36 protein-coding genes and 2 tRNA genes (2 of these 38 cut by a window edge) are annotated in these 57,671 nt (G+C 44.5%); 9 read left to right on the top strand and 29 right to left on the bottom strand.

What is annotated here, in order from left to right:
• On the bottom strand, nucleotides 1-605 hold the start of the coding sequence (locus tag M4S28_RS22080) for a TonB-dependent siderophore receptor (RefSeq protein WP_249632883.1). It extends 1,402 nt beyond the left edge of the window; 605 of the gene's 2,007 nt are visible here — the first part of the coding sequence; the start codon lies at nucleotides 603-605; the stop codon falls past the left edge of the window.
• A gap of 20 nt (nucleotides 606-625) precedes the next feature.
• Here M4S28_RS22080 and M4S28_RS22075 point away from each other — a divergent pair, with 20 nt between their 5' ends.
• Nucleotides 626-1,849: a helix-turn-helix domain-containing protein gene (locus M4S28_RS22075; RefSeq protein ID WP_249632882.1), complete on the top strand. Its 1,224-nt coding sequence runs from the start codon at nucleotides 626-628 to the stop codon at nucleotides 1,847-1,849.
• Nucleotides 1,850-2,185: 336 nt separating this feature from the next.
• Here M4S28_RS22075 and M4S28_RS22070 read toward each other — a convergent pair whose 3' ends face one another.
• From M4S28_RS22070 to M4S28_RS22045, 6 genes are all read right to left on the bottom strand, one after another.
• Entirely contained in the window at nucleotides 2,186-2,746 is a 561-nt protein-coding gene (locus M4S28_RS22070) for a hypothetical protein (RefSeq protein ID WP_249632881.1), read from the bottom strand.
• 214 nt (nucleotides 2,747-2,960) lie between these two features.
• Nucleotides 2,961-3,392: a GNAT family N-acetyltransferase gene (locus tag M4S28_RS22065; protein ID WP_249632880.1), complete on the bottom strand. Its 432-nt coding sequence runs from the start codon at nucleotides 3,390-3,392 to the stop codon at nucleotides 2,961-2,963.
• Nucleotides 3,393-3,498: 106 nt separating this feature from the next.
• The gene (locus M4S28_RS22060; protein WP_249632879.1) at nucleotides 3,499-3,993 is read right to left on the bottom strand and encodes a GNAT family N-acetyltransferase; all 495 of its coding nucleotides are present in this window, start codon (nucleotides 3,991-3,993) and stop codon (nucleotides 3,499-3,501) included.
• 51 nt (nucleotides 3,994-4,044) lie between these two features.
• Nucleotides 4,045-4,467 (bottom strand): N-acetyltransferase, encoded by a 423-nt coding sequence (locus M4S28_RS22055; protein ID WP_249632878.1) that lies wholly within the window; start codon nucleotides 4,465-4,467, stop codon nucleotides 4,045-4,047.
• Nucleotides 4,468-4,602: 135 nt separating this feature from the next.
• The gene (locus M4S28_RS22050) at nucleotides 4,603-4,941 is read right to left on the bottom strand and encodes a zinc ribbon domain-containing protein YjdM (RefSeq protein ID WP_249632877.1); all 339 of its coding nucleotides are present in this window, start codon (nucleotides 4,939-4,941) and stop codon (nucleotides 4,603-4,605) included.
• A gap of 179 nt (nucleotides 4,942-5,120) precedes the next feature.
• Nucleotides 5,121-6,284, bottom strand: a complete 1,164-nt coding sequence (locus M4S28_RS22045) for a threonine/serine exporter family protein (protein WP_017058966.1) — start codon at nucleotides 6,282-6,284, stop codon at nucleotides 5,121-5,123.
• 520 nt (nucleotides 6,285-6,804) lie between these two features.
• Here M4S28_RS22045 and M4S28_RS22040 point away from each other — a divergent pair.
• The 3 genes from M4S28_RS22040 to M4S28_RS22030 all read left to right on the top strand — a co-directional run bounded on the left by M4S28_RS22040 (nucleotide 6,805) and on the right by M4S28_RS22030 (nucleotide 7,575).
• Nucleotides 6,805-6,879, top strand: a tRNA-Gly gene (locus tag M4S28_RS22040).
• 38 nt (nucleotides 6,880-6,917) lie between these two features.
• A tRNA-Gly gene (locus tag M4S28_RS22035) sits at nucleotides 6,918-6,992 on the top strand.
• 325 nt (nucleotides 6,993-7,317) lie between these two features.
• Nucleotides 7,318-7,575, top strand: coding sequence for a hypothetical protein (locus tag M4S28_RS22030; RefSeq protein WP_249632876.1), 258 nt, complete (start codon nucleotides 7,318-7,320; stop codon nucleotides 7,573-7,575).
• A gap of 161 nt (nucleotides 7,576-7,736) precedes the next feature.
• On the opposite strand, the gene M4S28_RS22025 is transcribed toward M4S28_RS22030, so the two are convergent.
• From M4S28_RS22025 to M4S28_RS22000, 6 genes are all read right to left on the bottom strand, one after another.
• A complete protein-coding gene (locus M4S28_RS22025; RefSeq protein ID WP_249632875.1) occupies nucleotides 7,737-8,222 on the bottom strand; it encodes a hypothetical protein in 486 nt (161 codons plus the stop codon).
• 112 nt (nucleotides 8,223-8,334) lie between these two features.
• Complete coding sequence (gene copI / locus M4S28_RS22020; protein WP_249632874.1) at nucleotides 8,335-8,922, bottom strand: copper-resistant cuproprotein CopI; 588 nt, start codon at nucleotides 8,920-8,922, stop codon at nucleotides 8,335-8,337.
• 106 nt (nucleotides 8,923-9,028) lie between these two features.
• Nucleotides 9,029-12,172 carry an efflux RND transporter permease subunit gene (locus M4S28_RS22015; protein ID WP_249632873.1) on the bottom strand — a complete coding sequence of 1,048 codons (3,144 nt, stop codon included), beginning with the start codon at nucleotides 12,170-12,172 and terminating at the stop codon, nucleotides 9,029-9,031.
• Complete coding sequence (locus tag M4S28_RS22010; protein ID WP_249632872.1) at nucleotides 12,169-13,908, bottom strand: efflux RND transporter periplasmic adaptor subunit; 1,740 nt, start codon at nucleotides 13,906-13,908, stop codon at nucleotides 12,169-12,171. The genes M4S28_RS22015 and M4S28_RS22010 overlap by 4 nt, the downstream gene beginning before the upstream one ends.
• Before the next feature lie 3 nt (nucleotides 13,909-13,911).
• Entirely contained in the window at nucleotides 13,912-15,390 is a 1,479-nt protein-coding gene (locus M4S28_RS22005) for a TolC family protein (RefSeq protein ID WP_249633759.1), read from the bottom strand.
• A gap of 100 nt (nucleotides 15,391-15,490) precedes the next feature.
• Nucleotides 15,491-16,039 (bottom strand): hypothetical protein, encoded by a 549-nt coding sequence (locus M4S28_RS22000; RefSeq protein ID WP_249632871.1) that lies wholly within the window; start codon nucleotides 16,037-16,039, stop codon nucleotides 15,491-15,493.
• Nucleotides 16,040-16,274: 235 nt separating this feature from the next.
• Between M4S28_RS22000 and M4S28_RS21995 the strand changes: the two genes are divergently transcribed.
• Nucleotides 16,275-28,805, top strand: coding sequence for a VCBS domain-containing protein (locus M4S28_RS21995; RefSeq protein WP_249632870.1), 12,531 nt, complete (start codon nucleotides 16,275-16,277; stop codon nucleotides 28,803-28,805).
• A gap of 233 nt (nucleotides 28,806-29,038) precedes the next feature.
• Here the strand turns inward: M4S28_RS21995 and M4S28_RS21990 are convergent, their stop codons facing one another.
• From M4S28_RS21990 to M4S28_RS21965, 6 genes are all read right to left on the bottom strand, one after another.
• Nucleotides 29,039-30,352, bottom strand: a complete 1,314-nt coding sequence (locus M4S28_RS21990; RefSeq protein ID WP_249632869.1) for an HlyD family type I secretion periplasmic adaptor subunit — start codon at nucleotides 30,350-30,352, stop codon at nucleotides 29,039-29,041.
• Nucleotides 30,345-32,597 carry an ABC transporter transmembrane domain-containing protein gene (locus tag M4S28_RS21985; protein ID WP_249632868.1) on the bottom strand — a complete coding sequence of 751 codons (2,253 nt, stop codon included), beginning with the start codon at nucleotides 32,595-32,597 and terminating at the stop codon, nucleotides 30,345-30,347. Before M4S28_RS21985 ends, M4S28_RS21990 begins: the two co-directional genes overlap by 8 nt.
• Nucleotides 32,594-34,240 (bottom strand): ABC transporter transmembrane domain-containing protein, encoded by a 1,647-nt coding sequence (locus M4S28_RS21980; RefSeq protein WP_249632867.1) that lies wholly within the window; start codon nucleotides 34,238-34,240, stop codon nucleotides 32,594-32,596. The genes M4S28_RS21985 and M4S28_RS21980 overlap by 4 nt, the downstream gene beginning before the upstream one ends.
• Nucleotides 34,241-34,392: 152 nt before the next feature.
• Nucleotides 34,393-35,028, bottom strand: a complete 636-nt coding sequence (locus M4S28_RS21975; RefSeq protein WP_249632866.1) for a CatB-related O-acetyltransferase — start codon at nucleotides 35,026-35,028, stop codon at nucleotides 34,393-34,395.
• 446 nt (nucleotides 35,029-35,474) lie between these two features.
• Nucleotides 35,475-36,530 (bottom strand): NADH:flavin oxidoreductase, encoded by a 1,056-nt coding sequence (locus M4S28_RS21970; RefSeq protein WP_249633758.1) that lies wholly within the window; start codon nucleotides 36,528-36,530, stop codon nucleotides 35,475-35,477.
• A 353-nt stretch (nucleotides 36,531-36,883) separates the two neighbouring features.
• Complete coding sequence (locus M4S28_RS21965; protein WP_249632865.1) at nucleotides 36,884-37,519, bottom strand: SDR family oxidoreductase; 636 nt, start codon at nucleotides 37,517-37,519, stop codon at nucleotides 36,884-36,886.
• A 231-nt stretch (nucleotides 37,520-37,750) separates the two neighbouring features.
• Between M4S28_RS21965 and M4S28_RS21960 the strand changes: the two genes are divergently transcribed.
• The gene (locus M4S28_RS21960; protein ID WP_249632864.1) at nucleotides 37,751-39,697 is read left to right on the top strand and encodes a winged helix-turn-helix domain-containing protein; all 1,947 of its coding nucleotides are present in this window, start codon (nucleotides 37,751-37,753) and stop codon (nucleotides 39,695-39,697) included.
• Nucleotides 39,698-39,840: 143 nt separating this feature from the next.
• Here the strand turns inward: M4S28_RS21960 and M4S28_RS21955 are convergent, their stop codons facing one another.
• The 4 genes from M4S28_RS21955 to M4S28_RS21940 form a co-directional block, all read right to left on the bottom strand.
• Entirely contained in the window at nucleotides 39,841-40,962 is a 1,122-nt protein-coding gene (locus M4S28_RS21955) for a phospholipase A (RefSeq protein WP_249632863.1), read from the bottom strand.
• A gap of 4 nt (nucleotides 40,963-40,966) precedes the next feature.
• Nucleotides 40,967-41,647, bottom strand: coding sequence for a DUF3313 family protein (locus tag M4S28_RS21950; protein ID WP_249632862.1), 681 nt, complete (start codon nucleotides 41,645-41,647; stop codon nucleotides 40,967-40,969).
• A 126-nt stretch (nucleotides 41,648-41,773) separates the two neighbouring features.
• Nucleotides 41,774-44,821, bottom strand: a complete 3,048-nt coding sequence (locus M4S28_RS21945) for an efflux RND transporter permease subunit (protein ID WP_249632861.1) — start codon at nucleotides 44,819-44,821, stop codon at nucleotides 41,774-41,776.
• 9 nt (nucleotides 44,822-44,830) lie between these two features.
• A complete protein-coding gene (locus M4S28_RS21940; protein ID WP_445329539.1) occupies nucleotides 44,831-45,982 on the bottom strand; it encodes an efflux RND transporter periplasmic adaptor subunit in 1,152 nt (383 codons plus the stop codon).
• A gap of 244 nt (nucleotides 45,983-46,226) precedes the next feature.
• On the opposite strand from M4S28_RS21940, the gene M4S28_RS21935 reads away from it, so the two are divergent.
• The 3 genes from M4S28_RS21935 (at nucleotide 46,227) to M4S28_RS21925 (ending at nucleotide 50,100) form a co-directional block, all read left to right on the top strand.
• Nucleotides 46,227-46,487, top strand: a complete 261-nt coding sequence (locus M4S28_RS21935) for a hypothetical protein (RefSeq protein WP_249632859.1) — start codon at nucleotides 46,227-46,229, stop codon at nucleotides 46,485-46,487.
• Between the two features lie 147 nt (nucleotides 46,488-46,634).
• On the top strand, nucleotides 46,635-48,353 hold the full coding sequence (gene aspT / locus M4S28_RS21930) for an aspartate-alanine antiporter (RefSeq protein WP_249632858.1): 1,719 nt from the start codon (nucleotides 46,635-46,637) through the stop codon (nucleotides 48,351-48,353).
• 148 nt (nucleotides 48,354-48,501) lie between these two features.
• Nucleotides 48,502-50,100 carry a bifunctional aspartate transaminase/aspartate 4-decarboxylase gene (locus M4S28_RS21925; RefSeq protein WP_249632857.1) on the top strand — a complete coding sequence of 533 codons (1,599 nt, stop codon included), beginning with the start codon at nucleotides 48,502-48,504 and terminating at the stop codon, nucleotides 50,098-50,100.
• A gap of 113 nt (nucleotides 50,101-50,213) precedes the next feature.
• On the opposite strand, the gene M4S28_RS21920 is transcribed toward M4S28_RS21925, so the two are convergent.
• From M4S28_RS21920 to M4S28_RS21895, 6 genes are all read right to left on the bottom strand, one after another.
• Nucleotides 50,214-50,903 carry a hypothetical protein gene (locus tag M4S28_RS21920; RefSeq protein WP_249632856.1) on the bottom strand — a complete coding sequence of 230 codons (690 nt, stop codon included), beginning with the start codon at nucleotides 50,901-50,903 and terminating at the stop codon, nucleotides 50,214-50,216.
• Entirely contained in the window at nucleotides 50,903-52,084 is a 1,182-nt protein-coding gene (locus tag M4S28_RS21915; RefSeq protein ID WP_249632855.1) for an OmpP1/FadL family transporter, read from the bottom strand. The genes M4S28_RS21920 and M4S28_RS21915 overlap by 1 nt, the downstream gene beginning before the upstream one ends.
• A 93-nt stretch (nucleotides 52,085-52,177) precedes the next feature.
• Nucleotides 52,178-52,990 carry a crotonase/enoyl-CoA hydratase family protein gene (locus M4S28_RS21910; RefSeq protein WP_017094755.1) on the bottom strand — a complete coding sequence of 271 codons (813 nt, stop codon included), beginning with the start codon at nucleotides 52,988-52,990 and terminating at the stop codon, nucleotides 52,178-52,180.
• A 268-nt stretch (nucleotides 52,991-53,258) separates the two neighbouring features.
• Nucleotides 53,259-55,253, bottom strand: a complete 1,995-nt coding sequence (gene fhuB / locus M4S28_RS21905) for a Fe(3+)-hydroxamate ABC transporter permease FhuB (protein ID WP_249632854.1) — start codon at nucleotides 55,251-55,253, stop codon at nucleotides 53,259-53,261.
• On the bottom strand, nucleotides 55,253-56,191 hold the full coding sequence (locus M4S28_RS21900; protein ID WP_249632853.1) for an iron-siderophore ABC transporter substrate-binding protein: 939 nt from the start codon (nucleotides 56,189-56,191) through the stop codon (nucleotides 55,253-55,255). Before M4S28_RS21900 ends, fhuB begins: the two co-directional genes overlap by 1 nt.
• Before the next feature lie 82 nt (nucleotides 56,192-56,273).
• A protein-coding gene (locus M4S28_RS21895) for a TonB-dependent siderophore receptor (RefSeq protein WP_249632852.1) crosses the window boundary here: on the bottom strand, nucleotides 56,274-57,671 show its 3' portion. It continues 750 nt past the right edge of the window; only the last 1,398 of its 2,148 coding nucleotides appear in the window; the start codon falls outside the window, past its right edge; the stop codon is at nucleotides 56,274-56,276.

The following is a 57,671-nucleotide window of genomic DNA, read 5'->3' as shown; positions in this document are numbered from 1 at the left end:
TCACGACTCATGTAATGACTGTAAAGCATCGCATCGACGTTATCTGACAACAAACCATACACAGTGAGTGAACCTTGCTGGCTTGCGTTGGTTGCGTAGCCGCCATAAACACGAGCGCCAAAACTCTCGTCATAACGAAGCAGGTCTTTGGCATCTTTGGTTTCAAACAATACTGAACCGCCTAGTCCATTTTGCGTCACCGAATTGTTACCCACTTGGATATCGGCCGATTTCAAGATGTCAGGATTAAGAGTCAGGTTACCGATATGGTGGAACATATTTGCGTGTTGAGAAGCACCATCCAATCGAATATCTAAGTCAGTTTCACTCAAGCCACGAATAGTAATTCGTTGGTTGACCGAGTGCGTTCCCCCAACATCAACACCAGGGATTTCACGCAGCAGATCTGACATATGGTCAGCTTGCTTGAGTGACATGTCATCGGCAATGATCGATTCAGTGTTGCTTGATACTCTCGTTCCCCACACCACGACTTCATCAAAGTGCGATGTGTTCTCTTCTGCAGTTACAGGGCTGCTAAACGCGCTGGCAATTGCAATACAGAGGGCTGAAAGCTTGATTGTTGAGCTGACGGGGCTTTCCATAAATTCAATCCTAGATGTAAATGATAATAATTCGCAAATATGATAGAGTTGTAATTTATAAATGCACAGATGATTTTCTTATGCAAAAACGCACAGATGTTATGAGGAACGGTCAAATGGGTGAAGTAACATCAAAGCAGACTAAACTTGCCGAAACGGCTGTGGCAAAAGCAAATGTAATAGCCAAAAAATCGACATTAACTAAGAAAATAGCCCTGACCAAAAAACTAGAACAGACGGAAAAGCAGATCATCGTGACGCAAGGCCAAACCAAGCAAACATCACTTGCTGAGGGGAAATTCCTTTCTTACCAATACAATGACCAGATTTTTGTACATGGCGGTCGTTGTGTTGAATTGGTCGACAGCAACATCGTATCGACCGCCCACTCCGCCATCCTGATTACGATTCTTCTTGAGGGAAAGCTCACCTTTGGTTACGACGATCTCGAGTTCGATCTCGATGCCAACTCTGGCCCACAAGGTGTGGTGGTTAACCTTGCCAAGCCTGCCAACTTTAGGCGATCTTTAATCCAAGGTAATAAAATAAATAAGATCAACATCTTGGTTAAGCCGCAATGGGTCGAGCCTCGTTTAAGTGACCACTGTTCTAGCAAATCATTCCTCGATTCACATAAGGCGTTTTACAACGTAAAGATTAACGCTGACATCATTCAACTCACGAACGCACTTACCAGCCAAGCGACACCAACCAACTTCCAAGACAAGCTTGTCGTAGAGACGCTGACCCAGCAGTTACTTGCTCAAACCCTGTCGCAGATGCCGATTCAATGTTGTCATCAATGCACTTCCGACGATAGCCACACAAATACAGAGAGCACAGATCCAGTCATCGCCTCACACAATACAAACTCGAGTGTAAACCTTGATATGGCCAGTACATCAAAGAGTTTCGATGCCAAGATTGAAGACATCATCAGCTACATTGAAATCAACCTAGATCAACAACTCAGCCTTGAAAGCATCGCGAGTAAGTTCTCGATGAGCATTTCCAATCTTCAGCGTCGATTTAAGCAATCTTACAACCTGACTATTAACGGCTATATCCGGTACCGACGTCTGGATATCGCGCGCCAACACTTAGAGCGTGGCTTGGTTTCAATAACCGAAGCGGCCTATGAAGCGGGTTATCAGCACCCTTCTAACTTCACCAGCGCCTTTAAGAAAACTTTTGGTGTTCCGCCCCATGAACTTGCTAAAAGCTCCGTCGCAAGAAACCGTTAGTTACTGAAACCAGTAAGATTAATAATTCCGAGTCAAAATTTGGAAGTGAATGTCGATAACTCTGATTCTAGCGATGCTACAAATAGATTTTGGGGTTGTATCGTCGCAAGATTTTTACTTCGAAGATATTACAGGCAAACAATTAGGAGCCAAAGAAAAGGCTTAATGAAGATTGCAGATCTGTGGTAGTAACATTCGGGCATTACTGACTATCAAATTTAAATAGCCCCTAAAAACTAATAAGCTCAATGACACAGTGTACCATTGAGTTTATTTACAATTTCCAGCAAAGTTAACCAGTTTTATGGCAGCTAGTACTTTGGAGCCAACGAACGATTAGAGCTGCTGGCTCTTAGGAGTTTCTATATTCCACTCTTCACCGATAGTATCTGATACCGCAAGCAGACCCTCAAGGTAAATGGAAACTTCTTCACTTGATTCAACTGTGAAATAAAAGTCCTTCTCAGTTTCCTGAGCAGCAAAGATTAGGTCATCAGTTAAAGTCAATGTGTTGGGTTTAACCGTGTACTCACTCGACATTTCGATAGAGTGGTAACGTTTATATCCGTCTACAGCGATCCCTCTTGGAACATTGCAGCGTGCTTCTTTAACAACGTAACTACCTGGCTTGATATTATCAAACAATACGTACTCTAGATCTTCGTAGACTGTCATTCTCAACGTCTCTGGTTCTTGAGCGAGTTCGTCACCAATCTTTTCGTACATTAGAATCGAAAAAGTATCACACGGATAAGCACTACCAACCTTAATGATCTTCGTAGTAATACCAATAGCTCCATCTCCATGAGGAGCAGATAGAGTATTCGACGCATTATGAGGTAACGTCATACAACCCGTTAAGCTAGCTACCAAAGCCATTGGCAGAAGATGTTTCATATAAAGCCTTTATTCTTATCAATATAATTATTCGGCGACCCTATCATTAAAAATCCAGACCGAAAACACAGATTGATAAAATATTGATATGGTTAGCATTATTTTATAATTCAGCTGACAGTTCTCTATTTATACGTCCTCTGTTGGCAAGATTAAGGCAACTATCTGATGGAGATACAGGCTAAAAGAATGAGTTCATCTCAATTATTACTAACTATTCACGCCACATATAGACAAACTGATCGTTTTGCGAGGTGATTTCGAAGCCAAACCTTAAATACAATTCCCCAACTCGATTACCTTGTAAATAACACAACTCCACAGGCTTATTGAGTTTGGCTGCTTGAGCTAAGCAATCCGTTAAAACTTGGCTGCCAATACCTTTGCCATGATATTCAGGCAGTAGGAAGAATCGGCAAAAATAGAAGTGATCCTCTTTGTCTTGCAACAACACACTACCAATCGCTTTACCTTGATATTCAATGATTTCAGGCCGTTCTTCTACCCACTCTTCGGCGTGTATATCTCTTTGAATCTGCTCATCCCAGCCAAAAACAGCTTTGATTGGCTCAAATTCAGCCGCCTTTTTTAGCTCGAACAGAAATTCATAATCTGATGACTGAGCGGGTCTTGTCGAATACTTCAAAATATCTCCAACAATAATCAATGAATCAGAATCTACAGTGGCTTAATTTCCCAAAAGATCGCTCACGACAAGTAAGTGAGAATGAGGAAGTGCCATGCTTCAGTGTTCATTTAGGGTTTAGTTGATAGCGTAGAACTTCGTGTTTATCTTGCTCTGAGTAAAAGGCATTTAAGAACTGCCCACCACACTTCTCAATCACTTTTTGCGAAGCAATATTGCGGTACTCACAGGTAATAATAGCGTTTTCGGTCAGTACGTGACGTTGAACCCAAGACAACATATGACTTGCGATACCTTGCCCTCTCGCTTGTGGCAAAGTCTCGTAGCCTATATGGCCGATAACGTCATGAATGTATTCACTGGTGCCATGACGAACTCTTATGACACCAAGGATTTGACCAGAGTCGATACAAAAATACGTAGAAGCAGGCGTCCAACCTTCTGGCAGTTCCTCACCTTTTGAATAAGCGACTCGCCTTTCTAAGTAAGCATCACTGCCATCGGTAATACCGGTATAGATTTCAAGTCCATCATCGATACAAGCGTTTACATAATGGTGGAACGCAGTCGAGTGCTCCATGTCGGCTTTGACTATATCCATATAAATTCTATTCCTGCCTAATATTCGTCTGACTATTCACGAAGCCCAACGCTAGGCTAAATGCATGGTGTACTCTTGGTGCCCTGTGTGCTCGTCGGCTTGTTCACTTACGATCTTAAAGCCTTGAGAAAGGTAGAACTGAATGGTCGCTTGATTCTCTTTGTACACATTCAAAGACAAGTTCGGGCATTCAAGCTTGGCGTGATGAATAAGCTGCTTACCAATACCACTCCCTTGATGTTCTGTAATGACAAAGATCGCGGCCAGTATCCCTTCATAAAGCGAATAAAACCCGCGAACCTCACCGTCTACTTGATACACGTAAGTTGTTGATGCAGGAATATATAGGTCACGCATATTAGCCACTTGCGACTCCCAAAACTCAGGAGCCACAAATTCATGGGCCTTTATCGAGGCGGTTAACCAAATATCTAAAACGGCTTCAATATCGGCTGGGTTGTACTCTCTAATCATCTTAATTCTCAGGCAATTAATGTTGTTTAATATGCGAACCAGTATGCCAAGAAGCGACTTAAACTTATTGAAGATTTACGACAATGTCCCAGTCAGAATTATTGAACAGCGATGATAGATCAATACCATTGGCCTCTATTGCTTCTTAACGTACTTCGCTGTAACCAGCATTTCACCGCCACCATCCAGCTTGCAATCTAACTGGTGAGCTTTGCCTTCATTAATTCGTCTGATTACCGCTTTAGTGCCGATTTTCAGTACAGAAGAACTGCCTTTAATTTTTAGGTCTTTAATGAAGGTAACTTTATCGCCACTTTCCAATACAACGCCATTCACGTCCTTAACACGCGCGGCTTCTCTTTCTAAACGCTCTTCTTCTGGGTTCCACTCATAGGCACACTCAGGGCAGATTAGGTTGTTTTGGTCTGGGTAGACATATTCAGATTGGCATTGCGGACAAGGAGGTAAAGACATACGTTAATACTTCATTTAAATAGAATTTGTCCCCATTTTAATGACTCTTGTTAGGCTTAGCGAGCACAAATCGAACCAATTTTCGGTAGCGTAATTTAACGTAGAAAAGAACAGCACCTAAAACGAACAAACACAGCCGCTAAGCTGTGTTTGTTTAAAGGTTTGAGAAGCGGAACGGATTAACGTTCGACTTTTGGCGAGTAAATCGAGTAAGCGGTGATTTGCCCTGCCACGATTGCAGAGAACATGAATAACGCCGACAAACCAATACTTGGAATAGGCAAAATCGATTGTTCAAACACAGACTGACTGGCACTCACTAATACTCGGCTACCCGGAACCAAAATGATAATCCCTTGCACGATATAAATAGAGCCAGTGAGCTCCATCTTCTTGGCAATCCAAGTTCCGTACAAAGTAATAAGAACCGTGGTTACCCAAGTACCCACAACCCAACCACTATCAAAACCGAGGTAGAACGGCCCCCACATGCCAAGAACCGCAACTGGCAAGCCAAGTAAAATGTCTTTAGGTCGCGCATTAAACATCACACCGATAGACACGGAGATTAGCACCAAGCCAGATATGTGCATCCACATCGGAACCGCATTGGTATAATCGATGGAGACCGCTTGTCCCCATATCGCTTCACCGATGTTGAGCCCCATGATAATCCCGACAAACAGCTTAATCAGCGTTAAGGCGCTCTGCCCTAGCAAACTGGTACCAGAAACCAAGTCATTAAACGCCAAACATTCTAATGCGTTGGCTATGGATAACCCGGGGACAAACAAGACTATCGAAGCAATACACAGCGCCCACACTGGGATCGGCAAACCTGTACTTGCCAAAAACGCCACGAAGATACCCGTTAACAATGCCGAGATGAACTCAACCGCGATAGCACGACGTGAATGAAGAACTTGCTGGCATACCCAAACCATCAAACCCAGTAACGCAGAAAAGCCAACCGCTTCCAACGTACTGCCTACTAGCATCAAATACGCAGGCGGAATACCCATGTTGGCAAGTGCAGTCACAAATTTAGAATAACCGACAGGCTCTGGTACGGGCTCACTGCTCGGTTGGTTAATACGAATGATCGTATTGGCCAACAAACTCAGGTTAATTGAAGCAGGCTTTAGACGCTTAAGAATCACAGCGTTGTTATCGTCTGGAAACTGATAATTGATCGCGGTTGGCGTTGCTTGGATCATCACATCCACACCATGCTTTTTAGCATAATATTGTGTATATTTTTCAAGCTTATACGGAGCGCAACCACTGCGGTGAAGAGTATCACCAATTTCAACAATTTTGTTAATTCGGAACTGAGAAGGCATGGGTATTTTAGCGGAGACAAAATGTGCGGCAAATGTACCAAACGATAGACGGAATGACGAGACTTTTGCGCGAATTATCAACTGAACTCGTTACTTTTTTCTGCAAAGGCTTAGAAGTCTCTATAACTCTACTCATTTGGGATTAGTTTACTGAATAATACGAATCCTTCGTAAGTTAAATCTATGCATCCCTATTGTTATCGATTTACTTGGATAGTCGGCTTAGATCACGATTGTATTAACACGTACAGTCGTAGGTTTTGCTTACGTTTGTAGGGTAATAGCACTCTGTATTCGTATATAAATTCACCCGACGTATCTCTCCAAAAATAATAAATCAAATGCTACTTTGAATCGTGAGCTTAACGAGAGTTTAGTCACATTTTATTCACTCTCAAAACGCCAGATATGATTGAAAAACTAGCGGAGTGGTGGTTATGCGAGCACTTAGAATAAAAATGAAAGAAAAAGGTTTCGTTTTCAGTTAGATGTGGCATTATCAAACTCGTTAAGACGATGTGCGTACATCGTATAATGGCTATTACCTCAGCCTTCCAAGCTGATGATGCGGGTTCGATTCCCGCTGTACGCTCCAGTCTTATCGATGCCTCAGTCTTACTCTTAAGACAGTGTGCGTGCATCGTATAATGGCTATTACCTCAGCCTTCCAAGCTGATGATGCGGGTTCGATTCCCGCTGCACGCTCCAACTTTCTCTTACGCTCCATGACGTGCTTTCTTCCAGCAATACCCTATTCAAAAACTTTCTCCGTTTGCTAAATCCATAGTCATTAAATCTATACTGATTAAACTTATTTTGTTTAAGCTTGGATTGACGAATCAACGCTAATTGATCACCCAAAGCTATTAACTCCTTAAATCGCTTCGTATTTCTGACACCTATCCAAATCACACATTGCAGTTCAGCTTTTAATGATTTTCAAAATTGTTCCAATTTAATAATCTTGGTCAATATCCGAAAAAACAGTTATGTTAATGTGCGCGCATTAGCAACAACCCATAAATAATAAAAAATGTTTAAAAACAATGAGTTAACAATTAACATCGAAGCAATTAATGTCGCTCTAGCAAAAGTTGAGAATGCCAATAAAGTTCAGCTAGATACATTGAAAGGTTATGTGAACAGCGAGCCTGAACAGGCTGTACTGGCTTTTCGATCGCTGAATGAAGCAGAATCAATCGACGACAAGTTTAGAAAGATCATGGCAGAACTGCCGCACCTAAGCGGTGAAGCACACCACCTGCTTGAAACTTCTATCTTGCTACAGTGATTCTAGCTACAGATAAGCCTCAGCCAATACAAGTTAGTTCATGTATTCCTGGACAGGTTGAGACTTATCTTTAACTGGTCACAGCGTTTAACCAATGACTTACCCGTTACACAAAGCTGTACTGATAGGTTGAAATGAATTGGTGATGTAAGACCCTCGCATTACTCCCAGAAGTTCCACCACTTTTTGCTGTTTTCTTCACGCTGCTGTTGGCCTTTTTCTGACCCTTTTCCTTCTTCTTTACGCTCTTGTTCCGCTTTCTTGTCTTTCTGCTTTTCTAATCCCGACTTTTCTTCGTCATTGTCCATATCATCTTCAAGCTTTTCTTTCTTATCTTTGAGCTTCTCTTTACTCTCTTCGAGGGCTTCTTTCTCGTCTTCCAAATCGTCGAGTTCTTTATCTAGTTTCTGCTTATCTTTTTTGTTCTTACTTTTTTTCGCTTTCTTCTTTTTCTCTTCGATCATTGAATCAAGCTGCTTCTCACGATCATCAATTTCGCCTTCAACTTTTTTAGCCTCAGCGAACGTTTTTACTTCTTCTAAATCGGGCTTACCTTTACCAGCCCACTCAGGTTTAGCAGCAATGCTGTGGGTCGACCACGTTATCAAAGCACCCGTTACTGCAAGTACTAGAACTGTCTTATTCATCCTTAAACTCCTATTCCTATAGTCTTTTAAAGTTAATACCTAAATAGCACTAAAACAAGGTAGCCATACCTAGCACTCATCCCTTTGAACTATATATGGCTTGTGTATCACCTTATAGCGTTAATGCTTTGACCATTCCCGCTTCAGCGTGACCAGGAATATTGCACGCGAACTCTACGTTGTTATCACCATGGAAATGCCACAGTAATTGCTTCGCTTTACCCGGCTTAACCGTGACGGTGCTGCCCGAGTCATGAGCGTGATTACCCATGTTTTTCATCATTTCACGGTGCTCTAATTGCTCTGAAGCAGAACCAATCGAGAATTCGTGATCAATCTTGCCTGTGTTCATCACAACGAACTGCACCACGTCGTTCGGCTCAATATCAACCTTGTTCTTAAATGTGATTTTCATATCGTCACTTAGCAGAACATGAACCACTTTATCTGGCTTTGCGCCTGTCGCAGGCATACCCACTTCAGACATGCCTTCCATATTCATCATATTTGAGTGGTCCATCTTTCCATCCTTCATCATGCTGTGATCCATTTTAGAATGGTCCATCTCTCCATTTTTCTTCATTGAGTGGTCCATGCCTGAATGATCCATACTTGAATGGTCAACAGCTGAATTGTCCATTTCAGCAAAAGCCGTTGCAGTAGTTAACGTCAGTGCAATCGCAATAAGTGTCTTTTTCATGATCGTTCCTTAGATTAATTCAGTTTTTTCTTTGTTAGTTTCACATGTTCATGTGGTACGCCCTTACCCACTCTGTTTTGGTAAGTAAGGACTAATAATCAATACGTTATTTGTCTGTCTCGTTTTGGCTGTGCGTAATCTCACGCTGTTTCCAGAGCTTAAAGATTGCAGGCAACACCAGTAGGGTAAGCAACAGTGCAGACGCCATTCCGCCTATCATCGGTGCGGCAATTCGCTGCATCACTTCAGAGCCCGTTCCCTCGCCATACATAATTGGAATGAGGCCAATAATCACAGTAAGTACCGTCATCATCACTGGGCGAACACGCAGCCCTGCGCCCTCACGAATCGCATCCGTTAAGTCTTCACTCTGAAGTGCTTGCTGGTTCTGCTCCGCATCCAATTTTTTGTAGTGCCAAGCTTGGTTTAGGTAGACCAACATGATCACACCTATCTCAACAGCTACCCCGGCAAGGGCGATAAAGCCAACCCCCACCGCAATGGAGAAGTTGTAATTGAGGACATGCATCAGCCATAGGCCGCCAACCATCGCGAGTGGCAATGTCAGCATGATCATCATCACCTCACCGACACGGCGGAAGCTTAGATAGAGCAACAACATGATGATGGCGATGGTGATTGGCACAACGACACTTAAACGTTCTTTGGCGCGTTCCATGTATTCGTATTGACCAGACCATGCCAGTGAATATCCGGCAGGCAAGACGATTTGATCGGTGACGACTTTTTGCGCCTCTGCCACGTAAGAACCAAGGTCGCGCCCTTCGATATCAACGAACACCCAACCATTAGGACGCGCGTTCTCCGTTTTAATCATCGGAGGGCCATCTTCATAACGAATATCAGCTACGTCCGATAGAGCGATACGAGCTCCGTTTGGTGTGACTAACGGTAGGTTCTGCAACTTAACGACAGAATCACGATAGCTTTGTGGATAACGAACATTGATTGGATAACGCTCTAGCCCCTCAACGGTTTCGCCCACGTTCATGCCACCAACCGCAGTCGAGATAACCTGTTGCACTTCTTTAATGCTCAAGCCATATCGCGCAGCAGAACGACGTTTGATATCTATCGTGACATAACGACCACCAGCCACACGTTCGGCATACACAGAAGCCGTACCGCTAACACCATTTAAGATAGGTTCCAGCTGAGAACCAATATCTTCAATCACGCTCAGATCCGGGCCTGCGATTTTGATACCGATTGGGGTTTTAATGCCGGTCGCTAACATGTCGATACGGGTTTTGATTGGCATGACCCAAGCGTTGGTTAAACCGGGGAACTGAATCAGATCATCAAACTCTTTACGCAGCGACTCCGTAGTGACACCGTCACGCCATTCATCTCGTGGTTTAAGCTGAATCACGGTTTCAATCATGGTCAGTGGCGCAGGATCGGTTGCCGTCTCTGCTCGACCAATTTTTCCCCACGTGGTTTCAACTTCTGGAATGGTTTTGATGAGCTTATTAGTTTGTTGCAGCAACTCACGAGCCTTACCTATTGAGATGCCCGGATACGTGGTTGGCATGTACATCAAATCCCCTTCGTCCAAAGGAGGAATGAATTCACTACCAAGCTTACTGGTTGGGTAATAAGCAGACGCCATTAAGCCAAGTGCGATAACAATCATCGCCTTTGGATATTTTAGGCTGAGGTTTAGAAGCGGTTTGTACATCGCCACTAGGCTACGGTTTACTGGGTTTTTATGTTCAGGTAGCACGTTACCGCGAATGAAATACCCCATTAACACAGGCACAAGCGTGATTGCCAAACCGGCTGCTGCGGCCATCGCATACGTCTTGGTAAACGCAAGTGGTGAGAACATCTTGCCTTCTTGCCCTTCTAGAGCGAACACAGGCACAAAGCTCAAGGTAATGATAATCAGAGAGAAGAACAGCGGTGCGCCAACTTCTTCTGCAGCCTTACCAATCACTTGCCAACGGTTTTTATCAGTGAGCGGAGTCCGTTCAATGTGTTTATGAACGTTCTCGATCATCACTATGGCACCATCCACCATAGCACCAATCGCAATCGCTATTCCGCCAAGAGACATGATATTGGCGTTAATACCCTGCCAATGCATCACAATGAATGCACCCAAGATACCGACAGGTAAACTTAGCGCGATAACCAACGATGAACGGATATGGAACAGGAACAGCGCACACACGATCGCAACCACGATGAACTCTTCAGCCAGCTTCTTCCAAAGGTTTTCAACGGCTGAATCAATCAAAGTCGAACGGTCGTAAGTCGCGACAATCTCGACACCATCAGGTAGGCCCGCTTGCAGTTCAGCGAGTTTGGATTTAACCGAGTCGATCACTTCACTGGCATTTTCACCAAAGCGCATCACGATAACGCCACCAACGGCTTCACCTTCACCATTCAGCTCAGAAATACCACGACGCATTTGTGGTCCAAGGTTAATATCGGCAATGTCACCTAATAGCAGCGGAGTACCTTTGTCGGTCACTTTTAGCGGTAGAGATTGAATGTCTTCGATGCTTGTGAGGTAACCCGTCGTACGAACCATGTGCTCGGCTTCCGCAATCTCAACAACAGACGCCCCTGTTTCTTGATTACCATCTTGGATTGCCTTGTTGACCTGTTGAAGCGTTAGGTCATAAGCACGTAGCTTGGCCGGATCTATCTGTACTTGATACTGCTTCACCATGCCACCGACAGTCGCGACTTCAGACACACCCTCAACGGTTTGCAGTTCATACTTCAAGAACCAGTCTTGCAGACTTCGAAGATCCGCTAAGTCGTGCTTACCGGTTTTATCTTGCAGTACATAACTGTAAACCCAACCCACACCGGTTGCATCAGGCCCTAATGTTGGTTTAGCACTTGATGGCAAGTTAGGCGCAACTTGGCTTAAGTATTCCAACACGCGAGAACGTGCCCAGTACATATCAGTATCATCATTGAAGATGATATAGACATACGAATCGCCAAAGAACGAGTAGCCCCGAACCGTTTCAGCTCCCGGCACCGCTAACATGGCGGTGGTTAATGGATAAGTCACCTGATCCTCGACCACTTGTGGTGCTTGACCCGGATAACTGGTTTTGATGATCACCTGAACGTCTGACAAATCAGGAATGGCATCAACAGGTGTATTTTTAACACTGTATAAGCCACCAAATACGATGGCGACCGTGGCAACCAGAACCAAAAATCGGTTACTGATGGACCAACGAATGATTGCATTGATCATAATGTGCCCTCACCCGTGCTATTCGTCGGTTCGAGAGATTTGAGCACATAATCAGAACCTTGCTTCGCCACTAGAAACCGAATGTTTTGACCCTCGGTAAACTCGGATAAATCAAGGTCATCACTTACTTGGAAGTTCATCTCACCCGCCTTCCAATCCCAGTCAGACACTGGCTTGTGATTTACCGTGATCATTCCGAAGTCTGCCATCAGCATGGTGATATCTCCCTTTACCCACACTTCGCCCGCCATTTGATGATCGCTTACCCTGTAATCAACAACCTCGTACTGCCCTGACTCTGTCTTTCTCATCTCGAAGTCAATCGCCTTACCACGTTGCACGTCACTCATGTCCAAGCCTTCCGCAAAGGTAAAATTCATCACCATGCCCGGCCAATCCCATTCTGGAACAGGCTGATGGTTAATCATCACCATGCGGCTGCCTTGCATCACATCGGAAATTTCACCGTTCGCCCACACCGTTTCAGCTTCTTCTTCAACACCATTAATGCGTGAAAGATCAGCCGATTGACTCGATTCAGAATCCAACATGAAGTGTGCAGAAGTGACAATGTCCTCACCTTGCAGCAACCCTTGAATCACCTCTATTTTTTCGCTGGCTTCACGACCAACCTCAATACGCGCTGAACGGTATTTGCCAGCACCCTCAGACAGCACAACTCGTGTCATGCCACCTGAATGAATCACCGACGATCTTGGGATAGTAAGAACAGATTCATCACTGATCGGTTTCAGTGCAATATTGGCGAACATGTTCGGCTTAAGCTCGCCATGCGGGTTAGAGAACTTCAAACGAACGCGCAAGGTTCGAGTTTTCGGGTCCAGAATTGGGTAGACATAATCTACGTTGCCCTGCCACTCCTTACCGGGAATCGCATCCAGTGTCATTTCGGCATTGCTGCCTGATGAGATCCAGTGTGCTTGGCGTTCAAAGACTTCAGCATCAACCCACACTTCATTTAGAGGCCCTGCACTGATGACCGCTTGAGCAGGCGAAAGGTAACCACCCTCTCGAATATTCAGGCTAGCGATGACACCATCCGCAGGCGCTTTGATTTCGATGGTTTGCGAGGCTTTCCCTTTACGAGCGATGGATCGTATCTGCGCTTTATCTACACCTAGGGTGACCAAGCGTTCAGTAGAGCCCTTGACCAATCCTTTACGACCCGTTTTATAAGCACTCAGTAACTCTTCTTGTGCCTTTACAAATTCTGGCGAGTAAAGCGTGAACAGTACATCACCTTTATTCACTTTCTCCCCGACAGCATTGATATAAAGCTTCTCAACCCAGCCAGCTGCTCTTACGTTGGTTTGCCACAATGTACTTTCATCGAACGCCACATAACCCACGGTTTCAATCCGAGGAGACAGCGCTTCGAAGTTAACTTTCGCTGTTTTGACACCGAGATTATTTTCTACCGACGAATCAATGAACACGGTACCGGGCTCATCTTTAGCACCATTTGAGTCATCCGCATAAACAGGGATTAAATCCATCCCCATAGGTGACTGACCCGGCTTGTCTCGCTGATAATTTGGGTCCATAGGCGCAACCCAATACAGAGGTTCATTGCTTTCGTCAGCTTTGGATTCCGCTCCCTCCATGCCTGTCATCGCTGACATGTTATGTGCTGACCCAATGACGAAGTGATTCACACCAAAACCCAATGCACCACCGACCAACAAAGCGATAGTCGCTACTTTTACTGTATTCATTGTCTATTCCTTTATTGATTGGCTGTTGTTTTGAGTTGCGCTTGTGTTGAGTTGCAGTTCATTAACTTGATAGTCAAAGCCACTGACCAGCGATGCCAGTTTGCTATTTACGATGTTGAGATCAGTAGTTAAGCGTTGTTGTTCAAGCTGGAGTGCCAGTTCATCCGCTGTCGCTGCAATAACATCGTTAAACTGTGCAGTGTTGTTTTGATAACCTCTTTCCACCGCACTAATTCGTGCGGATGTCTGAGGTAACAAGGTGCTTTGATAGCGTTCTAAACGCTGGGTGAGGTTCGCCTTATCAACCAATAACGCATTCACTTGCGCGTTCATTTGGGAAAGTAAGGTGTCTTTTTGGGATTTTGCTGCGCCGACTTGGTACTGAGCCGCAGACAAATTCTTGTCTTGTCGGTTCCCCGTAAACAGAGGGATATCGACTGTTAGATAAGCGCTGACAAGATCAGAGGCCGGTTCTCCAGCCATGTTGTTCGCTTGTCGATGGGCATACATTACTTCGACACCAAACTGAGGTGTATACGCTTGCTCGGCTAACTCAACTTGAGTTTGATTGGATGAGATAGTCGCATCTGTGATTTTAACGAGCGGATGCTCCATCAACAGTTGATAATGCTTGGTTGAATCGCGGTTAGTCGCCAGCTTGCTCTCTAATAACGACCAATCAATTTGATTAGTCGCATGAAGCCTCCCCTGAGGTTCTAGAGTCTGAGGATCCACAGCCTGAGAGTTAATAGCTTGAGATCCTAACCAGTCAGAACCAAGCCACTCAGACAGTTGAGAGATTAAACGGCGTTGAACTTGTTGGTTGGCTTGCAGTTTCTCATCAAGTTTACTGACTTGAAGTTGAGCATTGAGTAAGTCTTGAGCCTCACTTTTACCAATCGAGTAATTGGTCTGCACATAGTTTTCTAGCTCAACCAATAAGCGTCGATTCTCATTGATGATGCTTTCTGCAACTTGTTGGTAACCCAATTCAACCCAAAGCTGCGTCATGCTATTTGCGATGGTCAGTTCGCGAGCCTGCACTTGAAGAGCCAAACCATCCGCTTGCTGCCCCGCTTTTTTCTGCTGTAGATCCAGCGTATCGCCACGTTCAAATTGCTGCATCAGACCAACCGAAATATTGGTCATTGGGTCTTCATCAAACTGGAAGCTATCGACTGGCAGACCACCAAATCCGACTTTTAGTTTCGGATCCATCAAGGTTGCGCTGGCAATACCGGTTTCTCGCATCGCTTGTGACTGAGCAAAGTATTGCTTGCGGTTACCGTCTTGGCTTAAGGCTATCTCGATCAGTGTATTGAGTTGCTGTGACGAACTTTGTTGACCGTATCTTAAACTTTGCTGAACGGCAGAAGTTGATTCAGTCGTAGCAAACGCAGCGCTTGAAAGCAAAGTGAGAGGTAATGCAGCAGCGACCACGACACTCGCGTTTATTCCAAACACGGAGATTGTTGGTTTTATATTCACAATGAATGTCCATATCTAGCGTTAAATAACGCATATAAAAGATTGACGTATCAGGTTTAATTCCCCTGATATCGCTATGTTTTTAGATATAGATTTATGCGGTGGGTGGGCGTAGCAAAGCTTGAGCGCGTGCGACTTTTTGGCCAATAGTGACCGATTGAAAACGAGCTAATGAAAAGGAAAATTGATTGACGGCTTGAACAGCCTGAATTGGATAGGAAGCAGTAGAACAAACAGAGATACAACAGTTATGAATAAAATCCGAACCGCCTAGGCAGTGCGTACCCATCATATTGTCATCATGAGAGCTCATTGAAAAAGAATGTGCAGTTGTTACTTCATCATCAGAAACGGTCATTTCAGTATGACCCTGCTGACTGGAATGATGAGACATAGTGGCATGTGTAGCATGCTCACCAGCTGCATCGCCAGTTACTACGCTAATGTCGCAACCCGTTGTCATGTTAGACAGATCTGATACCGCATTCGATGATTCACTAAGATGGCAATCTGACTGGGGTGAGCCCATCTGAGCCATCATTACATCGGCCATCAGAGCCGATGAACTTGAGGCATAGCTCGACACCAACATCGCGAAGATGCTGAAAACAGTAATCCAAGTTGTTCGGAGTGTGTTTGTCATAGCTAACCTTTAAATTTATGGGGCAACTATAAAGGTTCCCCTTAGGGTAAGGTCAATATAATTCTTTGTACATTTGTATGATAGACCAGAAAAGGTTCAATTACCTTTTTGCATTAAATTGAGAGAATTGTTTGATTTAAGGCAATTTTCTTTAAAAATTATCCAATTAGCTAGCGAAACCTCTATCTGTGTATTTTACTTAAAATAGTGCAACCACGATTCACGGATGATAAAAATGGCTAACAAAAAAAACGTCGAAGCAAACAAGAAAAATACAGAAACCAAAAATAAGAAAAGTAACGAGCTAGAACAAAAGAAACCAACACAAAAAAAGAAGCTCAGACTGCATTCACACTTAAAAGTTAATATCCCACTTTTTCAATCACTCATGATGATTTTGCCATCATTGGCTAAACACGCTGCTGCCGAGAGTATAGACAATTCCAGCGGTGCTGCAGATCAAGTAACCGCAAATAGCGTGACCGAAAAAGACGTCACCGATGACCATACAACAGCGGACTCATCAGCGGTTGCTCTCCAAGAAGCTCAGACGAGTGACAGCGACGTAAACGCCACCTTAAGTGCAAGTCATCCCCCCCATGGTTCGAGCTCTCACTTGGTTCCTTCTCATCATTTGTCGACGCTTTCTCACCCGCAAGTCCATTACATTCCTTCGGTATCGATGCCGACTATCTCCTCAGGAAGTAACGGTCAGCCGACTCATTCGAATGCTCCTACGACGCCCGCTTTACCCGTCACCTTCATGCCAGAAGTTATAAAAGGTACATACGGAGAGCTTCATGTTGATGCCAATGGTCAATACACATTCGTATTGAATCCAAATTCTCCTCAATACATCCTGTTAAATCAGCACCAACCAGGTACTGACCATTTTGCGTTACATCTATCTAATGGCTCGAGCATCATTGTTCAGATACCGGTAACCGGTAAGCAAGACACGCCAAGTATTTCTGGAGACCTAACAGGTGTCGTAACAGAAGATCACAATATTGATTCACAAGGCTTGTTACATGCCAACGGTAAAATTGATGTCATAGACCCTGATCAAAATGAAAGTTCGGTGAAGCCGGAAGTTATCTCAGGTAAATATGGTTCATTAACCATCGACGCTGATGGACATTGGCAGTATCAAGTTGATAACTCTCTTTCGAATGTTCAAGCGCTAACCGCAGCCACTTCATTGCACGAAAACTTCACTATTCACACCAAAGATGGAACGCCACAAACCATTGATATGACAATTGGCGGGAACGACGACAATGCCATCATCACAGGCATGGATGCTGGCACTGTAACTGAAGATTTGACAATGCAAGTTCAAGGACAGCTTTCGGTAACGGACTCTGATCTTGGAGAAGACCACTTTCAAGCCTCACAAGTGACTAGTAATTTCGGTATGCTAAGCATCACAAAAGACGGTGCATGGACATACAATTTAGATAACAATAACCCTGTAGTTCAAGGGCTTGGCCAAGGCTCGACTGCGACAGACATCGTTACTGTTTACTCTGCCGATGGCACAGCACATCAAGTTACGGTCACTATTAATGGCACCAACGATAAGCCGGTGTTAAACCACATCAGCAGCCAAACCGTAAATGAAGGTGACCCACAAATCACAGGGCAAATCACCTCCACAGATATTGACCATGGGGATACAGCTACTTACTCGTCACCTCTGACCCAACCTGGCTTTACGTTAAATCCAGATGGCTCATACGTCATTGACCCAACCGACCCTAGTTTTGAACATCTCGCGGTAGGCGAGCATCAAACGCTGATTATTCCAGTGATTGCGACGGACAATAATGGTGGCAACAGTGTTTCTCAGAATCTGATTATTCGTATCGATGGCACCAACGATAAGCCGGTGTTAAACCACATCAACAGCCAAACGGTGAATGAAGGCGACCCACAAATCACGGGGCAAATCACCTCAACGGATGTAGACCATGGGGATACAGCTACCTATAGCTCGCCACTGACTCAACCGGGCTTTACGTTAAATCCAGATGGCTCATACGTGATTGACCCAACGGATCCTAGTTTTAATCATTTAGCCGTAGGTGAGCATCAAACGCTGATTATCCCTGTGATTGCGACGGACAATAATGGTGGCAACAGTGTTTCTCAGAATCTGATTATTCGTATCGATGGCACCAACGATAAGCCGGTGTTAAACCACATCAGCAGCCAAACCGTGAATGAAGGTGATCCACAAATTACCGGTCAAATTACCGCAACGGATATTGACCATGGGGATACCGCGACTTACTCGTCACCTCTGACCCAACCGGGCTTTACGTTAAATCCAGATGGCTCATACGTCATTAACCCAACCGACCCTAGTTTTAATCATTTAGCCGTGGGTGAGCATCAAACGCTGATTATTCCGGTGATTGCGACAGACAATAATGGTGGCAACAGTGTTTCTCAGAACCTAATCATTCGTATCGATGGCACCAACGATAAGCCGGTGTTAAACCACATCAGCAGCCAAACCGTGAATGAAGGTGATCCACAAATCACAGGGCAAATCACCTCCACAGATATTGACCATGGGGATACCGCGACTTACTCGTCACCTCTGATCCAACCTGGCTTTACGTTAAATCCAGATGGCTCATACGTTATTGACCCAACGGATCCAAGTTTTAATCATTTAGCCGTGGGTGAGCATCAAACGCTGATTATTCCAGTGATTGCGACGGACAATAATGGTGGCAACAGTGTTTCTCAGAATCTGATTATTCGTATCGATGGCACCAACGATAAGCCGGTGTTAAACCACATCAGCAGCCAAACCGTGAATGAAGGTGATCCACAAATTACCGGTCAAATTACCGCAACGGATATTGACCATGGGGATACCGCGACTTACTCGTCACCTCTGACCCAACCGGGCTTTACGTTAAATCCAGATGGCTCATACGTCATTAACCCAACCGACCCTAGTTTTAACCATTTAGCCGTGGGTGAGCATCAAACGCTGATTATTCCAGTGATTGCGACAGACAATAATGGCGGGAACAGTGTTTCTCAGAACCTGATCATTCGTATCGATGGCACCAACGATAAGCCGGTGTTAAACCACATCAGCAGCCAAACGGTGAATGAAGGCGACCCACAAATCACAGGGCAAATCACCTCCACAGATATTGACCATGGGGATACAGCTACTTACTCGTCACCTCTGACCCAACCGGGCTTTACGTTAAATCCAGATGGCTCATACGTGATTGACCCAACGGATCCAAGTTTTAATCATTTAGCCGTGGGTGAGCATCAAACACTGATTATTCCGGTGATTGCCACGGACAATAATGGTGGCAACAGTGTTTCTCAGAATCTGATTATTCGTATCGATGGCACCAACGATAAGCCGGTGTTAAACCACATCAGCAGCCAAACCGTGAATGAAGGTGATCCACAAATTACCGGTCAAATTACCGCAACGGATATTGACCATGGGGATACCGCGACTTACTCGTCACCTCTGACCCAACCGGGCTTTACGTTAAATCCAGATGGCTCATACGTCATTAACCCAACCGACCCTAGTTTTAATCATTTAGCCGTGGGTGAGCATCAAACGCTGATTATTCCGGTGATTGCGACAGACAATAATGGTGGTAACAGTGTTTCTCAGAACCTAATCATTCGTATCGATGGCACCAACGATAAGCCGGTGTTAAACCACATCAGCAGCCAAACCGTAAATGAAGGTGACCCACAAATCACAGGGCAAATCACCTCCACAGATATTGACCATGGGGATACAGCTACTTACTCGTCACCTCTGACCCAACCTGGCTTTACGTTAAATCCAGATGGCTCATACGTCATTGACCCAACCGACCCTAGTTTTGAACATCTCGCGGTAGGCGAGCATCAAACGCTGATTATTCCAGTGATTGTCACGGACAATAATGGCAGCAACAGTGTTTCTCAGAACCTGATCATTCGTATCGATGGCACCAACGATAAGCCGGTGTTAAACCACATCAGCAGCCAAACGGTGAATGAAGGCGACCCACAAATCACGGGGCAAATCACCTCAACGGATGTAGACCATGGCGATACCGCGACTTACTCGTCGCCTCTAACCCAACCGGGCTTTACGTTAAATCCAGATGGCTCTTATACCATTGACCCAACCGATCCTAGTTTTGAACATCTCGCGGTAGGCGAGCATCAAACGCTGATTATTCCAGTGATTGCGACAGACAATAATGGTGGCAACAGTGTTTCTCAGAACCTGATTATTCGTATCGATGGCACCAATGATAAGCCGGTGTTAAACCACATCAGCAGCCAAACGGTGAATGAAGGCGACCCACAAATCACGGGGCAAATCACCTCAACGGATGTAGACCACGGAGACACGGTAACCTATAGCTCGCCACTGACTCAACCGGGCTTTACTTTCAATACAGATGGCTCATATACCGTTGACCCAACGGACCCTAGTTTTAATCATTTAGCGGTGGGCGAGCATCAAACGCTGATTATTCCCGTGATTGCCACGGACAATAATGGTGGCAACAGTGTTTCTCAGAATCTAATCATTCGTATCGATGGCACCAACGATAAGCCGGTGTTAAACCACATCAGCAGCCAAATGGTGAATGAAGGTGATCCACAAATTACCGGTCAAATTTCTTCCACGGATGTGGACCATGGAGACACGGGCACGTACAGCTCCCCACTCACCCAGCCCGGCTTTACTTTAAATCCAGATGGCACTTACGTTATTGACCCAACCGACCCAAGCTTTAATCATTTGGCGGTGGGTGAGCATCAAACGCTGATTATTCCAGTGATTGCGACAGATAATAATGGCGGGAACAGTGTTTCTCAGAACCTGGTTATTCGTATCGATGGCACCAATGATAAGCCTATCGTGTCATCATGGGCGCAACTACCTGATGGTGTTGAAGATAAAACCGTCATCATTAAAGAAGCGGATCTGTTAACACACGCAACCGATGTAGATACTAGCGATACACTTACCGTCACTCATCTACAAGCTGAACACGGCACAATAGTTGACAATAAAGATGGTACTTATACTTATTCGCCAGACAAAGACTATAACGGTGAAGTTCGTTTAACTTACCGTGTAGAAGATGGTCACGGTGGTCAAGTTGATACCCAAGCACGCTTTAATTTAGCCGCTGTTGCAGATACAGCAAAAATAGGTGGCCAAGACACAGCAACTCTAGAAGAATTTGGCGATCGTACTTCAGCTTTAGCCGATATGACAGATCACTCTCCAGATTATCAGCAAGAACACCAGAGTAAGTTGTTTAACCAGATTCTATCCGCTAAAGGCCACCTCACGATTACGGATCCAGATATTGGTGAAGCTGAATTTCAGTGGAAACCCACTATTAATGGACAGTATGGGCATTTATCGATTTGGGATAATGGCAACTGGGTTTATGAAGTGTCTGCAGGTAACTCTGCTGCGGGCAGAGCCATTGATCAATTAGGTGAAGGTGAAGAACTTACCGACACCATGACCGTTCACAGTAAAGACGGCACGCCACACGACATTGTGATTACCATTCACGGTGATAACGACCGTCCTTATTGCTCTTCTGAAGTTATCCTCAATGCAGGTACAGAAGATACTCGCCAAACAATTTCTGTCGCAGATTTACTTAAAAATACCGTAGATGTCGATCATAACGATGCTGGTTTAATGACTATTGAAAACCTGCGTGCCGACCACGGCTCTATTTCCATTAATAAAGATGGCAGCTTCTCATTTACACCAGAAAAAGACTACAACAGTGATGTGCACTTTACCTATGATGTAAAAGACGCACATGGTGGTGTAACCCATACCGGCGCGACAACTAACTTAGCTGCGGTGGGCGATGCAGCCATCATTACCGGCGATGATAAGGGAGATGTATCAGAGCATCAAAATCCAAATATGTCACCAGACTATGCCCAACCTGGTATGGCTAAAATATGGAATAACACGTTACATGAATCAGGACAGCTCTCTATCACCGATGCCGATGCAGGTGAAGCATCATTTGTTACCCATGGATCTGGTTATGGATATCATGGGCAACTCGGCAAGCTGCATATTACCGAACATGGTTTTTGGTCATATGTCGTTGACAATGCAAACTCACCTTCAGGTCGCACAATAGACGCACTTGGAGCGGGCGAAACACTTACCGATACCATTACGGTGCAAAGCAAAGACGGTACAACTCATGACATTGTCATTACTATTCATGGCGATAACGACAAACCTTATTGCTCATCAGAGGTTCGGTTTAGTAATGGTAGAGAAGATACAGCGCAAGTCCTCACGTTAAATCAGTTATTACAAAATACCGTTGATGTTGATGCTAATGATGCAGGTAAACTTACCATTGAAAATCTGCAAGCTGATCATGGCTCTATTGCTATAAATTCTGACGGTACATTTACATTTACACCAACAAAAGACTACAACGGTCCCGTGCATTTTACCTATGATGTTAAAGACGCACATGGCGGTGTAACACAGACTGGCGCCAACACAACGCTTGCAGCTGTACGAGATGCGGCACAAATTGGCGGGCAAGATACTGGCTCTGTTGATGAAGGTCACGGGCATTATTTTGATATGTCACCTGACTACGGTAAAAGCCAGTTAACATCCGAAGCGCTTTATGCTGATGGAAAACTGACGATTACTGACCCTGATGCTGGAGAGAATATATTTGATCCCAAAAGTGGCGGTTATGATTATCAAGGCCAGTATGGTCGAGTCAATTTACACCAAGATGGTACATGGCATTACATGGTTGATATTGGCCATAACGGTTTTACTAGCGGTACATCGACGACACCTGTTGGCACCACCATTGACCAACTAGGTGAAGGACAATCGTTAACAGACACCATTACTGTTTATTCTAAAGACGGTACATCACACGATATTGTCGTGACCATTCATGGCGATAACGATAAGCCCTATTGCTCTTCTGAAGTACAACTCAGTTCAGGCAAAGAAGATACCGCGCATATACTGACCTTAGCTCAATTATTGCAAAATACCGTCGACGTTGATGCCAACGATGTGGGTCAATTATCTATTGAGAATTTGCAAACTCGTCAAGGCTCTGTTGCGATAAATGGTGATGGCACCTTTACTTTTACCCCAAATCAAAATTATAACGGCGATGTGCATTTTACTTATGACGTGAAAGATGTTCATGGTGGCGTGACACATACCGGTGCTAACACCACTCTTGCTGCGGTTAGAGATGCTGCCATCATTAAAGGTACTGATACTGGCAGTATCACTGAAGATCACCATGTAGGACCAAGCTCTGCTCAAACCATAGCTGTTTCAGGCTCATTGAGGGTAACCGACCCTGATGCAGGGCAAGATCATTTTCGCTATACCCAGTTTGGTGAACAAGCTATTCATGATCCTTTTCATGGCAGTTTGCACATCACCCCACAAGGTGATTGGGGCTACTCAGTAAGTAACAGTGCCCTTCAATACCTTCATGAAGGCGATGTTGAGAATGTTGTGTATCGTGTTTACTCAGCTGATGGCACGTCACATGACATCACAATCACTGTGAAGGGCACTAATGATGCCCCTGTGCTTACAGCTCAGACACAGTCGGTTACCGAAGATGGCAGCGCACTTCAGGGGCAGATGCAGGCCACTGATGCCGATTACAATTCGCATCCACTTCTATCTTTTATCATTGTAAATCCTGTGGATGGTTTGACCTTTAATGCTGATGGCAGTTATAGCTTTGACCCGTCTCACGCTTCATATCAACATCTTGGTACAGGGCAGCAACAAACGATTACCATTGCAGTGACAGTGAAAGATGAAGTTAATGCAACGTCAACTCAAAATTTGACGATTACGGTGCATGGTTCGAATGATACTCCTACGGTGAGTGCTCCTGTTGTTCTTGCTTCAGGTACAGAAGATAACAATGTAGTCATTCAAGCAAAAGATTTGTTAGCCAATGCGTCGGATGTTGACCACAATGACCAAGGTCAACTCACTGTTGGCATGATTACGGCCGATCACGGAACTATCACTGATAATAAAGATGGAACATTTACCCTTCATCCCGATCCCAACTTCAATGGGCAAGTGTCACTTACCTATGATATTCAAGATGCTCATGGTGCCTCGGTATCTACTTCTGCCACAATAGATCTTGCTGCAGTTGCTGATGGCGCTATCATAGGCGGCGTTGATACTGGCAATATTATTGAAGACCATAATGTTAGCCATGACTCAACGCGATCAATTTGGGCCTCTGGCTCTCTTTCTATCACCGACCCCGATGCAGGTCAGGATCATTTCCGCTTTAGTCAGTTTGGTGAACACGCTATCCGCGACCCTTTCGGTGGTGCTTTACGAATGTCTACAGCCGGTAATTGGGGCTATGAAGTCGAAAATAGTCGCCTACAATCTCTTTCAGAAGGACAAGTCGAAAAAGTAATCTATCGTGTTCATTCAGTAGATGGCACGTCACATGATATTACTATCACGGTAACAGGCACCAACGATGCCCCAACGCTTACAACTCAAACTCAATCGGTTATCGAAGATGGCAGCACACTTCAAGGACAGATGCAGGCAACAGATGTTGACCATAATGCCCAGCTCTCGTTTAGTATTGCCAATCCGGTAGATGGCCTGACGTTCAATGCTGATGGCAGCTACTCATTCGACCCGTCACATCCATCATATCAACGTTTAAGTGCTGGTCAGGTTAAGATTCTCACTATCCCTATTACCGTAAAAGATGAGCACGGAGCTACGGATAGCGAAAGCTTGGTTATTCGTATAAGCGGTACTGACGACCTAGCAAAAGTATCCGTTTCAGACTTAGATATAACTGAAACAGAAGCTGCAGAAAGTGGTTTTGTGGGCGTTAATCATCATTCCGTCAATGGTGCGTTTCAAATTTCGGATATTGACTCAAGTAATACACATTTTAATTTTGATATGTATCACGGCGCGCACGGGTATGGAACATTAACTGTGTGGGAAGATGGTAGATATAACTTTACACTTGATTCTGCTGCTCAAAATCATCTCAATCTACACCTTGTTGAAGAGTTAAAACCTGGGGAGACTCTTACTGATGTATTCATGGTAAAAACCAGTGACGGACAAGTAAAACCAGTGCAGATAACAATTAACGGCGAGCAAGATGGCGCAACAATTGTTGATGCAATGCCACAATCGCTTCCATCGACTCAAAGTGTGCAGGAAGATCATGCAAGTACTTTTTATCCCAACATGTTGTATGCCGGTGGCCGATTGGTTGTGCATGATCTTGACCACGGAGAAAATCAGCTCCAAGAGCAAGATTTCACCACACCACATGGCGGTGTTGTCCATGTTTTTGCTGATGGACGTTGGAGTTATAAAGTCGATAATAGAGATCCCTCAATCCAGAGTTTAGCGGAAGGAGAATCTTTTGTTGAGAACATCGTTGTTACCTCAGTTGATGGCAGTGGGACTCATACCCTTTCTGTTACTGTCAATGGTACCAACGATAACCCTGTACTTGGCGTTACCCAAGCAACACATTCTACCGGAACACTGACAGAGACAGATGTAGATAAGTTAGACACCCACCAGTTTTCTGTCATGCAAGGCGCAGGTCAGTTCGGAACACTAACGGTCGATCCTCAGACAGGTGCATACACCTATTCACCCAACGGCTCTGTACAAGGCATGCATTATGACCCTCAACAAGGGCACTATATTGGGGATGATACCTTTGAGATAAAAGTGGTCGATAATCATGGCGGGGAATCCTCTCAATTTATCACCTTTGGCGCACAGGGCGTTGTATCTCCCCCAACAGGTACCACGAGGCCAGTAGTCACTTCGTTAGTGTCCTCACCAGCAACAGTAACGACTACAGCACCTGTCACTGCAACAAATCCTGCAGTATCTAATGTAGTCACTTTGGACCTTGCAAATAGTAGTGATACTGGTGATTCACAAACAGATAATCTGACCAAAGACACAACACCAACGATTGATGGCCATACCGATATACCATTCTCACAAGTCACTATCTACGATGGTGCTAAAAATGCGATTGGCCATGGAACCTCTGATGCTTCAGGGGATTTCTCAATAACAGTTTCTGCCATCGGCGATGGAGCTCATCACCTTACTGCCCGTGCGCTTGACCCATCAGCAGCTGCGTCAACAGTATCATCAGTGCTTGATATCACTGTTGATACCCAAGCAAATATTCGAGTAAACATGGTGCAAACGCCTGATGGTGACCATATCGATTCAATACAGTTGTATATGGGGCAAGATGTTACGCCGACCTCAATTCAACTGGTCGATGAACATGGCAATAGAGTCACTGTGGATACAACAGTGCACATGACACCACAAGCTAGTTCTCGAAATCCAGACCACAACTATATTACTTATAAAAACATTGATGTTTCAACGCTCAATGGCACGGTTCATATTGAAGTAGAGGGAGTAGATACGGCAGGTAATACGGCCCAAGACTCTGGAGCATCCCATACAGTCGAGGTACTTTCAGCTATTGGAGTGTCGCTTACAAACGATACAGGCACAGACACTTCTGACCACATCACCAATGATGGAACCTTATCTGTTAGTGGTCAGGGTCATGGAACTTCATTACAGTATTCCATAGATGGTGGTCACCATTGGCTAAGTAGTTTCACTCCTTCCCAAGGGTTAAATACCGTTGAAGTACGTCAGATTTCGCCAACGGGAAGTACCTCCACAAGCGCTAGCTTAACCTTTACCTTAGATAATCAGGCTTTAGCACCAACGGTGTCGTTGGCAAGTGATACTGGTTCAAGTCAAACCGACTTACTTACCAATAATGGCGCGCTAACCATTTCAGGTACAGAAGCAAATGCGGTTGTCGAATACTCTATCGATAACGGACAGAATTGGAGTAGTAATTTTGCCCCTTCTGAAGGCGTGAACAATGTTCAAGTACGCCAGACCGATAGTGCTGGCAATGTTTCGCCATCTTCTACAATTTCCTACACTTTGGATACACAAGCAGATATTCGCGTTAACATGGTTCGAACTCCTGTGGGCAATACGATCGATATGTTTGAACTCTATGGTGCAAAAGATGTAGAGATCACATCACTTACCATTGTAGATGAACATGGAACTCGATTGTCTATAGACCCTTCATCACGTGCAATGGTTTCAGCTAGTACTAATAATCCTGATCATCAATACACGAGTTTCAAAAATGTTGACGTTTCTAGCTTGAGCGGTCATCTTCATATTGAAGTTGATGGGGTCGATGCGGCGGGTAATATCGTTCAGGATCACTCTGCTGCACATGCTGTCGACAAAGCTCCATTAGTCGTAAATAGTGTTACTCTAGATCTGCAGTCAACCAGTGATACTGGTACTTCTAATACAGACGATCTTACCAATGATGTTACACCGACATTAGCAGGTGTTACTGGAATTGCTCATTCAACAGTCGTCATCTATGACTCTTCACACCATCAGATTGGCACAGTTAAATCAGACAGTTCGGGGCATTTTTCTGTAACTCTCCCTGCTCAAGGTGATGGAGACCATCACTTTACTGCAGAAGCAACAGCTCCGACAGCAACCGGACCTGTGACCTCATCAGCTCTTGATGTCACCATTGATACGCAAGCTGATATTAGTGTGCATATGGTTGATACACCTAATGGCGATGTTATTGAGAATTTACAGTTATACATGGCAAAAGATGTCACTCCGACAGCTATCAAGCTTGTTGATGAAAATGGAAATTCCGTGACGGTTGATCCATCAATTCATCTTCCTTCTATGGCAAGCGGGAAAAACCCTGATCACAATTACGTCACTTACAAAGATATTGATATTACTACTTTGGCTGGGCATATTCATGTTGAAGTTGATGGCATCGATGCGGCGGGTAATATTGTTCAGGATCACTCTGGGAAGTATGGTGGTGTGGACAAGGCGCCCGTTATGTTACCTACAGGACCAGTGGTTCAGCAACAACATGTGACAGGTGGAACCGGTGTGACAATTCATTCTACCGATACGCACGGTGGATTTGCTCTTAATCAATACGGCGGGGCAGATATTCGTTCACCTTATGGAACTGCACATATTGATGAGCATTCAGGCCATGTCAGCTTTCGACCTATTGGTACAGGTAATCCCCATACAGCCCACCACGGTCACTTTGAGATTTTTCAACATGGGCAGCATGTAGCAGATGTTGATGTCACTAGCTATAACCATAATCATCAACCGTCTCAAATAACGGTAACTCCTGTTGGGCCTCCACCGCCTCCTCCTACTCCGGGAACTGTCCAACACGATGAGCCAGATCCATTTGCCGACTCAGAAGTCATGATCAGCGAGAGTGATAATAGTCATCTGGATTTAACTAAGCTCGCTCACCAAGAACCAGACCCGAAACCCAGCCACCATGGTGCCGCTGCTTATCTGGATGCATTGGGTATTAAGCCCGATGCGGCATCGACAACTGTTCACGATCAACCTGCGGACATGGACATCGTACTTGCACAAGTCGACCAACAAGATGCAACGACACATGACCAAGCACGCTTAGATATGTCAGATGCACTTGAACACCATGATACGAACGTCAACCATGACCAAGACGAAGAGCATCACCACCATGATATCGATGGATTACCGGACATAGATCCTAACTCATAACTCAAAATATCAATTACTTATCGCCTAACGGTTAGTGCTTAGTGCTTAGTGCTTGAAACTTACCGCTTAAACTCTAAGCAAACACAATCGGGAGCATTACTTGCTCCTGATTTTTCTCGCTAAACAACATACAAAACAGAGAATATGAAAACCAAAAAGGGAGCACATGATGTGCTCCCTTTTATACTTTTCTATTTTCTTATTCGTATACTCTCATCGACTAGTTAAAGTAGCTACCTTTCACCAAATGCGACGCTCACGTTCGTGTAAATTGGCTTCCACAGGTATTGGAAAACGGACTTCTCACCGGTTGTAATATCTACCTCGCCCGTCATACCTGGCAAGATAGAAAAGCTCTCCGGATTATCACGGAAATAAGGAACATCCACCGAGACGACTACTTCATAATAGATTTCACCGCGTTCGCTTTGACTTGTGGTCGGTGAAATACTCTCAACCGCCCCTTTTAGCGCCCCAAAGCGGCTGTAATCAAACGCATCAATCTTGATACGAGTCGGCTGCCCTAGACTCACAAAACCAATATCTCTTGGTGATAAACGGGCTTTAAAGTCGGCTTTCCCACCAACAGGAACAATTTCAACCACTGTCCCACCCGGCTGAATAACGCCTCCGTTTTGTGTACTTGGCAAGCTTTGCACCAAACCTTGTAGCGGCGACACTAACATGGTGTTGGTCAACTTTGCTTGGCTTGAACGAACTCTGGCATTCAATGCAGATAAATCAGATACGGCTTTAGAACGATCATCGCTCACTTTAGCTTTTGCCTCCGCAAGAAGTTGTATGATTTTTTGATCATTACTGTCAGCTTGTCTAATCAATACCGACTTCTTGCCACGAGCTTCTTCAATTTTCTGCTCAATACTGGCCAGTTTTTGACGTATTTCAAGCACACGTAAGCGTGAAATATTGCCCGATTTATAACCCTTTTCTAGTATGTTCAACTCTTGCTTAGTCGCATTCAATTCTTTCTCATAACTAGGTAAGGCCCTTTCCACGCTACGAAGCTGCTCTGCAATTTGCTCGCTCTCTTTCTCAAGCACCACTCGCTTTTGGAAGTAGAGGGCTTTTTGCGCGTTCAGCTGCGCTTTTTGTTGGCTGACGATCTCTGGGTAATCGACCTCAAACTCAGCAAGGTTAGGCTCACGCTGCTCAAGCAGCGCATTCATACGTTCCACACTGGCTAGAAGCGTCACTTGTTGGGACTTTAGCTCTTCAAGGGCGGTACGCTGAAAAGTGGCATCAAACTCAACAAGCGGCTGGCCTTTCTCTACCAACTGGCCTTCTTTAACGAGAATTTGCTTTAACTTACCGCCAATCGCGCTTTGTAATACTTGCTTCTCGCCTTCCGGAATCACAGCACCTTTGGCTTTGGCGATTTCATCAACTTGAGTGACTACAGACCAAGTAGCAAAAGCAATAACACATAAGGCAACCGACCATGTGGCCAGCGCCAATGTACGAGCCGTATTTTGTGATTCAACAAGTTCACCGTAGCGCTTGCCCTTCTCGATAGATTGTTTAGTCATTAGCGACTCCTTGCTTAGACTTTGATTGTTCTTGTTGGGCTGCATTTTGTTGAGCAGACGCCTCTTGAGTTGACGGCTGTAGCTCTTGAGATAACTGTTGCTCAGATAACTGCGGTTCTTGAGAAGCTTGAGGCTCTGAAGGCTGTTCCTGCTTCGAAGACTGCTCCGGCTCTAATGGACCGGCATAAACCACTGCACCTTCATTTAATACCACAACTTTATCGGCAAGCTTGATTAAATCCGGATCGTGGGACGTGTAGATCACGGTTGCTTTTCCTTTTTTCGACTGCACAAACTCACCAAATATACGTTTAGCATTTGGGTGAGCATCCGGCACAGGATTATCCATTAAGAACATAGGGTAGTCATAAACCAGCGCTTTCGCGTCAATGAGGATCTGCGCGACGCTGCCAGACAACATGTCAAAAAGGCTGTCCGGCTGAATACTGCTGATGGAAGTATCGAGCCCACCGGATAATGTCTCGAACCAACGTTTTCCGCCCACCATTTCAATTGCAGAGATCATTTTCTGATCTTCGACTTTATGACCGTCGTTTAGCCACTCTCGAATACTCAGCGTGAGCAAATCAGGATACGCTGCTCGAATGAAGCACCAGTGGCGATAAAGTTGCGGATCGTATTGAACGAGGTTAACGCCTTCAAGCTCGACCATGCCGTTTTGGATAGCCTGTAAGCCAGACAACACTTCGATCAATGTTGATTTACCACTCCCAGAAGGACCAGTAATTGCGACAATTTCACCCGCTTCAATATCAAAACTCACACCACTCAATGCAGGACGACTTTGCTTCGGATAACGTAGAGTCACTTGGTCTAATTTCAAGTTAGGCGCTACTGTCGGCAACGGGTGATGCTGGTAACTGAACTCTCGCTCGGACGGCTGAGACAAAATACGGTTCACTTGCAGCTTGGATTGATTAAAGCTATTAAAACGCATCGCACTGTTTGCCAACACCTGAGCAGGGCCAGTCACCTTAGATATCAACATCATTGAAGCAATCAAACCACCGGGTGTCATCACTTGTTCAAAAATAAGTCCTATGCCTAGCCCCATCACAGCTATTGTAGACCCCACACCAATGAAGTAGTAAATCGAGGTGTACCGACTCTGGAGAACCGATTGATTAAAGGTCACTGTTGAAGCAAGAAGATTGGCCTTTTTGAAGCGTTGAATCCAGTGCTCTGAGAATCCAGCACTGCGAATAAAGGCAAGCTTGGATGACAGCTCATTAGTCATGTTTTGACGATTTGTACCTGCCACTGTCGATTGCATTGAGCGCTTGCTGCTAGAGCGTATCGAGCGTTTTGCTAGCAAGTAATAAAGGATTAAAGAGACCACTGGAACCAGTACCAACCATCCGCCTAAAACACCTATCGCAAGTACAAAAATAAGAATGAATGGCAGATCAAACAGCGCATTTCCTAATGGCCCAGATAGCACTCCTGAAATACGCTCTGACAGCATCACTTGGTTTTGCTGACTAGACGAGGCTGTTTGCTGATTTTGAGCATAGCTATTTCGAAGTAGACGCTGCACAAGAGATTGAGATATCTCACGACTTACTCGGTTGGAAACTGAAGCAAACACTCGGCTACGCAATGTTCTCAACCAACCCATCATCACAAACAACAACGCCGCGCCAATGGCGATACCTTGCAGCTCATGCCCTGCATCACCACCAATCACATGGTCATAAATCGACATCGTGATGAAAGGAACGGCAAGCGCAAATAAGTTAGTGATAAAACTGACTAGCAGTAATTTAGGAATAATGGGGCGAAACGCATGTAGCCGTTCGCCAACCCAATCAGGAGAAGCCTTCTCTAGTGGTGGACCTTCGATAACAATACAAAACTGTGGGATCTGGGTAATGTCTTCATTGGTATCAAAAGCAAAAAACTGTTTCGATTCTATATGACCAGAGACCAACTCATGTTCACCAAGCACCAGTAATACGAGTTTGTGTTCGCCAACTTCATCTAGGTTGGCAACCAAGCGATAGGGCAATGCAAGCCTGTCGAACATGGCAAACATATCGTCTATTGATTCAATGCCATTCTCATCGACCCATTGATGTGCGAACAACTGGATATTCGCATTCACTTCCAACTGCTTAAGAACGGATAGACTCTCGGTTTCTAAATGATTCATCACCTCTTGTCGACCGCTGGTATCTGCACGGTGGCGCGTACCTGAAGGGTTACTAGCATCAATACGATTCATACGAAGGCCTCCTGCTTGATCTCACTTTCTTCGGCAATAGCTCGACTTTCCACCGTAATGATTCGATTAGCTAATTCGCGAAGTTTCGAATGGTAGCTCACCATTAGTATCGTGCGTCCTGCCGTCACTTCTTCTTCCAACACCTTAGATAGATTCCCAAGGGCGTCTAAATCAAGTGAAGAATCCGGCCTTTCCAACATGATTATGGGTTTATCACTTGCCAATTGAGCCGCGATGTTGAGCATTTTCACGTTACCCATACTCAACAAAGAAGCACTCGTATGGCCAATTTGTGTCTCTAGTCCATCGGGTAATCGAGTAATCTCTTTGGTTAAACCCAAACGCTTTGCATAGTCACTGGCGCTTTGCGTTTTCTCGGGGTCAAACCCGCACAAGTTGTCGAGAATAGTACCCGACACCAACTGCCCTTTAACGCCACAGTAGGCCGCAATATTGGTTACGGATGCGATTGAAACTGCAGCTCCGTTAATGAAGCACTCACCCGCTTTTAGATCATCAATACCGGCAATCGACGACAATAAATGACTGTTGGTGTGGCGATCCTCACTCTCTAACAATACCAACTCACCTTTATTCAATGTGACATCTACATGAGCGAGTTCACCGTATCTTTCAACGGTCGCTTGCTTGATTTCCAACGTCTCAAAGTCAGATAAGTGGCTCTCAGCTTGCTCAGAATCTGAAGATTCCGATAGTGATAAGTCACTCAATTTTTCTATTGCCTGATTGGCACTGTGTATTGAATTAAGCTTGATTCGAACTCCCACTAAAGCACTCAAAGGCGCAACCGCTCTGCCAGATAAAATAGAACATGCCGCCAAGCCACCAGTAGTTAACTGACCATCCAACACCCATAAGCTGCCAGTGATCACGAGTAAAACTGACGTCGCTAATGCGGCAAGTTGAATACATTCTTGGGCGAAGGCGTTTTGTTCCTCTTCTCTCGCTTTCGACTGAGAGCGAACATTATTGAGGGATTTAAACTGATTGAAGATTCGAGACTCAACAGCCTGACGTTTGATTCCCTGAATGGTTTGGCTTAGCAAAATCAAGAACGCTTTTCGCTCCTGATCATCTTGAGAAGCTTCTTCACTTAGGCTTTTAACGCGAACCGAAGATAACCAAACAATACCGAGTGTAATCAGCCAAACTGCCAAAGGTATCGCCACTAGCTCTCCGCCGATGTAAGCCACCAAGCCCAAGAAGATCAATGCAAAAGGCAAATCAATAAAGCCTGCAATCACACCACCGGAATACCAATCTTTGACTTTTGATACTGAGCCCAGCCCCTCTTCCACGCCGCCAACACCAATGTGGCGGAGATGGCCTGATGAAGCCGTTGTTACTCTTTCAACCAAGGTTTGATAGGTCGCTTTCTCGGTATTGCTGGCCGCGGCTGACAAAAGCCAAGTACGCACAAACCTGATCAATGCTTCCATGGCAACAGCCAACGCTGCGCCCGCCAACAACAAAGTGGCAGTACCGTAACTTTGGTTAGGTAAAATACGATCGTAAATTTGTAAAACCGTTAACGGAACGGCGAGAGAGAGGAGATTTATGAGTAAAGAAGGCAGTAGGACTTTTCCTACCACCCCTTTGTTTTTCATTGAACTTGCGGGCATACACAATCCTTATCCATGCTTATGAAATAAGATTGGTACACCATGTTGAGTATTGCAAGGTAACGGACTGATTTAACGTGTTTTTCAATATAAATAAGACACAGATCTTTCTACACAAATCTGTGGCTATACCTATACCTTAAAAACGCTCCTTACAAACAGTTGTCGTAATCCGTTATCGCCTGCTTTAACTTTGAAAAGTCTGAGTTACATAAATACGGTTTCAGCGCTTCAAATTTATCTGAGGGCCACTCGTATATTTTGAATGAAATGAGCTCGTCAATAACGGACTCATCAAAGCGGTATTTGACGACTTTAGCTGGTGAACCACCGACAACGCTGTATGGAGCGACGTCTTTAGTCACCACACTATTCGCTGCAACCACAGCGCCTTCGCCAATCGTAACGCCGGGCATCACCATCGCTCGCATGCCTAACCACACCCCATCTTCAATATGGGTATCGCCTTTGCCGATATAGGCGTCGTCGATAACATCCATAAATGGATACAGTGAAAACCAATCAACTCTGTGTGTATGGTTACCGCCCATCAAAATCACAACCTCTGCACCAATACAGACATAGTCACCAATATAGAGTTCGTCGATTTCCCATCGAGGCTCCCACTGGCGGCTAACTTCGTCACCATGTAAATAACGCACTACCGATTGTTCGAAGCCATTATCCCAGCAATCGCTGTAATAACTGTGTTGACCTTTTACGTGAATATTTGGGTTGGTTACGACTTCATGCAGCAACTCGAATTTGGACCAATGCTTCTTTTGCATTTTTACCTCTGAATGATCTATTTAGTTTTATTCGTTTAAATATCAATATATTCGACAATACAGATCTAACTCGTACAACTTCGCTGATGCAGCAGCACTTGGTGCTCGGATACATCAATAGTGTAGTCACAGTTAAAATAATCGTAATGTCGCTGAAACTAAAAAGGCGTCAGTGGATTCGAGGTTGCTTTAAGAGAGGGAGTAATTTCACAATATGCTCGGTTTTTTTACGATAACTTGTTTAAAATAGCTTGTTACAATAGCTTAGTTAGAAAGCTCATTGATGTATTGTATCCGTTTATATGTATCAATTTGACAGAGGAATGTGATAAATAAGGTTTCATATATCGCTTTGTCGAATAAAAAAACAAGCCTGAACTTGTGGTATTACACAGGCTCAGGCTTGTTTATAAACTTAGGCTTACACTTGGATTTAGGATCAGCGGCTACATGCGAGCAAGTTGTACTTTTCTGTCTTTATTCACCACGCAGAAGTTACCGCGCTTGGTACGACACTTAGAGCATCGTTCACATTCTACAGGGCTTCTATCACCTTCCTTCCAACGCTTAACTAAATTAGGTTCAGAAAGCAAAGGTCGTGAAAGCGCGAAGTATTCAATGCCCGTGTTGTTCGCGATAGCTTGAATGGCATCATAATCGGTTAAGCCACCAACCGTGATAACTGGGATATTAACGTCTTGGCTGATCGCGTGACCATATTCATGGAAGTAGCCTTCAGCTTGAATGGTAAAGCCATCGTGAGATTCACCAATCATGGTGTCGGCTTTGCCATGAATATTGCCAGAAACCACAATGCCGTCCACGCCCACTTGTTCTAGCTTTTTACAAGCTAAACGAGTTTCATCAAAGGTTACACCACCCTCAAAAAACTCAGAAGCGGTGAGCTTAACCAAGATAGTAAAATCGTCGCCAACTAACTTACGAGTCGCAATATAGATCTCTAACAAGAGTCTCATGCGATTCTCTAAGCTACCGCCGTATTCATCTTCACGTTGGTTGTAATACGGGCTTAAGAATTGGTTAATCAGGTAGGTGTGAGCGGCATGAATTTCGACGCCATCAAAGCCTGACTTCTGTGCTCTTAATGACGCTTGAGCAAAGGCATCAACAATGTAGTCGATCTCGTCTTTGGTCATCGCTTTACCCAGTGTTTGAGTTCCTTTTTCTGGTACTTCACTTGGTGCGTAGATCACTCGTTCGCCAAGATCATACGTGGTTTTCGTGCCGCCATAAGCCAATTGCATCACGATTTTAGAGCCGTTGTCGTGCACCAATTGAGTTAGCTTCTGATACTCTTCAATGAATGAGTCGTTATACATCCCCATCATGCCCGCGTTAGGCTTTTCTTCTTCAACGATGTTCGCATAACCCGTCACGATCAGGCCGACTTCACCTTGAGCCAATTCTTCATAGATAGCGTAAAGTTTATCTGTCATATGGCCATCTTCAGTGGCCATATTTTCCCACGTTGCACTTCTCACGAAGCGATTCTTTAGTGTCATCTTGCCAATGTGGGTTTCTGTAAACAAAGTGCTCAAGTGTCTTCCTCTCAAAATCATGTTACGCGAGTTACCCCATTAAGCATGGGCACTGATTCAGGCGGATACTACAGAGAATAAACTAGGGGAAACTTAATCTAGATTAAGAGAGCGCCACTCTAATACGAGAAAAAGACCGAAAGAGATAATTAAGGATGAGAAAAACAGGAATTAGAGAAAAATGAGGAAGCAAACAAAAGCCGCTTAGTTTAGCTAAACGACCTCTGGGATTTATAAGCTTATAGATTTATAGCTTTATAGAGTGAAGACTTTAGCAAAAATCAGATTTAACGACGTTATCCATATTGAACGGTAGGATCAACACACTGATAGATCTGCCCAATGCTCGCTTCATTGGTTAACAAGGCTTCGATAAGACGCGCCACTTCTTGTCTGTAGATCACACCATGGACTTCGACCTGCTGGGATAGCTCACCGTTGCCAGTCTCCTCGCCATCTAACAAACCACCCGGACGTAAAATAGTGTAATCCAGAGAGCTCGATGTTAACCAAGCTTCAGCCAAGGATTTTTCTCGAACCGCTGCGCCAAACCCTTTTCTAGAACGCTCCGACAAATGCTGCCACGAGTCACCACACCCCAACGACGTTACCAGTACAAATCGAGCGATACCATTGGCTTCAAGCGCATCAGTCAGATGTCGGTGTCCAATGTAATCAACGGGAACGTCAGCTCTGAAGCTGCCCATACTAGAAACGACCAGTGCCGATTTAGGTAACTGAGCGACCACAGATTCAACTTGTTCTTTATCGGTAGCATCACAACGCAGTGTCATGATACCAAGTTCAGCTAAGCGCGTGTTCTTCTCTGGGTTTCTCGCAATCGCTATTACTTGATAATCTTGTTTGTGAAAATGCTCAACAATTGCAGCACCCAGTCCACTTCCTGCTCCCCATACAACGACCGTACTCATAAAAAACCTCATAATATTCATGTTGTAGTGATACTAACCAGACAATCTAAACCGTTCCTTTATCGAGATCAACAAATGCGAATAAGTCTCAATATTATTTTTATTTTTTTGCTGGCTCTCACTAATCCGCTCAAAAGCACGACCACTTATCATAATTAGACATTGGTTAATTGAATTGCCCAAACATGTCTACTAAAGTAATTTTAATACAATGACTTAGTCTCGGTGGTTATGAAAAAAGAACGCATTCAATACTCTTTCGACGTGTGGTTATTTATTCCTGATGAAGACAAACTCATCATGAATGATGAAGACGTGATCATCGACAATCGCTTGTCCAAGCTACTCAACTTTTTCTGCCAAAATCCTAAGATCGTATTCTCACGAGATGAGCTGATTAATGAAGTCTGGAATGGCTCAATCTTGACGGATCAGGTGATCACGCAAGCCATTTTTGAACTGCGCAAAATACTCAAAGCGGCTGAACGACATTCAATGGGACACATCATCACCGTGCCCAAACGCGGTTATAAACTGGATGTTGATGTCCACAAAACCATCTTAGTACCTGTAAGTGTCACCACAAATACCGTGTCAGTTGCAGACATGAATCATGCACCTAATGCTTTTGGTTCCTTTCCTTCAACTCAATCAGACGCACCAGATACATCGCCAGTTTTGGATGAGGATAAAAAACAACAAGTTGAACCAAAAGCAGAATCGGTTACTGGTGAGAACCTAATAAGCGATCAAGGCTCAGAGGCCAAAACCGTACTCGAAGAATCTGAAGAGAGTTCAATCGATGCAACCTCAGAAAAACCTGCTTCACAAGAGCCTATTCAGCCTGTTGATCCGCAACCTAGCGCTTCGAAACCTAGCGATCCACAACCTAGCGATTCGGGCTATGTCGATCCAAGCCATACCAATTCGAGTACAGCACAGTCCGTTCAACAACCACTTGTAAATAAGACGGCTAACGACAAACAAGCGCCTATCGCAGAAAATAAACCTCAGAAAAGAACGTCTCGTGCTGTGATATTTGGGGGCGCTATAGTTATTGCGCTTGGACTTATTTGGTGGACGTTAAAACCGACCAGCCCTACATCGGACGCCTTCGATTTGAGCAGTTTAAATACCGCCGCTAATGAATCAAACCAACCACTCGCTGACTCAAATCAATCAACGGAACAAAGTCGTCTTAATCAAACAGCAGACAGTCAAAACCTAGATGCCCACAAAGCACACGAATCTGTGCACTACTTATCTTTAGAACCTAGATACATCTACGTAAGTATCGATGACAACTTGAAGACGGATGCCTTTAAGCGTGGGATCATTCATAAATTAATGAGCTACTTGACCACCTATCGCGATTTTCGTGTCGTAGTCGATGAAACCTTGGTGCCGAATTCAGCCAACGTGATCAGTTTCAAGAGTGAAATTGATGGTGACAGAGAATACCTTGATATCACCTACTTCAACCGAATTTCTAACTTCAGACACCTAGGTCGAGATTACCTGATTGACCCGGCTTCACTCCACACGACCATGCGTTCAATGCTCGATGATCTATTGGATTCATTTAATTTGGATATTCAAAAATCGATATTGAAGCAGCAAATCTCTGAGTTACCCAAACAAGAAGAAGCCTTAAAGCTCACCCTTGAAGCGCTCGGGCTCACCTTCATGACGTTAGACAGAACCGACACCTTGTCTAAGATCGCCCAAGCCAATGAGCTAGAACCCGACAACCACTTCGTTATGTCGAACCGTTACATGTATGAGCTTGCCGACATTTTTATAATGAGATCGAAGAATAAGAATAAGCAGGTTGAAGCGCTCAATAAGAAATTCAAAAAACAGTTACTCAATGCTCAGAACAATGCTAACTCTTATCGAGTCTATGACGCGTTAGCAGCCTACTTCCTCACTGAAGATAACCCTGACCAAGCCGAATACTATCTGAGCTTGATTCCGAGGAATGAATACAGTGTGATGTCTATGATTATCTTGGCAAAAATAGAAGAATCTCAAGGCAACCCTTCAATGGCGGAAGAGTATTACTATGAAGCGATATTAGAATCTGGCCACCCTGTGGTTTTGAAAGTCGCTCAAACACTGTTTTTCAAAAGTAACATCACCGAGATTGAATCCAAACTGGGTATCACCAATGATTAACAGCTCTTAACTATTAACTATAGCCTATTAGCCGTTAGCTATTAATATAGCAAACACACCGCTTACTCAGGCGGTGTGTTTTTGGGTTCTCACAAAAATCAGTAATCGTTAATCGCTCAATCGTTGATAAAAAGCGATAACCGCTACAACGCATTGGTTAGCAGAATACCCACACCAATCCTTTCACTGTTGTAGTCATAATCAATCAAGCTTTCTCCATAGCCTTTGTAGTACTGGACATACCCTTGAAGCCGGCCATACAGAGGAAAGCTGAGTGATGTCTGTATGCCACCATACCCGGTTTGAAAGTTGTAGCGACCCAATGCTGAAACCTCAAAACCATCCCATTTGTAAGCGCCAGACAATTCATAGTGACCCAAATAGTCTTGAATATCAGGGTTGTCATCGCTACTACTCGACTCAGGAATTCGGTACCAAGGCTGGAAATAAACCGCAAAGTCATCTTCGGTATACCCTAGCCCAACATAAGCGCGGTTCCAGCTCCGACTAAGCTCTGCCGTTCGTCCGTTAGATTCATGCTCTAAACCCAAACGCGAAAACCAAACACCATCAGCTGACTCGATGTTCAAAGGCGTTTCGTAAAAGATCTCTGGGCGATAGTTAGTCTCTCTAAATGGTGCCGAGATATCAGAAGAGTACGCCTGCCAAAATGATTTGAGCGTAAAACCAAAATAGATTTTATCTGCTTGATTAAACACACCATCATCGGCCACCGGAATTTTTAAACTTAATTGCAGTTTGATCTCTTCATCACTGAGGTCATCCGCTTTACCTCCGAATCGCTCATCCCCATATGGCTGTGTATTCACGTTGGTCATGTGAGTCACTGGCAAAATGTAGTTCAAACGATAAGGCGTTATAACAAACGGGTTATCTTCAGTTGTATACTCCATCTTCAATCGCGGGACTTTAGACTCAAGTGCACTTTCGCTGATTGAGTCTAAACCGACTTCGCTGGTTTCACCCGAGAACTTATTTTCGGGTGTTTTGTTTGATGTAACGGCTTCTTGGGATGCGCATTGCTGCTTTAACCACTCAATGCTTTGTTGATTGGTTGCTTTGGCCAATGAAGACAAAATACATTGCTCATAGCTTGCTCGTTCATCAACACCGCTAGTATTGGCATACGCTGAAGCATTCACAGCGAGACCGATAACCAGTAGAGCAAGCGTGTTTTTGTGTCCAGCTAGCCTTTCACCAACCCCAAGGCGTTTACTAGCGCTGTTCTGTTTACGAGCTCGCATCACTCTACCCTTGGTCTTTATCTTGGTAAGTCACTTCAAACGCAAAGTCGACCGCTTGCTGAGTAATTTGCTCAACGTTTTTATCAAGCATCTCAATGGTGATTTCTGATTTGTCGTTCTCAAGTACGCCATTATCGTTCACGACGAAAATACGGCGACCAATGAGCTGAGATGAATCATGATCTTTCAGAACCACACTCGCCAATATACGAATAGAGCGATCACGAGTACCTGCTGCGTATTTTACAGCGCCGATAACCGAACCTACTGGGATAAACTCAGTCACACGCATGTCTTCAGGAATATCATTGATATCATATAACTTCACGCTAATATCAAGCTCCTTGTTCTCCAAAACTACGTTCTTGTAGCCCTGTAATTTATCAGCCAACTTTTCATCCATTTTCTTATGGATCTGTGCTTTAAATTGAGACTGAACCTCCTTTGATACATGCTGATCAACACCAGAGCTTTTCATGCTAACGGTTGTAAATTCAAATTGATTAAAGTGAAGTGACGCGCTGTCTTTCGCTATCCAAGAAACGCCTTTCCTATCATCATCAAACTGGCTATCAATAAAATAATGATTTGAGTCGACGCTCTGGATTTCTTGTTTATCTGGCATGTTGCTTGAACAGCCAGCAGTGAATAAAACGAACAATGGGAATAGGTAATGTAGTTTCATGTGAACCTCTAGTTTTCTAAATTTTGAGTGCACGAATCCCTGAGCGATAAGGCTCATAAAATGGGACTCGTGTTGATTAAACTTTTATGTTTATTGGCCGCGTAAAGTAAGCAGCCAGATAACGGACTAAACTTCTTGCTCTTGCCCGCGGTGATCCGCAGCCAAGTAGGTGTATATCGTTGGTACAACGAACAGAGTGAATAATGTGCCTACCGACATACCCACCGTGATGACCAAACCAATAGAGAATCGGCTTTGCGCACCGGCTCCGCTTGCAATAAGCAGCGGTACGACACCGACAACCATCGCAGCTGTGGTCATCAATACTGGTCTCATTCGAACAGTCGCTGAACGAATAGCGGCCTCGCGTCGGCTGCATTTCAATTCCTGTTGCATTTGGTTTGCAAACTCCACAATCAAAATACCGTGCTTACTGATTAAACCTATCAAGGTCACCAACCCCACTTCGGTGTATATGTTGAGCGTATCAATGCCCAAGTACAGTGGCATCAGAGCACCAAAGATAGACAATGGCACACTGATTAATACCACCAGCGGGTCTCGCAAACTTTCAAATTGAGCTGCCAGCACCAAGTAAATAATCACAAGAGCAAGGAAGAACGTCGTAACCAGTGAAGAGCCTTCTTGTAGGAACTGTCTCAATTGGCCTGAAGTGTCCGTCGTATAAGACTTAGGCAATATCTTCGCTGCTCCTTCTTCCATTACTTTGTAGGCTTCACCGATGCTGATTCCTGGCATCATTTTCGCTTCAATCATGGCGCTGTTAAGCTGTTGAAACTGATCCACTTTCGATGGCTGTACTGATTGGCTAATTTCAATCAATGACGCCAGTGGCACCATCTCATTGGTGTTAGAGCGTACGTGGTAGTTCTTTAAGTCATCCCAAGAGTTACGGTTCTCGTTAGGTACCTGAGTGATAACTTGGTAGCTGCGCTGATCCATCGAGAAGTAATTCACGAAGCCTTCACTGATAAAGCGAGACAACACGGTACCGATGTCTTGTGCGTTCACGTTCATCTGAGCCGCTTTATCGCGGTCGATGCGAATCTCTACCTGTGGCTTATTAAAATTCAGGTCGTTTTGCACATAGATGAACTTGCCACTCTTCTGTGCGTACTCTTTCAGTTTTTCAGCGTACTGATAGAGATCTTGATAAGAGCCCGTTGGCGTTTTCAGAACCATCTGGAATGGCAGACCTTGCGGTGTGCCTGGCAAGTCCGGTGGAGAGAAGGTATACACCTGCAAACCCGGTAATACAGAACTCTCTTTTTCGAAACGTTGCATTACCTCTTTTGCTGTTGCTTCGCGCGAATCCCAATCTTTCAAAACACCCAAACCAAAGAACGCATTGTTGTTCATGTAACCGTTATCTAGCATGGTCATTTCGACTTCATCGTTCTTGCTGATAGAGTCAATCAGAGCCGGAGTAAAGTGGCGAATGTAATCGGTATTCGCTTGTGCAGGACCTTGCCCCATCACAATCATCACGCCCTGATCTTCTTCAGGTGCCAGTTCAGATGAAGTATTCATAAACATGAACACCAGACTGATCAGCAACGTTCCTACCACAGGCCAAATATAAACACGGTTGTTCAACACATGTTCGAGCACTTTTCGATAGCGCTCTGTTACGCCTTCAATCACTGCATCGATCTTCTTAACCAGTTTTCCGTCGAGAACCGATTTATTAAGCAGTTTTGAACACATCATCGGCGTTAGCGTTAAGGCGATGAAACCCGAAATGAGTACTGAACCCGCCAAAGTGAATGCGAACTCAGTAAACAGCTTACCGGTGAGTCCTCCCATGAAACCAATCGGCGCATACACTGCGGCCAATGTAATGGTCATCGCAATAACCGAGCCTGCAATTTCACGAGCACTGTCTATTGCAGCCTTAATTGGGCTGGTGCCATCTTCTAAGTGGCGAAAGGTGTTTTCTACAACAACGATGGCATCATCAACCACCAGTGATATTGCTAATACCATGGCAAGCAGCGTCAACAGGTTAATACTGAAGCCCATGCTCAACATGAAGAACATAGAGCCAATCAATGACAAAGGAATCGTTACAAGTGGTATCAACATCGCTCGCATTGAGCCCAAAAAGGCGAAGATAACGATGACTACGATCAGTGCGGCTTCGATTAAGGTTTTTGCTACTTCATCAATTGAGGTTTCGATAAACTTAGTCGAGTCATAGATTACATCCGCTTTAATACCTTCAGGTAAGCCTGCTTGGATCTGTGGAAGCAATTCGTAAATGCCTTCAACAACGGTCAATGGGTTAGATGTTGCCGTATTGCTGATCGCCGTTGATACGGTAGTCACACCATTGAATTCAACGTCTGAGTCATAGTTTGCTGCGCCTAGTTCAACCGTCGCCACATCTTTTAAGTGCACCAGTTGCCCGTCATGCGCTTTCAAAGCCATGTTCTTGAAATCGTCTACAGAACTTGAATCGGTATGAGCGTTAATATCAACTTCGATATAAGGGTTTTGCAACTTGCCCGCCGCACTCACAATGTTATTTGCACGGAGCGCGTTTTGAACATCTTCAGCCGTCAGACCATATGAAGCCAGTCGTTGAGGGTTCAGCCAGATTCGCATTGCAAAATCTTCTTGCCCCAATATGTCGACCTTTGACACCCCCTCAACAGTAGAGAAAGTCGGCTTAACTACGCGGCTCACATAGTCCGAGACTTGCTCCGTCTTCAATGTGTCACTCGAAAATGAAACATATAAGATCGGAGATTGAGACGTCGACTTAAGAATACTCGGGTCCAATACACCCGACGGCAGCTTATATTTCACTTGCTGCACGAGAGACAAAATTTCGGTCAAAGCACTATCAGATGGATATCCTAGCTTCAAATAAACCGTGATAACCGACTTACCCAGAGCACTATCCGATGTCATGTAATCAATGCCCGCTGTTTGAGCAACTTCTGCCTGCAGTGGCTGCGTCACATACCCTTGAACGCTGGATGCACTGGCACCTGGATAACTCGTTGTAATGGTAATAACGCCTGTTTCAATTTCTGGATATTGACGCACTTGCAATGAGGTGAAGGCTTTAAGGCCTAACACCAACAGTACAAGGCTTAATACCGTAGCCAAAACTGGACGTTTAATAAATACATCAGTAAATGTCATGGGAGTTTCCTAGTTACTTTGCTTAGTACTTTTGTCAGTAATCAGCGGATGTTGGTTATTAACCAGAACCCATCCACTATTCTTGAGTTGGTGTTGGTTTGAAGTCACAACCACATCCCCTGCTTTCAAGCCCGAAACCACGCCAACATAGCCACCTTGTTTGGGGCCGACTTCAACAGTGCGCTGCACAACCTTGTACTCGTAAAATGGTGATGCATCGTTGCTCGAATGTTCGCTGGCCTTTTTGGTCGACGCATCCAGCACAAACACGGTGTTCCCATATAAGGTGTAACTGATCGCAACAGAAGGTACGGCCACGATAGTGTCCGATTCTGATGTGATTAACGTAGCGTCGACATACATACCCGCCTCTAAAGGCACGGCTTGGTTAGCCAAGGCTCTCAATTCGATATTGTGCGTGTTGCTGTCTGAGCTCGGTTCAATGGCAGAAATAGTGCCGTGAAAGACTTCGTCATTCGTTGCTTCTGAATAAAACTGTAAATCTTGCCCTACCTTCACATCGTGTAAATAAAGCTCTGGAATAGAGAAATCGACATATTGCTTTGATTTGTCTTCCAGCTCGACAATCGCTGTGCTTGAATTAATAAAATCACCCACATCGATATTACGAATCCCAACGCTGCCAGAAAATGGCGCTTTCACTTTCATGTAGTCAATTTGCGTAGCAATATATTCCAACTTTGCACCTTCAGCATTAAATTGAGCTTGTAGCTTATCAACCGAGTTTTTTGAAACACTGTTATTTCTAAGGAGCAATTTGTTTCTCCTCAATTCGACTCTTACCAATTCAACTTTGGATAGCTGGCTCTTATAGTTGGATTTCAATAACGCATCATCCAATTTAACAAGAACATCACCTTTATTTACTTGCTGACCTGAAGTAAAGAGAATCTCTTTTACTTGGCCTGACATTTGACTCGTCACATCAATAGATTGATTAGAATGAATGTTACCAATGACTTTTAAACTTTTATCCCAAGTATCTTGATTTACTTTTTCCGTTGTTACAGATATAGCTGGCAATTTAAAATTAGCGACCTTCTCTTTGATCATTTCACCTTTTACATAATGAAAGCCAAATACAAAAGACAGTAATATAAAAAGAGCTGACCCGACAATAACGCCTTTATACTTACTCATGTGTTCACCTTGTTTTTTAAGTCTGGTCATTCTACCTATCGACACTGCCAATAAATCAAACTCATATAACATCCACCAAATCTTATATAAAATAAAAATCAAACCTTAAAAATCAAATACTTAAGATAAAAACACCAATCGGCACTCAATTTTTGTTTTATTGCTATTTTATTTGAACATGATTTATCTATTTTCTCGATCGATATAATTCTCATCGTTCCTTAAACAAATAAACGAGTTAACTATGTCGAATCAAATTAATCACACTAAAGTCACTATTAAAGAAAAGATGAAACGTATATATGGAGAAGATGTTACCCATGAACATAATAAAGACCATTTAGAATATAGAGAACATCAACCCTCTCATTCTGGTCAACATGGTGGCGACCCAGAAGGCCATAAGCATTTAGTCAATCACCATTCTGATGGTCATCATGGTAAACATCACAAAGATAAAATGCATGACCATAAAAAATCATCGCGACTGCATCATAAAAAGTAGAAGGCTGGATGAAGCCCAGATTATTAAAAAACAAAGCATTAGATCAGTTCATCAACCAAATGTTGATTAATGCTTAATCAAACGTTAAACCAAATTAAAAAATGAAATAGCGAGTCAATGATGATGCTATTTCATTCAAGGATTACTATGTCATTTATTATTGAACAACTTAGAGACTATCCGTTTATAGCGCTCTTTTTATCACTCGGTCTCGGTTACTTAATCGGTAAAATTAAAATCGGTAAGTTTGAATTAGGTGGAATCGCAGGTTCACTGCTTGTTGCTGTAGCACTTGGTCAGATCGGCGGTATCGCGATCTCTAACGAAGTAAAAAGCATCTTCTTTGCTTTATTTATTTTTATGGTGGGTTACAACGGCGGTCCGCAGTTTTTCTCGTCATTCCGCCTTTCATCGCTAACACGCTTATTCGCTTCGTTTGTGATGACGTTTGTAGGATTAATCACGGTTGTGTTGCTCTCTAAATGGGCAGGACTAGATAAAGGTTTAGCGGCGGGCCTTGCGGCTGGTGGCTTAACACAATCGGCAATCATAGGTACTGCAGGTAATGCTATCGATCAGCTGAACCTAGCGCCAGATGTCACCTCAACACTTAAAACAAACGTGGCTGTGGGTTACTCGATCACCTACATCTTCGGCTCTCTTGGTCCGATTCTAATGATGTCACTCATTCCAATGGTAATGGGTTGGAACATAACCAAAGAAGCGAAGAAGCTTGCGGAAAAAATGGGCGCTGGCAGCAAGCAGCTAAACGAGGGTGAATTCTCTGCATTGAACCGCGTATCTTCTCGTGCTTATCAAGTGACCGCGAACTCTATGTTTGTTGGAAAAAGTGTTGTCGAGTTAGAAGAAGCATTCGATGCCGACCTCACAATTGAAGCTATTTACCGCTCACACCAAGACACAGAATCAACGTTAGATTTGACGAAGAACCCTATTTTAGCGGCGGGTGACAAAGTTTACCTTACTGGTCTGACTCAGGCATTTCCTAAAGTGACCTCATTGGGTATCGAACTCGGTGAATTTAGTGAAGAAAGCAATGTTGTCCAAACACAACAGAAGGTCGTACTCACGAATAAGAAACTAGCGGGTATTACGCTACGTAAGCTTCACGATGAAACGAACGCACGTATTCGTCGTGGTGTTTATATCACTCAGCTATCACGCATGGGCCATGATATTTCGACATTGCCAGAAACTGAACTGCACATTGGTGACGAAATCACCTTAGTTGGACAAAAAGAAGACATAGCTAAAGTCATCAAAAAAATTGGCTACAACAGCCCACTGCCTAGTGTTACTGACTTCGTAACAATGTCTTTCGGCATGGTGCTTGGCTATCTGATTGGCGAGATTGGTTTCACTATCGGTGGTTCTCATATCGCTCTAGGTTCAGGTTTAGGTTGTCTGGTTTCCGGCCTACTTGTGGGCTACCTAAGAATGCGTACACCTCGTTTAGGCAGTGTTAACCACGGCGCAGCCAACTTTATGCAGACATTCGGCCTTGCAGTATTTGTTGCGGTTGTTGGTATTAATGCAGGCGCTCCAGCGCTGACGGCAATCAAAGAGAATGGCGTAACGCTTTTACTGCTAGGTGTGTTGGTCACTCTAATTCCTCAAGTACTGACGTTCCTATTCAACTACTACGTGCTCAAAATCAAAAACCCAGTAGAAGCGCTAGCGGTTATCGCGGGTAGCCGCAGTGCAAACCCTGCATTCGCATCGCTACTAGAAAAAACACAAAACAGCACACCAGTACCGAGTTTCACGATGACTTATGCGGTTGCCAATATCTTCCTCACCTTATGGGGTCCGATCATCATCAACCTAATTACCAAAATCTCGTAATCAACATCGAATCAGCCAATTGATGATTCAACTTATTCATTAACTACTTAACACAGTAGCTAGCCAAGCAGGCTAGCTGCTCAAAGAAATTAACTCATTGATATATCCAAAAAACTTGGATCTTAAACAAATTTAAAGAGAAACGACTATGAAACGCACAGATGAAAAACGCCTAGAAACACTAAGCCCATTCGAAGTAAAAAACACACTGATCGACCTTGCTCAGCATTCACATGAAAAAACCATGATCAACGCTGGTCGTGGTAACCCAAACTGGGTCGCGACAGCGCCACGTGAAGCCTTTTTCCAATTAGGTATGTTTGCACTAGAAGAATCAAAATCGAATTTCTCAGGGTATGAAGGCTTTGGTGGAATGGGAGTTCAACAAGATATTAGCCTGCGCTTTCTTCAGTTTTGTGAAAAATACGAAGACCAAGAAGGTGTGCAATTCCTCATTGAAGCCTTCCAGTTTATTACGGATCAATACCAGGTAGACGGTGATGCGCTTATTTATGAATGGGTTGAGGGGATTCTAGGTAACAACTACCCAGTGCCTGATCGCATGCTCAAATATTCGGAACTCATTGCTCGCAAATACATTGAGCAAGAAATGGCAGGCTCGCAGCCATTACCGGCAGGAAAGTTTGACTTGTTCGCCGTTGAGGGTGGCACAGCGGCCATGGTTTACATCTTTAACACGCTAAAGAGCAACCGACTATTGAACCCTGGTGACACCATCGCGATTGGTGCGCCGATTTTCACTCCGTATATTGAAATGCCAGAGCTTGAAGATTACGCGCTCAACAAAGTAGAAATCATGGCGGATGAAGCGTCTGCGTGGCAAATCCCAGACTCTGAATTAGAAAAACTGAACGATCCAAGTGTTAAAGCTTTCTTCCTCGTTAACCCAAGCAACCCAGCTTCGGTTAGATTAAGCGATGAGACACTCTATAAGATTGCAGAGGTTGCTAACCGTCGCCCTGACCTAATCCTTCTTACTGATGATGTTTATGGCACTTTCGCTGATAACTTCACATCATTAGCAATGCTGGCTCCGAAGAACACTATTCTAGTGTATTCATACTCTAAGTACTTTGGTGCAACAGGCTGGCGTTTAGGCGTGATTGGCGTACATGAAGACAACAACTTCGACCGTATGATTGCTGATCTTCCAGAGGAAACCAGAGGCACACTAACGGCAAGATACCAAGGCATTGCACTTGAGCCGAGTAAGATTAAGTTCATTGATCGTTTAGTGGCAGACAGCCGTGCAGTAGCACTGAACCATACGGCCGGTCTTTCAACACCTCAGCAGATTCAGATGACAATGTTCTCGCTACTGTCTTTGATGAAGGATGGTGAAGAATACAAACGATTCGCGAAACAAATTGTGCGTCGTCGCTACCGCACTCTAATGCAGAATAACTTAGCCGCGCCAATCGTTGCTGAAGGCGATCAAACCGGTGCATTCTATTACGTGGAGATTGATCTGAAAGAGATTGCTCAAACGATTCACAGCAACGATTTCTTCGCATGGTTAGAAGAAACGTATGAGCCGCTTGATTTCTTGGTACGCCTTGCAGAAGAACATGGTGTGATTGTGATGCCTGGGGCAGGTTTTGATGCGCCAACGTGGTCTCTGCGTGTGTCTCTCGCGAATCTAGAGGAAGCACAATACGCAAATATCACCAAAGCGATGAACGCGGTAATGCAAAGCTATGTTGAACGTTACGAAGCGGCTTGCTAACACGACCTCAACACTAGAAAGCTCATAGAAGAGCGATAAGTTCTGAGTGTAGATTCACTAAATTAGTGAGCCTACACTCAGTTCTTTTTATCTAAGACGATATGTTAGAAAAGCTATTTGAACTCATAGGTATAAGAAGCGCCAACACTGTTATTTTCACCGAAGTCATCCTCAGCAAAAATAGTGAAGAAGTTGAATGATTGAGCATCACTCAACTTGTAGCTAGCACCGACGCCTGCCCAATACCCTGAATAATCATCAGACCCCATTGAACCGCCACCGAAGCCCATGATAGACCATTCATCAGTAATCGTTTTTAAACCAAACGCACCAATGTAGCCACCGTGTGTTGAGCTCGGCATCAACACATAGTCAGAACCAACGTTATCATCATCGAAAACAGCTACTTCGCCGTCATTATAGCTGTAACCAGCCATAGGGAAGATTTGCCAACCGAACGGCTCAATATCGAAATAACTCAGTGGTATAAATGTACCAATACTGTAGTTGTTCTTATAAGCATCATTATCGTATTCAGAACGACTAAAGTTAAAGTTAACAATGCCTAATGGCAACAGCCAAGAACCGCCTAATCGCCACTCTTCACCGTCTGCATTGACACGAGCATTGATCATTCGCGCTTCATCTAAACCAATAGAGCCTGAGAACTGCAAATCTTCGTTATAAGCAACGCCCGCTTTTGTCACGATTTTAGTCGGATCATCAGGGTGCTTCTCTTCAGCAAAAGCACCCATCGATCCGAACGTTGCCACAGCAACAAGTAATAGATTACGTAATGTCATTAGAAGGTCGCACTAACGCCAACAAAGTGGATACGGCCATCGAATGAGCCGTTTAGCAAAGTATTACCTTTTGGTCCACTTCGGTTCATATCAACTGAACCCAAATCTGCGTATTCGTAGAACACGTCGATCAAGATATCATCCCAATACGTTGAAGCACCTACCGAGTAACGGTATTGCTCACCTACCGGTAAATCAACCCATTGCATTGCAGGATCGTCTTGTGGTGAAGTTTCGTAAGAGAAGCCTGCTTTCAAACGCCAGTCTGAGTTCAGTTGGTAGTCCGCACCTACTGCAAACTTCCACACGTCGTCCCAATCGCGTTCAAGTGGAACACCACTAATTGGGCTTCCAGCAACACCAAAATCAAGAACTGTTGTATCCCACTCACTCCAACGATGTAATTGCACACTAGCCAATAAGTCGAGCTTTGGGTTAAGTGCGTAACTAGCGCTGATATCAACGATCTCTGGCAAAGCAAGATCCATAGCTAGAGAGTTAGACAAATCTTCTAACCCTCTTAACTCATTATTAAATTCGTGCTCAAGCTTTGACCGATAGCTAGCACCCAACTTAAGTTTATCCGACGGCGTAAACATTACACCTAGGTTATAACCATAAGCCCAGTCACTGTCTTGCTTTGCTGTAAAAACAGAGGATGACTGTTGTAACGCAGCCCAACTTAACTGGATACCGGCACCAACCGACCACTGGTCATTCAGTTGGTAGCTTAGTGATGGGTTTACTTGCATCGCAGTGAGGGTGATATCTTCTAAGAGTTCAGCTCCCGCCCATTCACTGCCGTAATCGAGGCTTGAACCACCCACAGCGCCAAGCGCGATACCAAGGTGTAATTTGTCAGTCACTTGGTGAGCGTGAAAGGCACCAAATGACGGCATTACGGAATGAGCTTTACCATCTGGATTACCATCGTTGTCTTGATATTTCATCTCAAGATCAAACGCCATTGTGTTGATGGTGGTTTTGCTTTCACCCATGTGAGACATGGTTGCTGGGTTGGTCCACATCGCCGCAGCCGAACGAGTATAAACACCGTCACCGGCACCAGTAGTACCGGCATTGGCGACAACAGCTTCTTGTAAAAACAAACCACTTGCGAAAGCATTTAAGCTTGTAAAAATTGCGGTGGCAGCTAGCGAGTAAGTAAAAGTTTTGTTCATCAGATTGCTCATTTAGCCTTAGACATTAAATTGCTCTAAGGTTACCGCAAAGCCCCATAAACAAATGGAATATCCGTTATTCCTGTACAAACGCTATTTGAACTTTCTCGCGACGTATGAACGTGGCTTGTCTCGATGAATTTCACGTTGAGCAGCGATTGCTCTATTCTTACCTAACCCTACCTTTATCTGATACCAGGTCTCGTAAAACACTGCCATGCCAGGGCTTGACCACCAAGTCTTGTTGTAGAGTTTCTTATTAGCAGCGACGACATCTGGCGACCGATTCGCACACTCAAGTGCCAACGCATAAGCTTCAGCGTAAGGATCTTCGGCAATCTTGGTTACCAGCCCATAGTCTTTCGCTGTTTCACAGTCGATCTCTTTAGCGGTCATCGCCATTTCTAAGGTGTGATCTTTACGCATTAACTCTCGAAATGCGATGGCGCCTCCCATGTCAGGAATCAAACCCCATTTGGCTTCCAATATCGAGAAAGTCGCGTCTGGACTGGCCATCCTAAAATCACCACCACTGGCTAATTGAAGGCCGCCTCCCCAACAACGACCATGAATCGCAAAAATGACAGGACATGGGATCTCTCGCCAACCAAGCGAAAAGCGCTGCGCAGCATTGGGTAATGTCGGTAACCATTTGAACAAGAGCTTCATCGCCCCTACTTTACTGTTCAATAACGATTTAACATCTAAGCCAGAACAAAAATCGGAACCACTGCCCTTAACAATAACAGCTCGAATATCTCTGTTCTTCTTGAGCTCACTTATCATGTCATTAACGGCTTCAAACATCGCCATATCAATAGCATTGAGCTTATCGGGTCGATTCAACACAACCGTCGCAATTTGGTTTTCATCGATAGAACAAGTAATACGATCGAGGTTTGGCATGGTGGCTACCTTATAAGTGGTCAGACCTTTAGATTATACATTTTATTAACATATGCCAAACTTGCACATTAAGAAGCGAGACCTGTGTTGCTTAACGCCGCCCCCTTACACAAGCGACATCAATAAAAAAGCAGTGATGGATCGCTCCATTCACTGCTTTTCATTCGTAGCTTTTTTGCCAATAGCTTTAATTGCCAGTAGCTTTGAATACCAATAGCTTTGACTACCAATAGCTTTGATAATCAAAGACTCTCAGTTTTGGGAGAAGCTATGTTCTTCGAGATTTCAATAGCAAGAAGATGAAGTAGCTACCACCAATAATGGAAACTAACGTCCCTGCAGCGAGTTGAGCTGGGAATACCACGACTTGCCCTAACCAGTCTGCAAATAGCATGAGTGCAGCACCAATTAAAAACGACAATATGATCTGCTCTCGAACCAAACGAGCCCCCACCATTGCAGCGATATGCGGAGCTAACAAGCCGACAAACGCGACAGGTCCCATTGTGGTTGTCACGACCGAACATAAGATCGCAACAATGCACAACAATGCCACGTAAGCGATATTGATATTCAACCCTCTGGCACTCGCGAACTGACGTCCAGTCGCAATTAAGGTCACCCAACGACTCAACAGCAGAGACACACCAATACAAGCCGTTATCACAATGGTCATAATTACTGCCGACTCAGGTTCAACACGATAGGTAGACCCTGCTAACCAAGCCAATAAAGTGTATTTCCCTTCACCCACTCGCGTTAGAGAGAATTGCACCAAAGCTTCCAATACCGCGGTCAGCGAAATACCAGTGAGGATCAAAATCGATGGCGCGAACTGATGCTTCTTGCCAAGGAACAATAACAAACAGAGTGCAATCGCACTGCCCAGAAACGCAACCCACGGGCTTAGCGAGTGAATCGAATAGCCCATGAATAAGCTACTGAAAATCAACGCCAGAACCGCACTCGCCGACACACCAAGAATATCTGGGCTTGCGAGCGGGTTGTAGACCAATCTTTGTAAAATCACACCCGCCACCGCTAAGCCACCACCAGCGAATATCGCGGTTAACATTCTCGGCCAACGAATAGACCATTCAAATGCGTCTGGGATAACAAAGTAGCCCATATCAGAAGAAGGCTGTGACAATGCGCTCAACGCGAACAACCCGAAGATCATCAAGCCCAACAAGAAGTAAGCCAAAGATGAAATAGACTTCGGACCTTTAGGCATTGAGAAAAACAACTGATCTTGAGCAGACATTTGCTTTCTCGCAATAATGATCAACGCAGGAGCACCAATCACTGCGGTTGCCGTCCCTGTTGGAATCATGTCCAAAGACCACTGCGCCAAGAAGATCGCCAAACTGTCGGTGACACAAAGTAATAGCGCACCTAATACGCAGCTTGCGACGAGTTCAGATTTGGCCTTTAGAAAACCAACATGCCTAGCGATGTTCGGAGCTATCAAGCCGATAAAGCTGATCACGCCCACCGAGGTAATAGACACTGAAACTAACCACACACCCACCGCCATCAATACAAAAAATGTTGCGCCAATATTGAGCCCGCGCGCCGCAGCCCCTTCAGTCCCGATCGAGAGCAAAGTCAAGACTCTTGGCGCCAACAAGAATATGGCAAAAATCGGCAGTAACTTAGGCATCAACCACAGCACTTGTTCCCAGCCATTTTGCCCTAGGTCGCCCGCTCCCCATACAAACAGATTCTGTGCGTACTGGTCGTTAAGCAGAATAATCGCCGTTGCAAATGCACCTAGCAACAAGTTGACCGCCATGCCCGCCAATACAATTGGCAAGCCGCTCATGTTTTTGATTCCGACAATCGAAACAATCAGCCCCATCGCAAGCAGCGCACCGACCAAAGCAAACCAAACTGAATACTGAGCGACCAACATCGGCGCAACCACATTCAGAATAACCAGACCAAGCCATGCACCTGACGATGTACCGAGTGTCAGTGGAGACATCATGCGATTTTGTGTCAGTTGTTGAAACAAGCTACCGATGGTGCCAAGTGTTGCGCCAACCAAGATTGCCATGACCAAGCGAGGTAAATTGACATAGGCTAACGCCATCAACTCGAATGAATCATCGACCATTGAGTTGAATGTCGCGATATCACTGATCTGTGAGACTTGTTGAAGCAACTCACCAATAGGACCAAATTCAGACTGCCCTAACCATAAATGAACAAGGGCAGCACAAAACAACGCAACCCCCATCATAAAACTACTGGATTTCATTACTGCTCCGCTAGCGTCAACAACGATTGCGCCATGGCTTCTGCGTTATACAAGATCGACATAGCACCGCCGTAGCTCCAACTTGCCGCGACTGGGCTAAATTGACCATTGCGAACAAAGGGCATGCTCTTCCAAACCGGAGAACGGTCTAGCTTGTCTTGATACGGGAAAGGTTCAAAGTAAAGCGCAATACCGTTCTTCACGTTCTTAAGCTCGGTCATGCGTTTTTGACTGATGCCCCACTGACTTGCAGGAAGATCCATCGCATTGTCAAAGCCTAGCTGCTCAAGAGCATATTGCGGAATCGAGTTATCGCCGTAAATAAACACAGAAGTTGTACTCGCAAAACGGAAAGAGGTGACTTTCGGCTTGTCGCCCGAATACGCTTTATCTAACTCAGCTTTTAGAACAGCGATACGCTCATCCATTGCGGCCAGCTTTTGGTTCGCTTGTTCTTCTTTACCAAGCAACTGCCCGATCTTCTTGAAGTTCTCGATAGCAGCCGCTGCATTGCTGTGCTGGTCACTGTACGTTTGGTAGTAAAGCACGGGCGCAATTTCAGAAAGTCGTTCCTGAAGATCTTTCTGAGGAGAAGCGATAAGAATCACATCAGGGTTTAGCTTCTTCAAAGCAGAGAAATTAGGCTCAGTTCGAGTGCCAATATCTGCCACGCCTTCTGGAATCGCAGGTTGAACAACCCAATCTGTATAGCCAGCGATATCAGGCACTGCCATTGGTGTTACACCGAGTTCAATCACTTGTTCAGCAATGTCCCAGTTCAGCGCAGCCACTCTAACAGGCTGAGCATCAAGGGTTTTAACACCCTCACTGTCTTCAACTTGAAAGTTGGCCATCGCTTGAGCTGATAACAACAAGCTCAATGAGACAATGAACGAACTCACTTTAGGAAAACGAGAAGTAAAATAGTTGGCCTTCATATAATCACTGTCACTTTTAAAGTGTTTATTTAACGACAAAAGCAGCCTACACAGGCTGCTTAGATTTATGTATTCAAATGAATTAAAACTCGTAGTTCACGCTGAGTTCTACTGACTGCTCAGCACCGAACCAACAGTTCGATTGGTCGTAGCAGGTGTAGTACTCTTCATTAAACAGGTTATTAACGAGCAAGTTAGCCGTTGCACCTGACAGAGTTTCACTTGCTTCCCCTAGGTCATAACCTACGGATAAATCGACAACCGTATATGATGGTACTTTTCCTTGAGTATTCGTTGCATCCATCTCCATTTCACCCATGTAACGAGCACCTGCACTGAAGCGAGTTCCTGATAAAGCACCACCATAGACATAGTAATTGCTCCATAGATTAGCGGCATGTGTCGGTACATAGATAGGTGTAGTGCCTTCTAGATCTGGGTTCGCATCTTCAGTCACTTCCATGTCGACATACGTATAGCTCGCATTAACATCCCAATCTTCAGTTACAAACCATCTGCCTTCAACTTCGACACCTTGAGAACGCACTTCGCCTAACTGAATCTTAGAGCGATACGTTGGATCTGATGGATCGGCAGCAATTGAATCTTTCTTAGTAATGTAAAAGTATGATGCTGTAAGTTGCTGTGCCATATCAGCAGACAGGTATTTCACACCTAGTTCGACTTGCTCACCCAGCTGAGGTTTCAACGAGTTACCGTTAATATCAGTACCAGCAGCTGGTTCAAAACTCGTCGCGTAACTTACAAATGGAGAGATGCCATTATCTAACTCATACAAAGCACCTACGCGGTAAGAGAACTGATTGTGATCCGCTTTTTCTGTGCCATCGCTTGTTGGGTAAGTGCTCGTTTTATCGTCACTCGCTTTGAACATGTCGTAACGTCCACCAGCAAGTAAAACCAGCGCGTCGTAGCGAACTTGATCTTGGAAATACAAGCCCAGTTGCTCGGTCGTGATGTCATGTGATTCACGATAATTCTCTTGTAGCTGACTCTTATCAAGCAAATCATTATTCGGGTTGTATGCATTAAATCCGTAGAAACCAGCGTTCGCGGTGAACTCTTGATACAAAGAGTCGCCCGTCAGCTTTAGGTAATCGAGACCAAACAATAAGTTATGCTCTAGCCCAGCAACCTCGACGCGACCTGATACTTGGTTGTCGATAACAAAGCTTTGAGAGTCTTCATCCGTGCTATACACATTTCGAATTAAGCTACCAGTTGCGGCGTTAAAATTCGTACCGCGATGGTAGGTGTTTTCTTGATATAGCGACGCATCGGAATAACGAGCATTCTGAAGGAAAGTCCAGTTGTCATTGATTTGATGGTTAATTTTGTAACCTAACATCAAGACTTCACGTTCAAAAGTACTCCAGTTCTTGTCGCCCATCGACACAGATGGTTCACTTGCCTTCAATACTTCGAGCGGCATTGCAGAGTTAGTACCCATTGACGGATC

It is taken from the genome of Vibrio sp. J383 (assembly GCF_023503985.1).
In the GTDB taxonomy this organism is placed as follows: domain Bacteria; phylum Pseudomonadota; class Gammaproteobacteria; order Enterobacterales; family Vibrionaceae; genus Vibrio; species Vibrio splendidus.
The sequence above is the reverse complement of the archived record's forward strand: the minus strand, read 5'-3'. Positions and strand labels throughout refer to the sequence as shown.

What these genes read in the sequence shown, in the direction of transcription:
- fhuB (WP_249632854.1), bottom strand. Translation starts at nt 55,253, where the DNA reads ATGAAATCCAGTAGTTTTATGATGGGGGTTGCGTTGTTTTGTGCTGCC.
- M4S28_RS21990 (WP_249632869.1), bottom strand. Translation starts at nt 30,352, where the DNA reads ATGACTAAACAATCTATCGAGAAGGGCAAGCGCTACGGTGAACTTGTT.
- M4S28_RS21940 (WP_445329539.1), bottom strand. Translation starts at nt 45,982, where the DNA reads ATGAGTAAGTATAAAGGCGTTATTGTCGGGTCAGCTCTTTTTATATTA.
- M4S28_RS21945 (WP_249632861.1), bottom strand. Translation starts at nt 44,821, where the DNA reads ATGACATTTACTGATGTATTTATTAAACGTCCAGTTTTGGCTACGGTA.
- M4S28_RS21925 (WP_249632857.1), top strand. Translation starts at nt 48,502, where the DNA reads ATGAAACGCACAGATGAAAAACGCCTAGAAACACTAAGCCCATTCGAA.
- M4S28_RS22055 (WP_249632878.1), bottom strand. Translation starts at nt 4,467, where the DNA reads ATGATTAGAGAGTACAACCCAGCCGATATTGAAGCCGTTTTAGATATT.
- M4S28_RS22010 (WP_249632872.1), bottom strand. Translation starts at nt 13,908, where the DNA reads ATGAATACAGTAAAAGTAGCGACTATCGCTTTGTTGGTCGGTGGTGCA.
- M4S28_RS21935 (WP_249632859.1), top strand. Translation starts at nt 46,227, where the DNA reads ATGTCGAATCAAATTAATCACACTAAAGTCACTATTAAAGAAAAGATG.
- M4S28_RS21910 (WP_017094755.1), bottom strand. Translation starts at nt 52,990, where the DNA reads ATGCCAAACCTCGATCGTATTACTTGTTCTATCGATGAAAACCAAATT.
- M4S28_RS21965 (WP_249632865.1), bottom strand. Translation starts at nt 37,519, where the DNA reads ATGAGTACGGTCGTTGTATGGGGAGCAGGAAGTGGACTGGGTGCTGCA.
- M4S28_RS22075 (WP_249632882.1), top strand. Translation starts at nt 626, where the DNA reads ATGATAATAATTCGCAAATATGATAGAGTTGTAATTTATAAATGCACA.
- aspT (WP_249632858.1), top strand. Translation starts at nt 46,635, where the DNA reads ATGTCATTTATTATTGAACAACTTAGAGACTATCCGTTTATAGCGCTC.
- M4S28_RS22030 (WP_249632876.1), top strand. Translation starts at nt 7,318, where the DNA reads ATGTTTAAAAACAATGAGTTAACAATTAACATCGAAGCAATTAATGTC.
- M4S28_RS22025 (WP_249632875.1), bottom strand. Translation starts at nt 8,222, where the DNA reads ATGAATAAGACAGTTCTAGTACTTGCAGTAACGGGTGCTTTGATAACG.
- M4S28_RS21950 (WP_249632862.1), bottom strand. Translation starts at nt 41,647, where the DNA reads ATGAAACTACATTACCTATTCCCATTGTTCGTTTTATTCACTGCTGGC.
- M4S28_RS22015 (WP_249632873.1), bottom strand. Translation starts at nt 12,172, where the DNA reads ATGATCAATGCAATCATTCGTTGGTCCATCAGTAACCGATTTTTGGTT.
- M4S28_RS22000 (WP_249632871.1), bottom strand. Translation starts at nt 16,039, where the DNA reads ATGACAAACACACTCCGAACAACTTGGATTACTGTTTTCAGCATCTTC.
- M4S28_RS21980 (WP_249632867.1), bottom strand. Translation starts at nt 34,240, where the DNA reads ATGCCCGCAAGTTCAATGAAAAACAAAGGGGTGGTAGGAAAAGTCCTA.
- M4S28_RS21960 (WP_249632864.1), top strand. Translation starts at nt 37,751, where the DNA reads ATGAAAAAAGAACGCATTCAATACTCTTTCGACGTGTGGTTATTTATT.
- M4S28_RS21985 (WP_249632868.1), bottom strand. Translation starts at nt 32,597, where the DNA reads ATGAATCGTATTGATGCTAGTAACCCTTCAGGTACGCGCCACCGTGCA.
- M4S28_RS22045 (WP_017058966.1), bottom strand. Translation starts at nt 6,284, where the DNA reads ATGCCTTCTCAGTTCCGAATTAACAAAATTGTTGAAATTGGTGATACT.
- M4S28_RS21900 (WP_249632853.1), bottom strand. Translation starts at nt 56,191, where the DNA reads ATGAAGGCCAACTATTTTACTTCTCGTTTTCCTAAAGTGAGTTCGTTC.
- M4S28_RS22060 (WP_249632879.1), bottom strand. Translation starts at nt 3,993, where the DNA reads ATGGATATAGTCAAAGCCGACATGGAGCACTCGACTGCGTTCCACCAT.
- M4S28_RS22050 (WP_249632877.1), bottom strand. Translation starts at nt 4,941, where the DNA reads ATGTCTTTACCTCCTTGTCCGCAATGCCAATCTGAATATGTCTACCCA.
- M4S28_RS21975 (WP_249632866.1), bottom strand. Translation starts at nt 35,028, where the DNA reads ATGCAAAAGAAGCATTGGTCCAAATTCGAGTTGCTGCATGAAGTCGTA.
- M4S28_RS21995 (WP_249632870.1), top strand. Translation starts at nt 16,275, where the DNA reads ATGGCTAACAAAAAAAACGTCGAAGCAAACAAGAAAAATACAGAAACC.
- copI (WP_249632874.1), bottom strand. Translation starts at nt 8,922, where the DNA reads ATGAAAAAGACACTTATTGCGATTGCACTGACGTTAACTACTGCAACG.
- M4S28_RS21920 (WP_249632856.1), bottom strand. Translation starts at nt 50,903, where the DNA reads ATGACATTACGTAATCTATTACTTGTTGCTGTGGCAACGTTCGGATCG.
- M4S28_RS21955 (WP_249632863.1), bottom strand. Translation starts at nt 40,962, where the DNA reads ATGCGAGCTCGTAAACAGAACAGCGCTAGTAAACGCCTTGGGGTTGGT.
- M4S28_RS21915 (WP_249632855.1), bottom strand. Translation starts at nt 52,084, where the DNA reads ATGAACAAAACTTTTACTTACTCGCTAGCTGCCACCGCAATTTTTACA.
- M4S28_RS22070 (WP_249632881.1), bottom strand. Translation starts at nt 2,746, where the DNA reads ATGAAACATCTTCTGCCAATGGCTTTGGTAGCTAGCTTAACGGGTTGT.